Annotated in this window: 44 protein-coding genes and 4 pseudogenes (2 of these 48 cut by a window edge); 24 read left to right on the top strand and 24 right to left on the bottom strand. The window is 71.8% G+C overall.

Going from position 1 to position 56,697, the window contains the following annotated elements:
* The 4 genes and pseudogenes from AC6CKD_RS18730 to AC6CKD_RS18715 form a co-directional block, all read left to right on the top strand.
* Positions 1–248, top strand: partial view of a hypothetical protein gene (locus AC6CKD_RS18730; RefSeq protein WP_498328594.1) — the 3' portion only. Its footprint begins 175 nt before the window's first position; the window shows 248 of its 423 coding nt (coding positions 176–423); the start codon falls outside the window, past its left edge; it ends in the stop codon at positions 246–248.
* Positions 248–4,864 carry a putative T7SS-secreted protein gene (locus AC6CKD_RS18725; protein WP_498328593.1) on the top strand — a complete coding sequence of 1,539 codons (4,617 nt, stop codon included), beginning with the start codon at positions 248–250 and terminating at the stop codon, positions 4,862–4,864. Before AC6CKD_RS18730 ends, AC6CKD_RS18725 begins: the two co-directional genes overlap by 1 nt.
* 145 nt (positions 4,865–5,009) lie before the next feature.
* The gene (locus AC6CKD_RS18720) at positions 5,010–5,540 is read left to right on the top strand and encodes a hypothetical protein (protein ID WP_498328592.1); all 531 of its coding nucleotides are present in this window, start codon (positions 5,010–5,012) and stop codon (positions 5,538–5,540) included.
* Positions 5,541–5,787: 247 nt separating this feature from the next.
* Positions 5,788–6,914 (top strand): annotated as a pseudogene (locus tag AC6CKD_RS18715) (MFS transporter); the annotation flags it as partial.
* A 231-nt stretch (positions 6,915–7,145) separates the two neighbouring features.
* On the opposite strand, the pseudogene AC6CKD_RS18710 reads toward AC6CKD_RS18715, so the two are convergent.
* Positions 7,146–7,492: pseudogene (locus AC6CKD_RS18710) on the bottom strand (hypothetical protein); the annotation flags it as partial.
* Positions 7,493–7,905: 413 nt separating this feature from the next.
* Here AC6CKD_RS18710 and AC6CKD_RS18705 point away from each other — a divergent pair.
* Both AC6CKD_RS18705 and AC6CKD_RS18700 read left to right on the top strand, forming a co-directional pair.
* Positions 7,906–8,259 carry a PRC-barrel domain-containing protein gene (locus AC6CKD_RS18705; RefSeq protein ID WP_498328591.1) on the top strand — a complete coding sequence of 118 codons (354 nt, stop codon included), beginning with the start codon at positions 7,906–7,908 and terminating at the stop codon, positions 8,257–8,259.
* Positions 8,260–8,484: 225 nt separating this feature from the next.
* A complete protein-coding gene (locus tag AC6CKD_RS18700) occupies positions 8,485–8,892 on the top strand; it encodes a PPOX class F420-dependent oxidoreductase (protein WP_498328590.1) in 408 nt (135 codons plus the stop codon).
* Between the two features lie 200 nt (positions 8,893–9,092).
* On the opposite strand, the gene AC6CKD_RS18695 is transcribed toward AC6CKD_RS18700, so the two are convergent.
* Entirely contained in the window at positions 9,093–9,563 is a 471-nt protein-coding gene (locus tag AC6CKD_RS18695) for a Dps family protein (RefSeq protein WP_498328589.1), read from the bottom strand.
* A gap of 308 nt (positions 9,564–9,871) precedes the next feature.
* On the opposite strand from AC6CKD_RS18695, the pseudogene AC6CKD_RS18690 reads away from it, so the two are divergent.
* A pseudogene (locus tag AC6CKD_RS18690) lies at positions 9,872–10,193 on the top strand (transposase); the annotation flags it as partial.
* On the opposite strand, the gene AC6CKD_RS18685 reads toward AC6CKD_RS18690, so the two are convergent.
* Positions 10,177–11,289: an aromatic acid exporter family protein gene (locus AC6CKD_RS18685; protein ID WP_498328588.1), complete on the bottom strand. Its 1,113-nt coding sequence runs from the start codon at positions 11,287–11,289 to the stop codon at positions 10,177–10,179. The pseudogene AC6CKD_RS18690 and the gene AC6CKD_RS18685 overlap by 17 nt on opposite strands.
* A gap of 112 nt (positions 11,290–11,401) precedes the next feature.
* Positions 11,402–11,761, bottom strand: coding sequence for a DUF1622 domain-containing protein (locus tag AC6CKD_RS18680; protein ID WP_498328587.1), 360 nt, complete (start codon positions 11,759–11,761; stop codon positions 11,402–11,404).
* Between the two features lie 150 nt (positions 11,762–11,911).
* On the opposite strand from AC6CKD_RS18680, the gene AC6CKD_RS18675 reads away from it, so the two are divergent.
* Together AC6CKD_RS18675 and AC6CKD_RS18670 are read left to right on the top strand one after the other, a co-directional pair.
* Entirely contained in the window at positions 11,912–12,928 is a 1,017-nt protein-coding gene (locus AC6CKD_RS18675) for a magnesium and cobalt transport protein CorA (RefSeq protein WP_498328586.1), read from the top strand.
* 30 nt (positions 12,929–12,958) lie between these two features.
* Positions 12,959–13,273, top strand: coding sequence for a protein kinase domain-containing protein (locus AC6CKD_RS18670; protein ID WP_498328585.1), 315 nt, complete (start codon positions 12,959–12,961; stop codon positions 13,271–13,273).
* Between the two features lie 466 nt (positions 13,274–13,739).
* On the opposite strand, the pseudogene AC6CKD_RS18665 reads toward AC6CKD_RS18670, so the two are convergent.
* A pseudogene (locus AC6CKD_RS18665) lies at positions 13,740–14,484 on the bottom strand (alpha/beta hydrolase).
* Between the two features lie 663 nt (positions 14,485–15,147).
* On the opposite strand from AC6CKD_RS18665, the gene AC6CKD_RS18660 reads away from it, so the two are divergent.
* Entirely contained in the window at positions 15,148–17,220 is a 2,073-nt protein-coding gene (locus AC6CKD_RS18660; RefSeq protein WP_498328584.1) for a SpoIIE family protein phosphatase, read from the top strand.
* Between the two features lie 815 nt (positions 17,221–18,035).
* Here the strand turns inward: AC6CKD_RS18660 and exaC are convergent.
* The 4 genes from exaC to AC6CKD_RS18640 form a co-directional block, all read right to left on the bottom strand.
* Positions 18,036–19,559 carry an acetaldehyde dehydrogenase ExaC gene (gene exaC / locus AC6CKD_RS18655; protein WP_498328583.1) on the bottom strand — a complete coding sequence of 508 codons (1,524 nt, stop codon included), beginning with the start codon at positions 19,557–19,559 and terminating at the stop codon, positions 18,036–18,038.
* A 55-nt stretch (positions 19,560–19,614) separates the two neighbouring features.
* The gene (locus tag AC6CKD_RS18650; protein ID WP_498328582.1) at positions 19,615–21,030 is read right to left on the bottom strand and encodes a sigma-54-dependent transcriptional regulator family protein; all 1,416 of its coding nucleotides are present in this window, start codon (positions 21,028–21,030) and stop codon (positions 19,615–19,617) included.
* A 201-nt stretch (positions 21,031–21,231) separates the two neighbouring features.
* Entirely contained in the window at positions 21,232–22,422 is a 1,191-nt protein-coding gene (locus AC6CKD_RS18645; protein WP_498328581.1) for an amino acid aminotransferase, read from the bottom strand.
* A complete protein-coding gene (locus AC6CKD_RS18640) occupies positions 22,415–23,425 on the bottom strand; it encodes an EamA family transporter (protein ID WP_498328580.1) in 1,011 nt (336 codons plus the stop codon). The genes AC6CKD_RS18645 and AC6CKD_RS18640 overlap by 8 nt, the downstream gene beginning before the upstream one ends.
* Positions 23,426–23,648: 223 nt before the next feature.
* Between AC6CKD_RS18640 and AC6CKD_RS18635 the strand changes: the two genes are divergently transcribed.
* Positions 23,649–24,131: an Lrp/AsnC family transcriptional regulator gene (locus AC6CKD_RS18635; protein ID WP_498328579.1), complete on the top strand. Its 483-nt coding sequence runs from the start codon at positions 23,649–23,651 to the stop codon at positions 24,129–24,131.
* Between the two features lie 33 nt (positions 24,132–24,164).
* Here the strand turns inward: AC6CKD_RS18635 and AC6CKD_RS18630 are convergent, their stop codons facing one another.
* Together AC6CKD_RS18630 and AC6CKD_RS18625 are read right to left on the bottom strand one after the other, a co-directional pair.
* The gene (locus tag AC6CKD_RS18630; protein ID WP_498328578.1) at positions 24,165–25,499 is read right to left on the bottom strand and encodes an SWIM zinc finger family protein; all 1,335 of its coding nucleotides are present in this window, start codon (positions 25,497–25,499) and stop codon (positions 24,165–24,167) included.
* Between the two features lie 5 nt (positions 25,500–25,504).
* Positions 25,505–28,477: an SCO1167/SCO6262 family helicase gene (locus tag AC6CKD_RS18625; RefSeq protein ID WP_498328577.1), complete on the bottom strand. Its 2,973-nt coding sequence runs from the start codon at positions 28,475–28,477 to the stop codon at positions 25,505–25,507.
* 181 nt (positions 28,478–28,658) lie between these two features.
* Here AC6CKD_RS18625 and AC6CKD_RS18620 point away from each other — a divergent pair, with 181 nt between their 5' ends.
* Both AC6CKD_RS18620 and AC6CKD_RS18615 read left to right on the top strand, forming a co-directional pair.
* Positions 28,659–28,841: a tail-anchor membrane protein gene (locus AC6CKD_RS18620; protein WP_498328576.1), complete on the top strand. Its 183-nt coding sequence runs from the start codon at positions 28,659–28,661 to the stop codon at positions 28,839–28,841.
* 20 nt (positions 28,842–28,861) lie between these two features.
* The gene (locus tag AC6CKD_RS18615) at positions 28,862–29,416 is read left to right on the top strand and encodes an MOSC domain-containing protein (protein ID WP_498328575.1); all 555 of its coding nucleotides are present in this window, start codon (positions 28,862–28,864) and stop codon (positions 29,414–29,416) included.
* 94 nt (positions 29,417–29,510) lie between these two features.
* Here AC6CKD_RS18615 and AC6CKD_RS18610 read toward each other — a convergent pair whose 3' ends face one another.
* The 4 genes from AC6CKD_RS18610 to AC6CKD_RS18595 all read right to left on the bottom strand — a co-directional run bounded on the left by AC6CKD_RS18610 (position 29,511) and on the right by AC6CKD_RS18595 (position 32,616).
* Positions 29,511–29,897 (bottom strand): hypothetical protein, encoded by a 387-nt coding sequence (locus tag AC6CKD_RS18610; protein WP_498328574.1) that lies wholly within the window; start codon positions 29,895–29,897, stop codon positions 29,511–29,513.
* A gap of 135 nt (positions 29,898–30,032) precedes the next feature.
* Positions 30,033–30,503 carry an SAM-dependent methyltransferase gene (locus AC6CKD_RS18605; protein ID WP_498328573.1) on the bottom strand — a complete coding sequence of 157 codons (471 nt, stop codon included), beginning with the start codon at positions 30,501–30,503 and terminating at the stop codon, positions 30,033–30,035.
* 161 nt (positions 30,504–30,664) lie between these two features.
* Positions 30,665–31,453: a hypothetical protein gene (locus tag AC6CKD_RS18600; RefSeq protein ID WP_498328572.1), complete on the bottom strand. Its 789-nt coding sequence runs from the start codon at positions 31,451–31,453 to the stop codon at positions 30,665–30,667.
* A 455-nt stretch (positions 31,454–31,908) separates the two neighbouring features.
* The gene (locus AC6CKD_RS18595; RefSeq protein ID WP_498328571.1) at positions 31,909–32,616 is read right to left on the bottom strand and encodes a class I SAM-dependent methyltransferase; all 708 of its coding nucleotides are present in this window, start codon (positions 32,614–32,616) and stop codon (positions 31,909–31,911) included.
* Between the two features lie 167 nt (positions 32,617–32,783).
* Between AC6CKD_RS18595 and AC6CKD_RS18590 the strand changes: the two genes are divergently transcribed.
* The 5 genes from AC6CKD_RS18590 (at position 32,784) to AC6CKD_RS18570 (ending at position 37,843) form a co-directional block, all read left to right on the top strand.
* A complete protein-coding gene (locus AC6CKD_RS18590) occupies positions 32,784–33,581 on the top strand; it encodes an MHYT domain-containing protein (protein ID WP_498328570.1) in 798 nt (265 codons plus the stop codon).
* 104 nt (positions 33,582–33,685) lie between these two features.
* On the top strand, positions 33,686–36,367 hold the full coding sequence (locus AC6CKD_RS18585) for a sensor histidine kinase (RefSeq protein WP_498328569.1): 2,682 nt from the start codon (positions 33,686–33,688) through the stop codon (positions 36,365–36,367).
* The gene (locus AC6CKD_RS18580; RefSeq protein WP_243340590.1) at positions 36,367–36,810 is read left to right on the top strand and encodes a roadblock/LC7 domain-containing protein; all 444 of its coding nucleotides are present in this window, start codon (positions 36,367–36,369) and stop codon (positions 36,808–36,810) included. The genes AC6CKD_RS18585 and AC6CKD_RS18580 overlap by 1 nt, the downstream gene beginning before the upstream one ends.
* Before the next feature lie 11 nt (positions 36,811–36,821).
* The gene (locus AC6CKD_RS18575; protein WP_267757296.1) at positions 36,822–37,208 is read left to right on the top strand and encodes a DUF742 domain-containing protein; all 387 of its coding nucleotides are present in this window, start codon (positions 36,822–36,824) and stop codon (positions 37,206–37,208) included.
* On the top strand, positions 37,208–37,843 hold the full coding sequence (locus AC6CKD_RS18570) for a GTP-binding protein (RefSeq protein WP_498328568.1): 636 nt from the start codon (positions 37,208–37,210) through the stop codon (positions 37,841–37,843). The genes AC6CKD_RS18575 and AC6CKD_RS18570 overlap by 1 nt, the downstream gene beginning before the upstream one ends.
* Before the next feature lie 94 nt (positions 37,844–37,937).
* Here the strand turns inward: AC6CKD_RS18570 and AC6CKD_RS18565 are convergent, their stop codons facing one another.
* Positions 37,938–38,366, bottom strand: a complete 429-nt coding sequence (locus tag AC6CKD_RS18565; RefSeq protein WP_498328567.1) for a PPOX class F420-dependent oxidoreductase — start codon at positions 38,364–38,366, stop codon at positions 37,938–37,940.
* Positions 38,367–38,472: 106 nt separating this feature from the next.
* Between AC6CKD_RS18565 and AC6CKD_RS18560 the strand changes: the two genes are divergently transcribed.
* Together AC6CKD_RS18560 and AC6CKD_RS18555 are read left to right on the top strand one after the other, a co-directional pair.
* Positions 38,473–38,871: a roadblock/LC7 domain-containing protein gene (locus tag AC6CKD_RS18560; RefSeq protein ID WP_243340556.1), complete on the top strand. Its 399-nt coding sequence runs from the start codon at positions 38,473–38,475 to the stop codon at positions 38,869–38,871.
* Between the two features lie 117 nt (positions 38,872–38,988).
* Positions 38,989–39,954, top strand: coding sequence for a DUF6397 family protein (locus tag AC6CKD_RS18555; RefSeq protein ID WP_498328566.1), 966 nt, complete (start codon positions 38,989–38,991; stop codon positions 39,952–39,954).
* Here AC6CKD_RS18555 and AC6CKD_RS18550 read toward each other — a convergent pair.
* The 3 genes from AC6CKD_RS18550 to AC6CKD_RS18540 form a co-directional block, all read right to left on the bottom strand.
* Positions 39,918–40,319: a YchJ family protein gene (locus AC6CKD_RS18550; protein WP_498328565.1), complete on the bottom strand. Its 402-nt coding sequence runs from the start codon at positions 40,317–40,319 to the stop codon at positions 39,918–39,920. The two genes, AC6CKD_RS18555 and AC6CKD_RS18550, sit on opposite strands and share 37 nt — an antisense overlap.
* A 35-nt stretch (positions 40,320–40,354) precedes the next feature.
* Complete coding sequence (locus AC6CKD_RS18545; RefSeq protein ID WP_498328564.1) at positions 40,355–41,257, bottom strand: acyl-CoA thioesterase; 903 nt, start codon at positions 41,255–41,257, stop codon at positions 40,355–40,357.
* 106 nt (positions 41,258–41,363) lie between these two features.
* Complete coding sequence (locus tag AC6CKD_RS18540; RefSeq protein ID WP_498328563.1) at positions 41,364–43,886, bottom strand: DEAD/DEAH box helicase; 2,523 nt, start codon at positions 43,884–43,886, stop codon at positions 41,364–41,366.
* 145 nt (positions 43,887–44,031) lie between these two features.
* Between AC6CKD_RS18540 and AC6CKD_RS18535 the strand changes: the two genes are divergently transcribed.
* Both AC6CKD_RS18535 and AC6CKD_RS18530 read left to right on the top strand, forming a co-directional pair.
* Entirely contained in the window at positions 44,032–44,823 is a 792-nt protein-coding gene (locus AC6CKD_RS18535) for a metal-dependent hydrolase (RefSeq protein ID WP_498328562.1), read from the top strand.
* 88 nt (positions 44,824–44,911) lie between these two features.
* Positions 44,912–45,607: a hypothetical protein gene (locus AC6CKD_RS18530; protein ID WP_498328561.1), complete on the top strand. Its 696-nt coding sequence runs from the start codon at positions 44,912–44,914 to the stop codon at positions 45,605–45,607.
* A 31-nt stretch (positions 45,608–45,638) separates the two neighbouring features.
* On the opposite strand, the gene AC6CKD_RS18525 is transcribed toward AC6CKD_RS18530, so the two are convergent.
* The 4 genes from AC6CKD_RS18525 to AC6CKD_RS18510 all read right to left on the bottom strand — a co-directional run bounded on the left by AC6CKD_RS18525 (position 45,639) and on the right by AC6CKD_RS18510 (position 52,882).
* Positions 45,639–47,420: an ABC transporter ATP-binding protein gene (locus AC6CKD_RS18525; protein WP_498328560.1), complete on the bottom strand. Its 1,782-nt coding sequence runs from the start codon at positions 47,418–47,420 to the stop codon at positions 45,639–45,641.
* Positions 47,417–49,252: an ABC transporter transmembrane domain-containing protein gene (locus tag AC6CKD_RS18520; RefSeq protein WP_498328559.1), complete on the bottom strand. Its 1,836-nt coding sequence runs from the start codon at positions 49,250–49,252 to the stop codon at positions 47,417–47,419. Before AC6CKD_RS18520 ends, AC6CKD_RS18525 begins: the two co-directional genes overlap by 4 nt.
* Positions 49,253–49,387: 135 nt before the next feature.
* The gene (locus tag AC6CKD_RS18515) at positions 49,388–52,324 is read right to left on the bottom strand and encodes an FAD-binding and (Fe-S)-binding domain-containing protein (protein ID WP_498328558.1); all 2,937 of its coding nucleotides are present in this window, start codon (positions 52,322–52,324) and stop codon (positions 49,388–49,390) included.
* Positions 52,325–52,408: 84 nt separating this feature from the next.
* Positions 52,409–52,882 (bottom strand): MarR family winged helix-turn-helix transcriptional regulator, encoded by a 474-nt coding sequence (locus AC6CKD_RS18510; RefSeq protein ID WP_498328615.1) that lies wholly within the window; start codon positions 52,880–52,882, stop codon positions 52,409–52,411.
* A 140-nt stretch (positions 52,883–53,022) separates the two neighbouring features.
* Between AC6CKD_RS18510 and AC6CKD_RS18505 the strand changes: the two genes are divergently transcribed.
* Entirely contained in the window at positions 53,023–54,972 is a 1,950-nt protein-coding gene (locus tag AC6CKD_RS18505; RefSeq protein WP_498328557.1) for an ABC transporter ATP-binding protein, read from the top strand.
* Positions 54,973–55,035: 63 nt separating this feature from the next.
* Positions 55,036–55,875 (top strand): endolytic transglycosylase MltG, encoded by an 840-nt coding sequence (gene mltG / locus AC6CKD_RS18500; RefSeq protein ID WP_498328556.1) that lies wholly within the window; start codon positions 55,036–55,038, stop codon positions 55,873–55,875.
* Positions 55,876–55,927: 52 nt separating this feature from the next.
* Here mltG and AC6CKD_RS18495 read toward each other — a convergent pair whose 3' ends face one another.
* Positions 55,928–56,697, bottom strand: partial view of an NAD(P)-binding domain-containing protein gene (locus AC6CKD_RS18495; protein ID WP_498328555.1) — the 3' portion only. The gene runs 304 nt beyond the window's last position; the window shows 770 of its 1,074 coding nt (coding positions 305–1,074); the start codon falls outside the window, past its right edge; the stop codon is at positions 55,928–55,930.

Genomic DNA, 56,697 nt, shown 5'->3' with positions numbered 1-56,697 from the left:
GGGTCGTCGCGAACGCCGCCTACGGCAATCCGCACGCCAGTGAGGACGAGATCGAGAAGAAGCCGTGGGGGGAGATCTTCTCCGCGGACGTCTACAAGCCCGATTACAGCGCGGAGTCCTTCGAGAAGGGTGCCGAGGACGTGAAGAAGACGTGGTCGGACACGGGGGACACGGTCACCTCGACGGGCAGGATCGGTTCGCTGAAGGATCTGCTGGAGCAGGCGAGGCGTGACGGGGACGGTCACTGATGGGCTGGCGGGATTTCGTACCGGACGTCGTCGAGGACGGTGTCGAGAAGGGTGCGGAGAAGGTCGGTGACGCGGTCGAGTGGGCCGGCGACAAGACGGCAGACCTTGCGGAGGAGGTCGGCCTGGATGACGCCGGTGACTGGATCCGTGACAAGAGCCGTTCGGCCGCGAACCGGCTGGGCGCGGATGTCGCGGAGCTGGAGCTGGGGCAGACGGAGGATCCGGACAGGCTGGTCTACGGCAGTGTGTCGAAGATCCGCGCGCAGGTGTCCCATCTGAACGATTTCAAGGCGTCCTTCGACAAGGTCGGCAACGGGCTGAAGGGGATGGGGGAGCCGGACGGCCTGAAGGGCAAGACGGCGGAGGCCTTCCGGGAGTCGGTGGCGAAGGAGCCGCCGCGCTGGTTCAAGGCGGCCGAGGCGTTCGGGAAGGCCGCGGACGCGATGGGCCGGTTCGCGGAGACCGTGGAGTGGGCGCAGGGGCAGGCCAGGGAGGCGTTGGAGGAGTACAACCGGGCGAAGAAGGTCTCCACCGAGGCCCGCGGCGCGCACAACAAGCTGGTCGAGACGTACAACGACGCGTTGAAGGCGAAGCAGGATCCGCTGCCGCCCCGCCCCTCGGAGAACTTCACCGATCCGGGGACGGCGATCGCGACGGCCGCGCAGGACAAGCTGGATACGGCCCGCAAGCAGCGCAACGACGTGGCAGAGACGGTCCGTACGGCGGTGCGGGCGGCGCGGGACGCGGCTCCGCCGAAGCCTTCGTACGCGAAGCAGCTCGGCGACGGCATGGATTACATGGATCTAGCCAAGACGCACCTGGCGGGTGGTGTCATCAAGGGCACGGCGGGGATCGTGAACTTCGCGCGTGCGCTGAATCCGATGGATCCGTACAACCTGACGCACCCGGCCGAGTACGTGACGAACTTGAACTCGACGGCGGCGGGTCTGGTCACGATGGCCAACGACCCGCTCGGGGCGGGCAAGAAGATGCTCGACGAGTTCATGAAGGACCCCTCCGAAGGCATCGGCAAGCTGATCCCCGAACTCGTCGGCTCCAAGGGCCTGGGGTCATTGAAGAAGGTCGGCTCCGCAGCCTCGCACCTGGACGACATACCCAAGACCGGCCCCCGGGCCTCACTGAACAAGGACGGACCGGGAGCGCACTCCACCCCCGACCCACTCAAGACGAGCAAGGGTACGGACCCGATCGACCTCGCCACCGGCCGGATGTACCTCCCTCAGACGGACGTGGAGATACCCGGCGCGCTGCCCTTGGTCTTCACCCGCCGGGCGGATTCGGGTTACCGGGCCGGCCGTTGGTTCGGACCGTCCTGGGCCAGCACGATCGACCAGCGCCTTGAGATCGATGCCGAGGGAGTGGTGCTAGTGGCGGAGGACGGCCTCCTGCTGGCCTTCCCCCACCCCGCGCCCGGTGTCCCCGTCCGACCCGTATTCGGTGCTCGCATGCTCCTCGAGCGGGCCCCGGACGGCGACTACGTACTCACCGATCCGGACACGGGCCACGTCCGCCGGTTCACCGGCCCATCGGACAACACCGAAGCGGCAGTGGCCCCACTCGCGCAGCTGGAAGACCGCAACGGCAACCTCCTCGTCTTCGAGTACGACGAGGAGGGGACCCCGGCCGGCATATCCCACAGCGGGGGCCATCGACTGCACTTCGAGACGGCCCAGGGTCGCATCACCGCCCTCCATCTGGAAGGCGGTCCACGGATCCGCGCGTACGGCTACACGGACGGGAACCTCACCGAGGTCATCAATTCCTCCGGTCTGCCACTACGTTTCACCTACGACGCGTGCGACCGCGTCACTTCCTGGACCGACACGAACGACCGCCGCTACGACTACGCCTACGACGACCAAGACCGTTGCGTCGCCGAGGGAGGCGAGGGCGGGCACATGAGCCTGACCCTGACTTACGACACGGTCGACGCGCCGACGGGCCACCGCGTCACCACCGTCACCACCTCTCAGGGGCACACCCGCCGTTACGTGGTCGACGACAGGTCCCGGATCGTCGCCCGCAGCGACGAGCTGGGCGCGACCACGCGCCTGGTGTACGACCGGTTCGGTCAGCTACTGGAAGAGACCGGTCCGCTCGGCTTGGTCACTCGGCGGACCTACGACGAAGGGGGGAGGGTGCTGTCGGTCGTTCGTCCGGACGGCCGCGCCTGGAGGGCGGAGTACAACGGACTGGGACTGCCGGTGAAGGTGGTCAACCCTGACGGTACGACCATCCGTCAGACCTACGACGAGCGCGGCAACCGCACCTCGGTGACCGGTACTTCGGGAGCGACCACCCGGTTCATGTACGACAGCAGGGGACACCTCGCCTCGGTGGTCGACCCTCTCGGCCACACATCGCAGGTTCGTTTCGACGCGGCCGGTCGGGTCATGGCCACCGTCGAACCCCTCGGCGCGACGACATCGTACGAGCGGGACGCTTTCGGCCGTCCTACAGGGGTCACGGATCCACTGGGCCACACCACACGCTTCACGTGGAACGTGGAGGGGCAGATCCTGCTGCGGGTCAACCCCGACGGCACCTCGGAGTCCTGGACGTACGACGGCGAAGGCAACTGTCTGACCCACACGGATGCGGTGGGCGGGGTGACGGCCTACGAGTACGGCGACTTCGATCTCCTGGTGGCCCGTACCGGCCCGGAAGGAGCCCGCTACACCTTCGCCCACGACACCGAACTGCGCCTGACGGAGGTCACCAATCCGCAGGGTCTGTCGTGGACCTACAGCTATGACGCGGCGGGCCGTCTGATCGCGGAGAACGACTTCGACTCGCGACCGCTCGGCTATGCCTACGACGCGGGTGGCCGTCTGGCCTCCCGCACCGACGCGCTGGGCCAGACCGTCGCCTACCGGCGCAATGAACTGGGGCAGATCGTCCACAAGGACGCGGCCGGCCTGGTGACCACGTTCGAGTACGACGTCTCGGACCACCTGGTGTCCGCGGCGTCCCCGGACGCCACGGTCACCTGGCTGCGCGACCGGGCCGGACTCGTACGGTCCGAGACGGTCGACGGCCGCACGATGGATTTCGCCCATGACGCCCTGGGCCGCCGTACCCACCGTACGACGCCGACGGGGGCCCAGTCCCGGTGGACGTACGACGAGACGGGCCGGCGCTCGGCCCTCACCGTCTCGGGACGCACTCTGACCTTCGAGCGGGACGTCGTAGGTCGGGAAGTAGGGCGACACACGGAAGCATTGACCCTCTCGCACACCTACGACGAGGCGGGCCGCCTCACGGGCCAGCGTGTCGTGGGCCGCGAGGGCGCGACCCTGCGGCAACGCGACTACGGCTACCGTGCGGACGGCCACCTGTCCGGAACCTCGGATCCGCACCATGGCAGCCGGACCTTCACCCTCGACCCGGCCGGCCGGGTCGTGGGCGTCGAGGCGGCCGGCTGGACGGAGCGCTACGCCTACGACGAGGCCGGCAATCAGACCATGGCCTCCTGGCCCGAAGGGCACCCCGGTGCCGAATCCCTCGGTGAGCGCGCCTACACCGGAACGCGGGTGACCCGCGCGGGTGCGGTCCGCTACGAGTACGACGCGCTCGGCAGGGTCGTACTGCGCCAGAAGACCCGCCTCTCCAGGAAGCCGGACACCTGGCGCTACGAATGGGACACCGAGGACCGGCTGATCAAGGTCACCACGCCTGACGGGACACCCTGGCGTTACCGGTACGACGCGCTGAACCGCCGGACTGCCAAGGAGCGACTGGGGGCAGACGGGGAAACAGTCGTCGAGCGGGTCGACTTCGTCTGGGACGGGACCACGCTGTGCGAGCAGACCTCGCGTTCGGCCGGTTCGTCGAACCTGGTGACGATGACGTGGGACCACAACGGCTTGCGTCCCCTCACCCAGACGGAGCGCATTCTCCCGGCCGACGCGCCGCAGGAAGCGATAGACGAGCGCTTCTTCTCCATCGTCACGGACCTGGTGGGCACGCCCACGGAGCTCGTCGACGAATCAGGGACCCTGGCCTGGCAGAGCCGCAGCACCGTGTGGGGGTCGGTGGCGTGGCCGGTGGCGAGCACGGCTTACACGCCATTGCGATTCCCGGGCCAATACCACGACCCGGAGTCGGGTCTCCACTACAACGTCAACCGTCACTACGATCCCGAGACGGCCCGCTATGCGACCCCGGACCCCCTGGGGCTGAAGGCCGCGGCCAACCCCGTGGCCTACGTGGTGAACCCGTACCGGGAGCTCGACCCGCTCGGACTCTCCCCGTACAAGGTGCTGTATCACGGCACCCCGGACTGGAAGGGACCTGATTTCTCGCTCGATCCCGATGTCAACGTGAAGCGCCAGTACACGCCGGATGCCGGTGTCTATCTGACGGACGACTTCAATCGGGCGGCGACCCAGTACGCGGGTCCGGCTGGGACCGTCGTGCGCGTCCAGGTCCCGCCGGATTTCGCCGAATCCGTGTACAGGCTGCATTCGGGGCCGGCCGGCAATCTCCCCGAGTACTTCGTGAATACTCCGGAAGGAATCGAGCTGCTCAACAAGCATCTACAAGCCCTCCCGCAAGGGCAGGCGATCATGGAACACTTCAGCAACCGGTTCTAGGGCGACGAGGAAACGAACATGCACGCGAAGGGGATGAGCAGCGGTGGATGAGCGGCCCATGGCCTCGGAGACGTCTCTCGCGCGGGAGATCTTCGGGCCTCTCGGGGGGATCGTCGAATGTGGAGCGTCCCTCCGTGGGGAAACGGTGGCCGAGTTCGTCACGATCCGCCGCACCGAACTGGACCGGATCCTTGCCGCAGTGCGGGACATCGGCAGATTCCATCCGACGACGATGGACATCGTCGATCAGCTGGGATACCTGCGCGAGCATGACATTCCCGTCACGTCGTTGCTGTTGTGGTCCGGCTGCATCGAGGAGTTCTCGCCGGAACTCGGTGGAGCCGAGGCGGTGCGGCGCATGGCCCGGATGGGCGCAGACCTTCAGCTGACGCACCTGTTGCACGCTCTGGTGGGCACGGCCTCGTTCCGCGCGCCGCAGGGCGTGGAGGCCAATGCCTCGACCATCATCGAGGTGCTCGAAACCGCTGCCCTGCTGGGGTCACCCGCCCACGCGCGTACGGCGTGCGAGGTCTTCCTGATGTGGCGAGCGGCTTTCCTCCCCGGCGTTCTGATGCCCTCGTCCAATTCCCCGGAGGCCATCAAACGGAACTTCAGGAAGTACGCGCACACCCTGGAAGCGGCACTGGACACGTGCCCTTCAGGCAATCCGGGCTGAGAGGTCGTCTCGTTTGGGTCTCCAGGCAACATGGTAGGCGTCTGCGACTGTGGTGGCAGGCAGGGTCATATGCCGCGGTCCGGCCCGCTCCAGGCCTCTGGCCGCTCCAGCGGTCATCGGAAGTCGGCGCAGCTGTACCGGGCCGGGATAGAAGGCTGCGGTGTTGGGGCCGGCCATGTCTTCGCCGATGAGGTAGCGGTACAGCCATTCGGCGAAGCTCACGTCGTACCGTGCCCAACCGCTTTTCACCGACCTCTACGGGCGCAAGAAGCTGTTCCTGATCACCCTCGGCCTCACCGGTTTCGGCATCGGCGGCGAGTACGCGGCCATCAACTCGGCGATCGACGAACTGATCCCGAGCCGGTTCCGGGGCCGTGTCGACCTGATCATCAACGGCAGCTTCTGGATCGGCGCGGTGGCCGGCGCCCTCCTGTCGGTCGTCGCCCTGAACACGGACATCTTCCCGGAGTCGGTGGGCTGGCGGCTGACGTTCGCCCTGGGCGTCGTGCTCGGCCTGGTCATCCTGCTGGTGCGGCGCCACGTCCCCGAAAGCCCCCACTGGATGATGATCCACGGCAGGACCGAGGAGGCGGAAGCCCTGGTCGCGGACGTGGAGCGGCAGGTGGAGGCGGAGAAGGGGCACCGGCTGCCCGAGCCGGAGGAGTCCATCACCGTCACCCAGCGCCACAGCATCGGCTTCGGCGAGATCGCGAAGACGGTCTTCCGCTCCTACCCGCGCCGCGCCGTCCTCGGCCTCTCCCTCTTCGTCGGCCAGGCCTTCCTCTGCAACGCCACCACCTTCGGCTTCGGTTCCATCCTCGTCACCTTCTTCCACGTCTCCAGCGGAGTGACCGGCTACTACTTCGCCGTCATCGCCTTCCTGAACTTCCTCGGGCCGCTCCTGCTCGGGCGCCTCTTCGAGACGGTCGGCCGCCGCCCGATGATCGCGGGCACGTACATCCTCTCCGGCCTGCTGCTCTTCGCCACCGCATGGCTCTTCGCGCCGGCCGGCTCAGTGCGGTGACGATGACCGCCTGCTGGTGCGTCGTGCTCTTCTTCGCTTCCGCCGGGGGCAGTTCGGCCTACCTCACCGTCAGCGAGATCTTCCCGATGGAGACCCGCGCGATGGCGATCGCCTTCTTCTACGCCGTCGGCACCGCGGCGGGAGGCATCTCGGGCCCGCTGCTCTTCGCGAACCTGACCTCCAGCGGTGTGGTCTCCGACGCGGTGCTCGCCTTTTGTGTCGGCGCCGGGCTGATGGTCGCCGCCGGAGTGGTGGCCGTCTTCTACGCGGTTGCCGCCGAGGGCCGCTCCCTGGAGCAGATCGCCACCCCGATCTCGGCCCGCTCCGCCACCGCGACGCAGAACGGATGAGCGGGACAGGCGGGCGCCGGCAGGGAGGTCCGGACGGGACCGGCGGTCCCGACGGCTTTGGCGGTCCGAGCGGTCCGGCGGCACGGGCCCGGACACTGAGACCCGGAAGACCGTGCGGTCGGCCGGGCCATGTCAGCGATGACCGAGGGACGCCGTCGGGCCCCGCGGGGGCTGTTCACCCGTCTTCGGGGCGGGGCTTGTCGTCGGACGGGCGTCGGCGCACTCGCTGAACCGGTCGGCGCAGCGCAGCACCACCGCGCAGATTTTCAAGGTGTCCAGCCCGGTGCGCAGCACCCGCAGGAAGAGATGCCCCTCGCGCACGCGGGGATTGAAACGCAGGCTGTCCTCGGCCTGCCGCAGCGCGGCGTCGACCTTAGCGATGTCGTTGTCGAGGAGGCGCGCCTCGTGCAGCCGCGGGGCAGTCAGCGCCACCGGCGTGTTGCCGGCCCGATCCTCGCTGAGGCGCATCAGCAGGCCGCTCATGCGCTGGGCGAGTCGTTGACGGGATCGCTTGCCGGCTGGACCCATACGGGTGGCACCAACAGGACGTTGAACAGGAGTCCTTGCCGCTGTCCCACTGACCGTCGGCCGTATGAGGGTCCCGGCCGGGGCCCCTCAAGCGACCCGCCTGACCCGGCGGCCGCTAGCACGCAGGTGAGGGGCTAAGGCCGGGCCGCGAGCAGGGTGAGGCGGACGCCTTGCCGTCCTGGCCGCGATGGTCCTGGACATCCGCAACGCGGTGAAGGGCGTGTGTGAGGCAGGGGCCTCCTGACCGTCGAACGGGAATGCGTCAGTCTTGCCAGAGTTCTGAGACGGGGGAGATGGAGCAGTTCCGTCGATGTCTTGCTACCGCGCCCCGGCGGTAGGGCCGTCGTCGCGTTCGAGAGAGCGCGAGCGGCAGGCAGCGGAGTGGCTTTCTCTTGCTGGGGTTTTGCGTTCGATGAGATCCGGTCAGGTTGTCCGTAGTCATGGACAACCGAAAGGCGTCGCTGTGAGCGCGTTCGACATCTGGGGCTACCACCCCAACGCGGGATACCTGAAGGGCACCGACATCGTCGGCTACAAGGTGGAGGCCACCGACGGGAGCATCGGCAAGATCGATAAGCATTCCGAGGATGTCGGAGCCTCCTACCTGGTCGTGGACACGGGGGTGTGGATCTTCGGCAAGCATGTGCTGCTGCCGGCCGGGACCATCGAGCGCATCGACATGATCGGGGAGAAGGTCTACGTCAACCGGACGAAGGACCAGGTCAAGGACGCACCGGAGTACGACGAGGCCAAACAGGCCGGCGAGTCCGACTACCTGGAGCGGTTCGGCCGGTACTACGGCCAGTCCCACATGTAGGCGCTGGAGGTCACGCGGGCGGCCGGAAGGGCTCCCGCCCCGCGGGTCGGTGCCCTGAGACGACCACGAGGGGGTTTTCGCACCACCGGCGCCCGCTCCCGAGCACGGGAGCGGCCGGAACGTGGTGGGAGCCAGCAGAGATTCTGCGGGGCTGTCCGTTGCCGATCTCCACTGGCGGCAGTTGATCCCGGGGACAGCAGTCAGCCGAGGGAAGGAACCCGCTCCGTGTCCGCCGAACTCTCCGAGGACCTGAAGAAGCTCATCGACGACAGCCCGGTTTTTGCGACCGTTGCCACGATCCAGCCGGACGGCAGCCCGCAGCTGTCGATCACCTGGCTCACCCGGGACGGCGAGGACCTGTTGGTCTCCACGACCGTCGGCCGGCGCAAGGAGAAGAACCTGCGTGCCGATCCCCGGATCACCGTCATGATCAACCCGCACAACGCGCCCTACACCTATGCCGAGGTCCGCGGCACGGCCACGCTGACCACGGAGGGCGGGCAGGAACTGATCGATGAACTGTCGCGCAAGTACACGGGCAAGGACTACGCGGACTTCAACCCGGCGTCGAAGGACGACACCGACCGGGTCGTCGTCCGCGTTACCCCTCGCAAGGTCGTCGGCTCGATCTGACAAGGCCTTCGGCTTGTCAGGCGGCCGGTGACCAGCCACTTCTGGGGCGCCGGGGTGGTTCGGTTCACGTGAGTGCGGACACGGTGATCAGTGCGTCCGATCTGACTCCGACTCCCTTGCACCGCGTTCCGGCGTTCCGGGCCACTGGGACGCCGACGCTCCGGCTCCCTCCAGGGGGGAGCCGGAGCGCATCGGTCGGCTCAGGCGCTTTCGGCGGCGAACATCCAGTGGTGCTTCTCGAGCTCACCGGTCAGAGAGATCAGGATGTCCTGGGTGACCGGGTCGGGCTTGTCGGTGACTGCGATGCGCTCCCGCATCCGGGTGATCACCGTGCTGAGGGCGTCGACGAGCATGCGCACGGCGTCCACGTCCTTGACCCAGCCCTCCGGTACGTCGGTGATGGCTCTCGCCGAAGCCACAGTGGCGGCCCGGCCGTCCGGAGTGATTCCGAGGGCGGCGGCACGCTCGGCGACCACGTCGGAGTGGGTGCGGGCCGCGGTGACGACCTCGTCCAGCTGGAGGTGCACCGATCGGAAGCGGGGGCCGACCACGTTCCAGTGGACCTGCTTGGAGACGAGCGACAGGTCGACCAGGTCCACCAGGGCTCCCTGCAGCGCATCACCGACGATTTTGAGGTCGGCTTCCGGGAGGGCGTTCTTGACGACGGACACGGGGGTGTCTCCATTCTTCGGCGTAGATGGATTCGAACTCAGTACTGTCTACCCGGCGATATAGAGGCAAACCCTTCCATTAGTCCCCCTCGGGAGGGCCCTACGGCCGCTGGACAGGACGCTGCGGAGGTGATCCGATTGCTGATCGGCCGGCAGGTCGGGCGCTTCGCCGAGCATCGCGCAGGCCGTGGCCCGGTGGGAGGAGACCCGCGCCGGAGACGTGGTCCTCGTGAGGCGGAGGCCCGGGACCTGTTCGGCTCCTGCGTCTCGGCTGCGGACCTCGATGGCGATGGGTTCTCCGGTCTCGTGGCCGGCCGCGGATGCGGCCCGGCCACGTCATCGGCGACAAGGGCTACAGCTCGAAGGCGATCCGGACCTGGCTTCGACGCAGGGGGCATCGCCCACGCCATCCCGGAGCGGTCCGACCAGGTCCACAACCGGGCCCGGCGAGGCAACCGAGGCGGCCGCCCGCCGGCATTCGACCGCAGCGTCTACAAGCGCCGCAACGCCGTCGAACGGTGCTTCGACCGCTTGAAACAGTGGCGCGGTATCGCCACCAGGCGCCGCGTGCTTGGGGTCGTGCGAGAACGTTGTCCTTGGTACGGGTCTTCGGTCAGGGTTTCGGGGTGAGGGCTTTGTGGCCGGAGCGGAGTTCGGTCAGGAGGCGGGCGATGTCCGTGAGGAGGGTGCCCTGGAGGGTGTGTACGGCCGGCGTGGCTTCGGAGGCTGCTCGTTCCTGTTGTTCGACGCGGTTGAGTTCTGCCGTCGCGTCCTCGATCAGGCCGTCCAGGTGCCCGGTGTCGGTGAGGGAGGTCTGGCCGATCTCCTGCATCGCGGTGGCCGCCCTCCGCAGCAGCGAGCTGGAGGCGGTCCGGAAGGATGCGGGGAGGTTCTGGATCTCTCCGCTGTCCAGGGCGTAGTGGAGGGTGCGGGTCAGGGAGCGGAGGTGGTCCATGGTGCGTTCGGCGACGGTGGCGGCGCCACGGGCGCGGGGCAGGACCATATCGGCGCGGTCGGCGAGGTGGCGGGGGTGGAGGCGGGTGTTCTCGATCTCGGTGTCGATGGCGTGTTGGATGCGCTCGCATTCGGCGGCGAGTTTGCGCCAGTCACGGCGCCAGTGCCCGATGCGCTGGGTGTCGGGGTCGTTTCCTGTGAAGACCTCGGCCAGGCCTTCGAGGCGTCGGCTCATCGCGGTGTAGAGGTCGGCGACTGCTTGTTGCCGGTGGTGGACGTGGCGGGCGGGCGCGAGGACGAGGTGCGCGCTGAGGCCGCACAGCGCACCGACGGCTACCGAGGCGGCCAGGTAGCCGATGTAGTCGATGCGTCCGTGGCCGGAGGAGAACGCGAAGAAGCCGACGATGGCGACCTGGGTGCCCTGCTCACCGAACCGCTCGATCCTTCCCAGGCCGAGCGCGGCCAGGGTGAGGAGGCCGAAGGTCCACCCATGGATCCCCGCCACAGCGGCCAGGGAGCCTGCGAGTGCGGCCCCCACGGCCATCGCCGCCAGGTACTGGACGCAGTCGCGGACCGAGCGGTACACCGTGGCCTGCAGGGCGACCAGCGCGGTGAACGGTGCGAACGTGGACACGGTCGGCGGCAGCAGGTAGCGGGCGACCACCCACGCGGCCATCGCCGCGACCGCTGATTTGGCCCCCAGGATCAGATCGTCCCGCTCACTTCCAGGGCCTCGTGCCGCACGCCGCACAAAGTCGATCCGTCCAGTCACAGCCGCGCGCGCAAGTCCGCGAACATCGCCTCGCCTGAGCACAGTCGATCACCTCGCCAGCCCGTGTTCCCCACTGCCCGGCATCACACACCGGGGGCCCGGAGTCGGATGGTCAGGGGGCCGCAGCCTGCGGCACGGCCTCCTCCTGGTCCCGTTCGATCTCGGCACGTTCCTGTGCGATCTCCCGGGTGAGGAAGAAGTTCAGGACGGTGCGGATGGCCGCGATGGCCGCCAGCTGGCCGATCTCGGTGAAACCGGGGGCCACCGCCGTACGCAGGACATCGCCCGCCAGCTGGAACTCCAGCCCCAGGACGAGGAAACGTCCCAGACTGAGGCGGATCTTGTTGAACTCGCCGATAAGGGAACGCCGGCGCAGACCGGTCGTGGCGAACCGGGCGAAGGCCCACACCGTGCCGGCGAAGATGATCAGCGCGCCGGCAGCCTCGATGACGTGCACCAGCCACCCGATCATCCCCCGACGCCGGACTCGGACAGCAACTCCCCTACCGCGTTCATGGATCCGCTCTTACCCGCGTGCATGCTCCTACACGAGCCGTCGCCGGTGTCTCCCACCACACGACGGGCGCCAGAGGAAAGTCGGCCGCCGGTGCATGAGAGTGGGATGGCGAAGCATGCGGGGGAGATGGAATGCGTCATATACGACCAGGACTCGGGCCGCTCGGAGCATGTGGAGTGCGAGTTGCCCGAAGACGCCTGCCAGTCGGCCCTCAAGCGACTGCGGGACTTGGGTGACGGCGAGTTCGCCCGGGTCCGGCTGGCAGACCCCTCGGAAAGCGATCTGCTCCAGCTGGCCGAAGAGCTGGGCCTGCACCCGCTGGCCGTGGAGGACGCGCTGCATGGACGGCAGCGTCCGAAGCGCGAGCGGTTCGGCGACGTGCTGGCCGTAGCGTTGAAGACCCTCCGGTATGTGGAAGAGGGGACGGCGGTGGAGACCGGCGACATCATGATCTTCGTGGGATCGCGCAGCGTTGTCACCGTTCGCCACGGACCGATGGATCCCTCGACCGAGGCCGCCAGTCGGCTGGACGCCGATCCGGACATGCTGCGCCTCGGTCCCCGGGCCGTGGTGCACGCGGTGCTGGACGTCGCCGTCGACGCGTACAGCGACGCCGCCCGCAGAGTTCGCGCCACACTCAACCGGCTCGAGGACGAGGTGTTCTCGACTTCCCGCGTCGACCACACCGAGCGCATCTACTCCCTCAAGCGGGAGGTCCGCGAGTTCCGGGACGCGGTACAGCCCCTCGTCCCGGTGGTCCAGGGCCTCCTGAGCGGACCGGGCGAGGAGAGGCGCCAGCCGAAGACCATCCCGTACATCCGTGACGTTGCCGATCACCTGCACCGCACGGACATCGAGGTGCGGACCCTGGACGAACTCCTGGACTCGGTCCTCGGCGCGCAGCAGGCCCGCGTGGGCACCTGGCAGAACGACGACATGCGGCGCATCTCCGCGTGGGCGGCGATCTTCGCGATCCCCACGATGGTGGCCGGCGTCTACGGCATGAACTTCGAGCACATGCCCGAACTGGGCTGGACCTGCGGCTACCCCCTCGCCGTGGGCCTCATGGCGCTCGCGGCAGGCGCCCTCTACCGGGCCTTCTGCCGCAACGGCTGGCTGTAGGAGCCTGGTCGCTCCCGGCTTCAAGGTTCCATGGGATCCGGCGGGACGGCGGATGTCTTCCGCGGCACGGATCAAGTCCTGGGCCGTGAGGTGGCCGTCAAAGTGTTCCGCGTGGGCACGGACACGGTCACGGCCGACCGCTTCCATGACGAAGCACGTCTGCTCGCCCGCCTTTCCCACCGCGCCCTGGTCACCATCTACGCTGCCGGCCGCCACGGACAGGGCGCCTTCATGGTCACTGAGTTGATCCGTGGCGCCACCCTGCGCACCCGAGTGGACGCCGGCCCCCTCAGCACCGTCCAGGTCACACGGATCGGCGCCGACATCTCGTCAGCCCCGCACTGAACCCGCACGAATGCCCGGACCGACGCATGGACCAACCCCGGGTAGCGGGCGAACAGGATCGCGTAGAAGTAGACCGTCATCTCTGCGGCGAGTGGCTCGACCACCCGGACGGAGGCGCGTATGAGGGCTGTCTCGTGGGGCCACAGAGGCGCTTCGACGGCCTCCGGTTCCACGGTCCGTACGGCCGGAGCGGGTGCGGCCGGCTCCGGCAGGCGCCATTCCCGGTCCGGAGGCGTGAACGAACTGCCCGAGCGATTGATCCGGAATCTCAAAGGACCGGCGCTCCTCCGTCCATGGTCCGAAACGGATCGTGCGGTTCCGGACGCCGGATGCTACATGATCGTGTGGGTACTCAGAAGTAGCCGACGAGTATGGGTGGCATGTGCCCTTTGCGCGTACCTCGGGTTTCCGTTCAGCGGTGCTTCGTGACCTCCGGACGGACGCGTCGTGCCTTTGTCATCGCTGCTCAACGGAGGCGGGCCCCGAGTTCTTCGATCATTTCGGTGACTGCTTTCTCCGCGCCCTGGGAGAGGGCGAACATGTTGAGGAAGCCGTGGACCAGGCCGTCGTAGTTGCGGACGAAGACGTCGACCCCGGCCTCCTTCAGCACGCGGGCGTAGGCCAGGCCCTCGTCGCGGAGCGGGTCGTAGGCAGCGGTGGCGATGACGGCGGGGGCGAGGCCCCTGTGGCTCGCGGCGTGCAGAGGGGAGGCCCGGAAGTCGGTGGGCGACGGAGGCGTCGCCACCGAGGAGGATCTCCGTGAGGTCGCGGAGGTCTTGGAGCGTGAGCAGGTAACCTTCCCCGTTCTCCGTGTACGAGGGGTAGTCGCCCAGTGTGCGGTCCGTCGCGGGGTAGGCCAGGAGCTGGGCCGCGAGTGGCTCCCCGGCGTCGCGAAAGGCGAGGGCGACGGATGCGGCGAGGGCTGCCCCTGCGCTGTCGCCCGCGACGGCCAGACTGTCGCGTCGGCCGCCGTACTCGTCGATGTGACCGGCTGCCCACCGGGCCACGGCAAGACAATCACCGAACGCGGCCGGGAGCCTGTTCTCGGGAAGCCGCCGGTAGTGCACGGCGACCACGACGGCCCCGAGATCACGGCAGATTCGGCGGGCGACGTGATCGTGGGTATCGAGGTCTCCCACGATCCACCCGCCTCCGTGAAAGAAGACAATGGTCGCGGCAGGCTCCTTGCCGGCAGGCCGGTAGACCCGCATCGGAACAGGTCCGGCAGGCCCTGGGACCGTGCCGTCCACCACGGATCCGACGTCGATCGGCGTCCTTGGTGCCACCATCGCATTCGAGCTGCGTTCCGCTTCTCGGAGCTCCGCGGGATCAGCCGTGATGATGGGCCTCCTCGGGACCGCGGAGACCTGCTCGAGCAGCGCTGCGACGGATGGGTCCAGGGCCATGACGGAAAGCCTCCCGGAGTGACTGCGGCGGATGCATGCCTCGATCGACCGGAGTCGACGAGACGCCACGGCGATCTCGGCAAAGCGGAATGGGATCCATGTCGAGAAACGAAAGAACGCCGCCGTCAAGGAGTCACCTACCGGCCGGGCGGAGGGGGAGGCGCGCTCTGAGTACACGGGGCGCGGGCCAGGCAAGAACCGGAAGAGACGGCCTACGGCTGGAACCCTGCCACCGGAATGTCACGGCACGCGGGCCAGGGAAGTCCTGATCACCGGTGCCCGTGGAAGACGTGCTGCGTGCTCTGGAGCGTGTCTGCCCGAATGGCCCCAGGAGGCGGTGTCATGCCGACCGGGCAGACGATGGATCCGTAGGACCCGGTTCCCGGAGGGCCCGCCCGAGCGGCTCGGGGCCTGACGGCGACCGTGGACGCAGGGCAATTACGCTGCGGCGTGGGGTACAGGTGCCAGATGAATGAGCGCATCCCGGTTGACGAGCTGATCAGCGGCGCCGCGCAGGCTGCCGGCGGATGGTTGGGCGCGCTGCCGGTCGCGCTGGTGGCCACCAGCGCGACCGGCACGATCGTGCGCTGGAACCAGGTCGCGCAGGAATTGCTCGGCTATGCGCCGCCGCAGATGCTGGGGCGCAACATCGCAGACCTCCTCCATCCAGGATCCGATCGCAGTCTGGGCCGCTCTCTTTGGGAAGCCGCAGCCGCCGGGCGGGGCGTGATGGGCACGGTGACCGCCTGGCACCGCGACGGGCATCCACTGGAGCTGGAGATCTGGGCCTCTCCGGTGTCCGACCGCGGGCACGGCGTGGCCACGGTGCTGGTCTTCGCTGCCGATGCCCACGCGGCACGGCGCATCCGGGGGTCGTCGGCGGTATGGGAAGGCTTGTTCGCCCGCTCCCCGGTCGGCATCGCGATCCTCGACTCGCAGCTGCGGTTCCTGCAGGTCAACGCCGCGCTCGAAGCCATGAACGGGCTGCCGGAATCGGCACACGTGGGTCGTCGCCTGGCCGAGATCCTCCCGGAGGTGAATGCCCGCGAGATGGAGGACGCCATGCTGCAGGTGCTGGAGACCGGGCGGCCGGTCCTCGACCGTCGCCGTGTCGGACGGACGCCGGCGGAACCGGACCATGACCGTGTGTGGTCGTGTTCCTACGTCCGGGTGGAGGATCCCGCCGGCATGTCGATCGGAGTCATCGCCTCGCTCGTCGACATCACCGAGCAGCAGCGCGACCACGTCGAGGCCGAAGCCGCACGGCGCCGGCTCGCCATGCTCAGTGAGGCCAGCATCCGGGTCGGCTCCAGCCTCGACCTGGAGCGCACCGCGCAGGAACTCGCCGATCTCGCCGTGCCGCGCCTCGCCGATGTCGTTACCGTGGACGTCCTGGATGCGCTGGCGCGCGGCGACGAGCCCGGCACGGGGCTGACCGGCGGGGTCGCCCTGCGGCGCCTGGGCAAGGCCCCGCTGTCCGGATCCAAGGTGACCGATGTCCTCGCCCCCCTCGGCAGGACGCTCGTCTTCCCCGTCGCCGCTCCCTACACGCAGGCCCTCGCGGCCCGGCAGTCCTTCCTGACCGCCCGTCTCGACGAACAGGCCGTCGCCCCCGCCGCCCGGCACTCGGCCGAGCCCGCCCAACTGGTCGCGGTGGGTGTGCACTCACTGGTCATGGCACCCCTGGTTGCCCGGGAGACGGTGCTCGGCGTCGCCACTTTCTACCGCACCCGCCCGATAGGACCCTTCGGGTCCGAAGACGTCACCCTCGCCGGTGAACTCGCCGCCCGCGCCGCGCTCAGCATCGACAACGCCCGCCTCTACCACCGTGAGCACGACACTGCGGTCATCCTCCAGCGCAGCATGCTCCCCCAGCACATCACCCCGCCACCCGGCATCGCGGTCAGCCACCGCTACCTCCCCGCGAGCGACGTCAACGAGATCGGCGGTGACTGGTACGACGTCCTGGCTCTGGCCGGCGGGAAGGCCGCCCTGCTCATCGGCGACGTCATGGGGCACGGCATCGCCGCCGCCGCGGTCATGGGCCGACTGTCCGCCTCCGTGCGGGCCCTCGCACGGCTGGACCCTTCGCCCGTACGGCTGTTGCACCAGCTGGAAGCCGTCCTCGATGATCTGGCCGAGCCGATGCTGGCCACCTTCCTGTACGTCGTCTGCGACCCGGCCACCGGACACTGCACCATCACCAGGGCCGGACACCCGCCGCCCGCACTCGTGCTCCCCGACGGCACGGTCCGGCTCCTGGACACCCCGCCCGGTGTCCCCCTGGGGGTCGGGGGCATCGCCTTCACTCCCACCGAGATCAACGTGCCTCCCGGCAGCCTTCTCGTGCTCTACACCGACGGACTGATCGAAGCCCGGGGCCGTGACCTGGACGAGCGGCTCGCCGAGCTGACGCACCTGCTCGCGGATCCACAGCGGCAGCTGGACCACCTGTGCGACTCGCTGATCACCCACCTCGTTCCGGCGGCGGCCGATGACGACGTCGCACTCCTGGTCGCCCGCATCGGCGGGGTGCCGTGAGCAAACTGTGCTCACTCCCCCCGCCAGATGTTCTGGTACGCCTCTTGGTAGCCCCGCGGGTCCCAGGACGTGGCCCCGCCGCTGTTCTCGGCCGCCACCACATGGGCGGGGGCGACTCTAGCCGTGCTGGTCGAGGAGCATTGCCGGTCCATCCCTGTACGGTTTCGGCATGTCCCTGGAGACGTGCAGCCGACGCGCGCCGACGACGGCCTGGGGTCGAGAGCGTGGAGAGGCGGCAGGCCGATGTGAAGCCCGCCGGCGGTCCCGCTCCGTGCGTCCTGTCGTGCGATCGCCGGGAGCGGTGGCGTTGGGGATCTCGTTGCACTGGCCAGTGTTGTTGATCGAAGATACCGACTGCCCGGTGATCCGCTCTCGGTGCTTCGGCGGGACAGGCTCATCGCGGCGATGGTGATCGGGCTCGTCTACCGACCTTGGGGCGTGTTGTGGGAGGCGGCCGGCACTGTCGTTCCGGCCATTTCGGGTCCCGGTTGAACCGTGCCGCCGGCCAGCGGTGGCCGAGCGCGATCAGGCCGATGTGCGCCATGGCGCCGGGCGGAGCGAGTTCACGACGTACGAGGGACGGCGGACGCGGTCAGGGCCGCCTGCACGCTTACTACTCAGACCTGTGGAGCCGCGAATCCGATGGGTCTCCGCGCACAGAACGCCCGGAGGTGAGGACCGCCCCGACGACGCATGACAGGGCGGCGATCGGAGAGATCTGACTCAGGAGTTCCCCGGCTTCGATTGCTACCCCTAGAGTTGACAGTGGTGCCCGAAGGATGTGTTTGTGCAGGTCAGGCGCCGTTCTCGACTTCTTAGAAGAAGCCGAGCTTCTTGGGGGAGTAGCTGACCAGCAGGTTCTTGGTCTGCTGGTAGTGCTCCAGCATCATCTTGTGGGTCTCGCGGCCTATGCCCGACTGTTTGTAGCCGCCGAACGCGGCGTGTGCCGGGTAGGCGTGGTAGCAGTTCGTCCAGACCCGGCCCGCCTGGATCGCGCGGCCCGCGCGGTAGGCCGTGTTGATGTCGCGGGTCCAGACGCCGGCGCCCAGGCCGTACGCCGTGTCGTTCGCGATGCGCACGGCGTCGTCGAAGTCCTGGAACGAGGTCACCGACACCACCGGGCCGAAGATCTCCTCCTGGAAGATCCGCATGCGGTTGTCGCCCTCGAAGATGGTCGGCTGGACGTAGAAGCCACCCGCCAGTTCGCCGCCGTGCTCCACGCGCTGTCCGCCGGTCAGGATCTTCGCGCCCTCCTGCTGCCCGATCTCCACGTACGACAGCACCTTCTTCAGCTGCTCCGCCGAGGCCTGCGCGCCGATCATCGTGTCGGTGTCCAAAGGGTGCCCCGGCACGATCAGTTCGGTGCGGGCCACGGCCGCGTCGAGGAAGTCGCCGTAGCGGCCGCGCTCGATCAGGGCGCGGGAGGGGCTGGTGCACACCTCGCCCTGGTTGAGGGCGAACATCGTGAACCCCTCGAGGGCCTTGTCCCGCAGGTCGTCGTCGGCGGTCCAGATGTCGTCGAAGAAGAGGTTGGGGCTCTTGCCGCCCAACTCCAGTGTGACCGGCTTGAGGTGCTCCGCCGCGTACTGCATGATCAGCCGTCCGGTGGAGGTCTCCCCGGTGAAGGCCACCTTCGCCACGCGCGGGCTGGACGCGAGCGGCTTGCCCGCCTCCTCGCCGAAGCCGTTGACGATGTTCACCACGCCCGGCGGCAGCAGGTCGCCGATCAGGCTCATCAGGTAGTGCACCGACACCGGGGTCTGCTCGGCCGGTTTCAGCACCACGGTGTTGCCCGCTGCCAGGGCCGGCGCCAGCTTCCACACGGCCATCAGGATGGGGAAGTTCCACGGGATGATCTGGGCGACCACGCCCAGCGGCTCGTGGAAGTGATAGGCCACCGTGTCCTCGTCGATCTGGCTGAGGGCCCCCTCCTGGGCGCGCAGCGCGCCCGCGAAGTAGCGGAACTGGTCGACGGCGAGCGGCATGTCGGCGGCCAGGGTCTCGCGGATGGGCTTGCCGTTCTCCCAGGTCTCCGCGACCGCGAGCGCCTCCAGGTTCTGCTCCATCCGGTCCGCGACGCGCAGCAGAATGGTGGCCCGCTCGGTGACCGAGGTGCGACCCCACGCGGGAGCGGCGGCGTGGGCCGCGTCGAGTGCGCGCTCGATGTCCTCGGCCGTGCCGCGCGCGACCTCGGTGAACGTCTCGCCGGTCACGGGGGAGGGGTTGGCGAAGTACCGGCCGAGGGCGGGTTCGACGTACTCGCCGCCTATGAAGTGGCCGTAGCGGGACGCGTAGGACATGAGCGCGCCTTCGGTGCCGGGCGCAGCGTAACGGGCCATGGGTGGTCCTCCCTTGCCGGGCGCCGGCCGCCGTCGGCCGGTGCTCGCCGCGAGGCTAGGGGCGCGCAGGTTGCCGGTACGTTGCACGGCCGCGCGGTGAACGGGGGACGGGTGGCGGGGTGGGGGCCGCGCTGCCGTTGCTGACCGCGGTGCCGGTGTCGATGCCGGGCCTTTGCGCTGCGCTGCGCGCGCCCCCGGCGCCCGGCAAGTCCACCGGCGGCAGCCCGAGTTCCGCGTCGATGGCCCGTACGCGGGCCAGCGCGGCCGTCCGGCCGGCAGCCGGGAGCACGGCTGCCAGGGCCCGCCAGACCGCGGCGTCCTCCGCGCCCCACGGGCTGCACACCCAGTCGGTCAGCAGCCCCGGGTCGGCCCGCGCGATCACCGCGGCCCGCGCCTGCTCCTCGATGCGCCGGCGGAGCCGGACGATGCCGGGCGCCGTGGACGCGGGCAGCAGCGGGCCCGGGTAGCGGGCCAGGGCCGCCGAGACGGCGCCGGAGGCCAGATGCCGGGTGACGGCGGTGAAGTCGGCCTCCAGCGGCGCGGCCGCGCGGTAGGGGCGGGAGAGCGGGGCCCGGGGTCCCAGCAGGCCGCGCAGCCGTGACATCTCGGCGCGCAGGGTCACCGGTGACACCGACTCGTCCTCGTACAGGGCGATCGCCAGTTCCTCTCCCGACAGCCCCTCCGGGTGGTGCGCGAGCAGCGCCATGATCTCGCTGTGCCGCCGCCCGAGCCGGACCTCGCGGTCACCGCCGGTCAGCAACGCCTCGTCGCGGCCGAGCGCGGTGAGGCAGTCCCCTGATGCCCGGGGCGCCGGATCCAGCAGCGCGAGCCGGGCCTCCGCCGCGCACGCCACCGCCCGCACGAAGGCGAGGGAGTGCGGATGGGCCAGCCAGTCGCCCCCGGTGACGTCGACGGCGCCGAGCAGCCTTCCGGTGCGCGGATCGCGGACCGGAGCCGCCGCGCAGGTCCACGGGTGCACCCGGCGGCTGAAGTGCTCGGCGCCGAAGACCTGGACCGGCTCACCGACCGCCACCGCCGTGCCGGGGGCGTTGGTGCCCATCGCCGTCTCCGCCCAGCGGGCGCCCGGCACGAAGCCGAGGCCCTCGGCGCGCCGCATCGTGGCGGGTTCGCCCTCCACCCAGAGCAGGCTGCCCCGGGCGTCGCACACCGCCAGCAGATGGGCCCCGTCCGAGGCGAAGGCGCCCACGAGGTCCCGGAACAGCGGGAGCACCCGGGCCAGCGGGTGCTGCTCCCGGTACGACCGCAGTTCCGCCCCGGCCAGCTCCACCCGGGGCGCGCACTCCGGGCTGACCCGGGCCCGGGCGCAGCGGCGCCAGGACCTCGCGATGACCGCCCGCACCGGGGCCTCGACCCGCCCGTCCTGGGTGAACGCGGCGTGGGCCCGGCGCAGTTCCCGCGTCCGCTCGGCGGGGTCGGCCCCGCCCGGCAGGGCCACCGAAGGATCGTCCATGTCGCCCTCTCGCGGTGCTGGGTACCCCGAGCGCCCCATCGTCGTACCGGCCCGCCGCCCCGACAAGCGGTACGTCGGCCAGTGCGTCGGCATGCGCCTGCCGAAACCCGCCCTCGCCGAACCCGCCCTCGCCGAAACCCGCCCTGGCCGAACCGCCCTCGCCGGACCCCACCCCCCCCGCCCCAGCCGAGACAGGCGGGCTCAGTGGTCCATGACCGCCGCGACGCCCCGCGCGAGGCAGGGGATGCGGTGCTCCGGGATGCCCGCGATGTTGACGCGCCCCGAGGACGTGCCGTAGATCGCGTACTCCGTGCGCAGCCGCAGCATCTGCTGTCCGGTCAGGGTCAGCATCGAGAACATCCCCTTCTGCCGGGCGAGGGTCCGTGCCTCGCCGGGCCGGCCGAGCGCGCTCAGACCGGCGGCCAGCACGGCCCGGTTGGTGGTGATGCGGCCGCGCATCAGGTCCAGTTCCGCGCGCCAGGCGGCCCGTAGGCCGTCGTCCTCCAGGATCGCCGTGACGACGGCGGCGCCGTGCTCCGGAGGCATCGAGTACTGGGTCCGGGCGGCGTTCTGCAGGGCCGTCTCGGCGTGCCGCGCGGCCGTGGCCGAGGCGCCGAGGACGATGGCGCCGCCGACGCGGTCGCTGTAGAGGCCGAAGTTCTTCGAGCAGCTGACCGCGATCAGCATCTCCGGCACGCGCGAGGCCAGCATCCGGGTCGCCACCAGATCGGCCTCGAGACCGTCGCCGAGCCCGTGGTATGCGAGGTCGACGAAGGGGATCCAGCCGCCGCTGACGGCCGACTCGGCGAGTGCTTCCCAGTCGTCCAGCAGCGGGTCCACCCCGGTCGGGTTGTGGCAGCAGCCCTGGAGCAGGACCACGTCGTCGCGCCCGGCGCCGGCCAGCTCCCGCAGGACGCCCTCCGTGTCGAAGCCGCCCTCGGCATCGCGCCAGCCGTAGCCGCGCACCTTCAGCCCGGCGGCCTCCAGGATGGGCCGGTGGTTGACGTACGCCGGTTCGCTGATCCACACGGTGGCGCCGGGGCGGGTACGGCAGATCAGGTCGGCCAGCAGCCGCAGGGCCCCGGAGCCCGCGACGGTCTGGACGGCGGCGGCCCGTTCGGCCGGGCCGCCCCGGTCGGTGCCGAGCACCATGGCGAGCAGGGCCCGGTTGAAGGCGGTGTTGCCGGAGAGGCCCCGGTACTCCTTGGACGCGGAGCGCTCGGCGAGGCGGATCTCGGCTTCGCGCACGGCGGCCATGACGGGGGTGCGCCCGGTCTCGTCGCGGTAGACGCCGAGGACCAGGTTGAGCCGTTCGGGCCGCTCGTCGGCGCCGAACTCGTCGGTCAGTACCCACAGCGGGTCGGCGGGCGGCGGCGGAAGGAGCTCAAGCATCTGCGGGAACCTCGGGTCGGGGCTGGGGCTGCGGTTGCGGCTGGGTGTCGGGCTGTACCTGGAGCCGGGGACGGCGGTTGGCGAGGACGACGCCGGCGGTGATGAGCGGGACGCCGACCAGGACGGCGGCGGTCGGTGACTCGCCCAGCACCGGGACCGCGAGCAGGACGACGGCGACCGGGCTGAGGCTTCCGACGACCGAGCTGCGCTCGGCGCCCAGCCTGCGGATGGCGAAGGCGTACAGCAGGCCGGCGCAGAGCCCGACCCCGAGCCCCTGCACGACGAGGAACAGTGCGATGTCGGCTCCGGCGGCGTGCGCGAGGCCCGTGGGGAGCACCCCGGTCAGGACGAGGAGTCCGATGACGGCGAACGAGGGCAGGCAGAGCAGGCCGATCGAGCCGACGGGATCGAGGTCGACCTCCTTCAGCCCCACCGTGTACAGCGCCCACAGGCCGCTGGCCACCAGGAGCGTGCCCGCGCCCTCCAGAACGTCCGCGTCCACCGGGACCACGTAGCGCCAGACGAGGGCGGCGACGCCGACCGCGATCAGCGCGAGCCCGGCCGCCTGGGTGCCGCGGGGAGCGCGGTGCCCGCGGCCGACCATGAGCGCCGAGACGAACAGCGGGACCATGCCGGGCACGATCGAACCGACGAAGGCCGCGGAGGTCAGGGCCCCGCCGTGCATCGCCGCCAGGAAGAACGGCACCCCCGCCCCGCAGACGATCTTGGCGGCGGCGCCCGGCCGCACCGCCGCGATGCGGCGCCGACGCCGCCACAAGGCGGGTGCCAGCACCACGAGCGGGACGCCGAAGCGCAGCAGGGCGGCGTCGGCCGGCAGCAGGGACGAGGCGCTGAGCGCGCGGGCGCTGAGCGCGAACGCGGCCCAGATCGCCACGGTCACCAGCAGTGCCGCCATGCCCACGCTCTGCGGGGAGAACCGGTGCGCGAGCGTTCGGCCGGGGGCCCGGGGAGGGGCCGCGGCCGGGGTGTCGATGGCGACCAAGGAGTGTGCTCCAGCTCTGGGCCCGGGTGGGGACGGCCCGTACGGGGGTGCGTACGGGAAGCCCCCACGCGAAGTGCGTACGGGAGGTACGCATGGGTAGCGCGTACGGCAAGCGCGTACGGGATTCCGTACACCCGCAACGCTAGGGCCTCGGGCAGGGCAGTCGATTGCCAGTTCTGTCTCCCGGACGTACGTTTGGGGCAGAATCTGCCAAGGAGCGGCCGTGGACGCAGTGGATCTGCAGATCATCCGGGAATTGCAGGCCGACGGGCGGCTGTCCAACCAGGATCTCGCCGACCGCGTCCGGCTGTCCCCCTCGCCCTGTCTGCGGCGGGTCCGGCGGCTGGAGGAGGCCGGCCTGATCCGCGGCTACACGGCCGTGGTCGACCAGGTCGCCTTCGGACTGCCGATCACCGTCTTCGTACGGATACGCCTGGAACGCCACACGGCGCCGGCGGTACGCGTCTTCGAGGAGCACGTCGCACTCATCGAGCACATCCAGGACTGCTACCTGATGGCGGGCAGCAGCGACTACCTGCTCCGGGTCGTCATCGAGGACCTGGAGGCCTACGAGTCCCTGGTGCGCGACCGCATCCACGCCATCCCGGGCATCGCCTCGATCGAGTCGAGCTTCGCCTACGGCAGCGTCAAGCAGTCCCGGACGTACCCCCGCCCCACCCCGGGCACCTCAGCACGCCGCCTCTGACGCCGGGCCCGCCCCGCGCCTCCTGCGGCATCCTCAGTCCTCCGGGTCCAGTGCGGCCAGCGCCGCCGCCGGGTCCGTGGACGGGGGGCCCGCCGGAAGCCAGTGGTCCGCCGCGCGGCGGTACGGCCACCAGCGGCCCTCGCGGCCCAGGCGGAGCTGGCGGTCGCCGGCCGGTTCCGTCCAGCGGGCGCGGATCCGGCGCAGCACCGGGGCCGGGGCATCGGTGTCGGTGTCGGCGTCCGCCCCGTCGGGCCAGGCCGACGCCAGCGCGGCCCGGGCCCGGGCGAGCGACGCCCGGTCCGGGGTCCAGTCCTCCTCCAGTACCGCGACGGCCCGTGCCCCGCCGAAGCCCCAGGCGAGTACGGCCCGGTCCATGGCGGCCCGGTCCCTGTCGGAAGCCGCCGACAGGCGGGAGCGGACCCGAAGGTCGTGGGCCTCCGCCGTGAGCCGTACGGCGTCCTGCGCCATGGTGGGCTCGGACTGCGGGGCGCGCTCCGCATGGGCCGGAGCGAGCGCTTCCGCCAGCAGCCGGTACGCCTGCGCGGCAGCCGCCTGCGCCAGGAACTCCACCCCGTCCACGTCAAGGCCCGGCGGCTCCGCCCCCGCCTCCGTGTCCAGCGTCGGAGGCTGGCCCGGCGCGTCCGGCAGCCGCGCGGGCGGGGGCAGGGGCGGCAGGGCGGCAGCCGCCGCGTACACCTCGGACGCGGGGACCCCGAGACCGGCCCCGCCACCGCCCCCGCCCCCGCCACCGCCACCGGCGTCGGCCTGGGCGGAGGTTTCCAGAGCCTCCGCTTCCGCCGTGCTGCGCTCCTCCAACTCGGCCAGCAGACCGGACTCGGCGCGCCCGCGCAGCAGCAACAGCACGAAGGGGTCCTGGTCCAGCAGCCGTGCCAACTGGTAGCAGAGGGCCGCCGTGTGCGGGCAGTGGTCCCACTCCCCGCAGTCGCAGCGCGGGTCGAGGTCCCCGATTCCGGGCAGCAGCTCCACCCCGGCCGCCGCCGCGTCCTCCGCGAGCTCCGGCGGCACCTCCCGGTCGAGCAGCGCCGCGATGTGGCCCGACTCGGCGGCCGCCAGCCCGAGCAGTCGGTCCCATTCCGCTGCCGTGAACTCCTGCACCAGCACGTCGGTCCGGTGCGCCGTACCGTCCGGGTCACGCACCACGGCCGTCAGCCCGCCCGGCCGCACGGACACGGCCCCGACCGCGCCCGAACGCGCGTACCGCCGGCCCTGCTTGACCTGCACGCCGTCGAGCGCGCTGTCCTCCAGGGCGCGCAGCCAGGCACGGCCCCACCAGGTGGCGGCGAAGCCGCGGACGGGGGCGGGCGGGAGCGGCGGGAAGGTCTTCTCGTACGGGTCCTGCGCGTTCATCCGTGTCACTCCCCGGAGGCGGTCGGGCGGAGCGCGACGAGTTCGGCCAGCTCCGCGTCGCTCAGTTCGGTCAGTGCGGCCTCGCCGCCGGCGAGCACGGCGTCGGCCAAGGCCCGTTTGCGTGCGAGGAGTTCGGCGATGCGGTCCTCGACGGTGCCTTCGGCGATGATGCGGTGGACCTGGACGGGCTGGGTCTGGCCGATGCGGTAGGCGCGGTCGGTGGCCTGTTCCTCGACGGCCGGGTTCCACCACCGGTCGTAGTGGATGACGTGGCCGGCCCGGGTGAGGTTGAGGCCGGTGCCCGCCGCTTTGAGGGAGAGCAGGAACACCGGGACCTCGCCCGCCTGGAAGCGGTCCACGAGCTCCTCGCGACGCGGAACGGGCGTGCCCCCGTGCAGCAGTTGGGACGCGATGCCGCGCGCGGTCAGATGTCGTTCGATGATCCGGGCCATCGCCACGTACTGCGTGAAGACCAGCACCGAACCGCCCTCGGCGAGGATCGTGTCGAGCAGCTCGTCGAGGAGCTCCAGCTTGCCGGAGGCCGCCCCGACGGCTTCCGGCGAGCCGTGCTGCTCCTTCGTGTACTGGGCGGGGTGGTTGCAGATCTGCTTGAGCGAGGTCAGCAGTTTGACGACGAGCCCGCGGCGCTCCATCCCGTCCGCCCCGGCGATCGCCGCAAGCGTCTCGCGCACGACCGCCTCGTACAGCCCGGCCTGTTCGCGGGTCAGGGACACGGCGTGGTCGGTCTCGGTCTTGGGCGGCAGTTCGGGCGCGATGCCGGGGTCGGACTTCTTGCGGCGGAGCAGGAACGGCCGGACGAGCGCCCCCAGTCGGGCCGCCGCCCGCGGGTCGCGGCCGCTTTCGACCGGCTCGGCGTAGCGCGTGCGGAAGGTGCCGAGGCGGCCGAGGAGGCCGGGGGTGGTCCAGTCGAGGACGGCCCACAGCTCGGACAGGTTGTTCTCCACCGGGGTGCCGGTGAGGGCCACCCGGGCGGCCGAGGGGATGGTGCGCAGGGCCTTGGCCGTCGAGGAACGAGGGTTCTTGACGTGCTGGGCCTCGTCCGCGACGACCATGCCCCAGCGCACGGCGGCGAGTCGGGGCGCGTCCCGGCGCATGGTGCCGTAGGTGGTGAGGACGAATCCCCCGGCGGGACGGTCGGTCAGTCCTTCGAGGTCGCGGCCCGAACCGTGGAAGCGGCGCACCGGTGTACCGGGGGCGAACTTCTCGATCTCCCGCTGCCAGTTGCCCAGCAGCGAGGCCGGGCAGACCACCAGCGTCGGGCCCTCGTGTCCGTGCTCCTGGCGGTGCAGGTGGAGCGCGATCAGCGTGACGGTCTTGCCCAGGCCCATGTCGTCGGCGAGGCAGGCGCCGAAACCGAGCCCGGTCAGGCGGGCGAGCCAGCGCAAACCGCGGAGCTGGTAGTCGCGCAGGGTGGCGCGGAGGGCGGCAGGGGCCTGTACGTCGGCCGGCGCGGGGGCGTGCTCCGGGGCGGCGGCGCGCTCCGGGACGCCGTGCCCGGGAGCCGCGGGCTCCGCGTCGGCGCGTTCGGGGTCGGCGGTGAGGAGCGTGCGGAGCCGTTCGAGCGGACCGGTGGCCTCTACGTCGTACCGCGTGCCGTCCAGCTCCGCCGAGCCGGTCAGTACGGCGCCCAGCGCTTCGGCGGCCGTCACCTCGCGGTCCTGGCGGGCGAGGGCCCGCGCCCGGCGGGCCTCGGACGGATCGATCAGGACCCACTGGTCGCGCAGCCGGACCAGGGGCCGCTTCGCCTCGGCGAGCCGGTCCAGCTCGTCGGCGGTCAGATCGCCCTGGCCGCCCAGGGCGTAGCGCCAGCCGACGGGGTGTGCGGCGGTGGCGGAGAGCGGGCCCGGCAGGTCGGAGCCGGCGGCGGCCCGGCCCACGACGGCCCGGGCGGTGAGCGTACGGGCGAGCCCGCGCGGCCAGTGCACCTGCACCCCGTCGGCCGCCAGATCGCCGGCGGCCTGCCCGAGCAGCTCCGCGACCTCCTCGTCGGCGAGTTCCACCGCGTCGGGGACGGCGGCGCCGAGCAGCGGCGCGAGCGGCGGCCACAGACGGGCGGCACGGCGCAGGGCGCGCAGTGCGTCCAGGCGGGCACGGGGCGGGAAGGCGGCCGCGGCGGGCCCGGAGCCGGCCCAGACGTCGGCTGCGTCCGCGACGACGGTGGCGTCGGCAAGGCCGTGCAGCTGCAGGACGGCGCGGAAGGCGGCGGGTTCGGCGTCCGGGTCCACCTCGATGCGGAGCGAGATGCGCACCCCGGCGTCGTGCCCGGCCGCGACCTCCGCGGCCCAGTCGCGCAGCTCGGGGTGGAGCCGGGGCGGGCGGGCGGCGTAGGCGGAGCCGCCGGCCGCGGCGGGCGCGGCGGGGGAGCGGGGCAGGGTGTCGGCGACGGCGTCGAGGAAGGCGCGCAGCAGCGGCTCCGGGGCGGGCAGCCGCGGCGGCCCGGCGAGGTCGCGGTCCGCGCCGGTGCCGGTGCCTGTGCCTGTGTAGGGGCTGGTGTCGTTGACGGTGGCGGCGCCGAGGCCGATCGGTACGCAGTGCGCGTCGGGCGGCATGGCCGCCGCCAGCTCCCGGACCTCCGCCAGGTCGGCGGTGTCCAGCGGCCCGAGCCGCCAGGCGTCGTAACCGGCGGGGCTCAGCCCGGGCAGCAACAGCCCGCGCGCGGCGAAGCGCAGGGCCAGCAGGGCGGCGGCGCCCCAGAAGGGCGCGGCTCCGGCCGAGGCGGCGGCCCGGACCCGGGTGAGCAGCGGCAGGGCTTCGGCGAGGGGCAGGACGAGGGCCGTCACCGTGGTGCGCCGCAGGTCGGGCGTGACGATGGTGAGCTGCTCGGCGGTGCCCTGCCCGTCGAGGTGGAGGCCCCCGGCGGAATCCGCCCGCCAGAAGGCCATCCGGCCGCCGCGGGCCGGTTCGGCGGGGAGGAAGACGGCGGAGCAGGGGATGAGGCCGGAGATCGTCGGGAGCACGCATTCCTCAAACTTGACTACCGGATACAGAGTGGCCGAGAGTAACCCACCCGCGGTGGCCGCGGCCCGCGGCGACACCGTGACCCGGGTCACGTCCTCGCCCGATCGCGCGAGCGGGAACGCGGGGACGGGAGCGCGCGTTGTGTGGGGTAGTGGCCGACGGAGAAAGAGGGTGCCGCAGATGTCCACGAGCGGAAAGATCGCGGTTGCCGGTGTGCTGGCAGCCATCGTGCTGTTCTGGGCGGTCGGGTTCTGGGCCGGACTGCTGGTCCTGATCGGCGTCCCGGTGGCCGCCTACCTGCTGTTGGACTCCTCCCAGCGTCGTAGGCTGCGGGGTGTTTCCAGGAAGCGGATCGGCCGCTGACGGCGGCAGGGGGGTCAACCATGAGTACGGCGAGCACGGCGCAGGTCGCGGCGGTCAGCAGTAACGGGGTCTACTCGTTCACCAAGCCCACGCGCGAGAGCATCACGCTCCTCGAAGGGCTCGGGGTCGAGGGAGACGTCCACGCGGGGGTCACGGTCAAGCACCGTTCCCGCGTGGCCCAGGACCCCACGCAGCCGAACCTCCGGCAGGTGCACTTGATCCACCGGGAGCTCTTCGAAGAGGTGGCCGAGGCGGGCCACCAGGTCGAGCCGGGCCAGCTCGGGGAGAACGTCACCACCGAAGGAATCGACCTGCTCGCCCTGCCGGTCGGCACCTTGCTGCGCCTCGGTGCGGACGCGGTGGTCGAGGTGACCGGGCTGCGCAATCCGTGCCTGCAGATCGATGGCTTCCAGCACGGGCTGCTCAAGCAGGTGGTGAGCCGGGACGACGGGGGCAACGTGCTCCGCAAGGCCGGAATCATGGGCGTGGTCCACCGGGGCGGCACCATCCACCCCGGTGACACCATCGAGGTCACTCTCCCCCCGACCCCGCACATCCCCCTCGACCGGGTCTGACCAGCCGAGCGCACGGCTCGGCCGAGCCGAGGCCCTGCCTTCTAGGCCGATCCGAGGCCCGACCCGGTCAGCCGGCAGCCCAAGCCCGACCCTCTCAGCCGATCCACGCTCGAAGACGCTCGCTGAGCACCACGTCATGGGGCAGTCGCCGCAGCTCGTGGGCAGGCACGTCCACCCCGTGTTGCCCGAGGACGCCGGCCAGGTAGGCCCAGTGTCCGGCTGCCATCTGCTCCTGCGTCCTGCCGTCGAAGGGCTCGTCCGGCCCGACCACCGTCCGGGCCGTCTCCTCGACCTCCTCGGCGGAGGTCAGCGCCGGGATGCCCGCCGGACCCGAGGTGCTCCAGCCGCGATCGTCGAGCAGCACCGCACGTCGGCCGTCCGCGAGTTCGGCCTCGAGCCGCGCCGACACCGACAGCTGCCGAGCGGTCGTAGCGCCGACGTGCAGATCGGTGTAAGTGACCAAACGGGTCACCACGGTCATGCCGCACTCCTCTCGGCTCGCCCAACGCCCGGCCCGGTTCCATGAGGTTCCCGTGACGGCCTGACGCGGGCGCTCACGGAATCCCGGAGCCTACACTCGGCGCCCGGCCCCCAACCCGCTCCCACCCCGCGCGACTCAGTAGTAGTCGCGCATCAGCTCCGTCGCCCACTCCGGCTGGCGGTGCTCACCGCGCGGGCCGAACTCCGTCATGTACGGCTTGAGGTCGAGCACCGGGGTGCCCGCGACCGCGTCCAGACCCTCCACGTGCAACTCGGGGCCGTCCGCCGCCAGTACGTCCACCTTCAGGACGCGGCAGCGCGAAAGGCCAAGCCGGTTGGGCCGGTTCTTTCCGCGCTGGGCGAAGATGCCGACGAGCGGCCAGTCCGGATTGCCCCGGGGATGCCGCGCGCCCGTCTCGATCTTGTCCTCCGGCACCCGGTCGAAGTGGAAGACCACCTCGACGTGCGAGAAGTCCTCCAGCCCGTACAGGGCTTGCGGACCGAACCATTCGGGGTCCAGGCGGATCACCGCCGTCTCCCGCCCCCAGTCGTCGTCGACGACCTCCGAGCGGCCACCCACCACCACGCCCACCGGGACCAGTTCCACCGGATCCGTCAGCGCATCCTCCCCCTCACGACCGGCCCGAACGCCGCATCGCGCACATCCTGCACACCTCGCGCGGGCGTCACCCGACGCACGCGCCCACCGCACTGCGCCGCACCGCACTACGCCGCACCGCACCGCACTGCGCCGCACCCCAGCCCCGTTCAGACCGGCCGTACGGCGACCCGGTCCAGCGCCGCGAGCAGCTCCGACAGCTCCGGAACCTCCCCGTGCGCCTCCTGCGGTACGGACAGCACCTCGCTCGGCTCCTCGTCCAGCAGAACGAACGCGGCCCCGCCGGTGCGGGCCACCAGGGACCATCCCGGCCCGTCGACGCGCAGCGTCCGCGCCTCGTCGCCCGCGAAGGACGACCGCACCCTGCCGGGCGGCGGCGGGGTCTGCGTGTACCCCAGCGCTTCCTCCAGCGCCCGCGTCAGCCCCGGGTGGGCGGCGGCCGCGGCCCCGCCGTCCGTGGCCACGCGCTCGCCCCAGTCGGCCCACTCCCGGGCGATCTGGTCGGCGCCCATCCGCCGTTGCGCCGGACCCCAGGCCTCGGCCGACGGCGGGGCCAGCGGCACCCGCCCCGTGCCGTCCGCGCCCTGCTCGGGATCGTGCGGATCGGGGATCCCGGCCGTGGCCACCGCGAGCGCCAGCGGCCAGCCCGCCAGCGAGACCACGATGAACCGTTCGTCGGGGGACAGGTCGTACTCCATCCCGCAGTCCCACGACGCGATGGCCATGGCCACGAGCGAGACGTCGTCGACCACCACCGTCCAGCGCGCGCCCTCCTCGTCCTGTCCCAGCACCAGTCCGTACCCGGCGGCCGCCGGCGGCACGCCCAGCAGCGAGCAGGCCTCGGGGTAGTCGTCACCCAGGATGCTCGGGAACTGCGCGGGGGTCAGCAGCACGGCGGTCAGCACGTACAGCGAACCGCCGTCCTCCTCTTCGGACACGTGGCCTCCCGGTCGTTCTCTCGTCGGCGCACCCTAACCAGCGAGTAACCACCGCGTCGAGAGCTGGCGGGAGCCGATTTCCAAGCCCGCCACCTGCACGGAGGATCGGCCGCCCGCCACGGAAACCGGCTCGCCTGCCCCGGCGGCGTGCCCAGGGGAGCGCGGTACGCGCCGGCGCGCGGACGCAAACGGGCGTACGGGTCTTCGCGACGGCGGTCGAGCGGTCGCGCGCATCGACCCGGAGCGACCACTCGCCCCATGAACGCCAACGAGCCGTGCCCTGACCGTCCTCCGCTGCCAGACCGCTGACCGACCGCTGACCGCCGCGGGCCGACCGCGGGCCGGCCCGCACCGGCGCGGGTGCGGCCCGCGGGTCACTCCGCGGACATCCGGATCGCCTCCGCGGGGCGCCGCCAAGTGGGCGACGTAGGGCGCCCCTTGGCCGAGGCCGTTGGTCAGGCGGTACGGACCGCCAGTGCCAGGAAACGGGAGTCCTCGTCGGCGTACGACGTCAGCCTCCAGCCCGAACCGGCCAGCAGCGGGCCGAGGTTGTGCTCGGCCCGCATGTCGTCCGCGGTCAGCTCGCGGCCGTGGCGGGCCGCGAGGGCCGCCCTGCCGATCGGGTGGAACAGCGCGAGCCGGCCCCCCGGCCGGACCACCCGGGCGAGCTCGCGCAAGTTGGCCCCGGGGTCGGGCAGATGGGCGATGAGGCCGGCGGCGAACACCGCGTCCAGCGCGCCGTCGCGCAGCGGCAGCCGGGCCACGTCCGCCAGCAGCAGGGCGCCCTCCGCGTCGCGGCCGGCCTCGCGCGCGGCGGCCAGCATCTGCGGGGTGACGTCGGCGCCGAGCACCGTGCCCGACGGGCCGACGGCCGCGCGGAGCGCGGTCAGGGCCCGCCCGGTGCCGCAGCCCGCGTCGAGCACCCGGTCCCCGGGACGCAGCCCGAACTCGCCCACGGCGGTCGCGAAGGCCGGCCCGTCCCCGGGGAACTTGAGGTCCCAGCCGGCCGCGCGTGCCCCGAAGAACTCCTGGACGTGGCCGCGGTCCCGGGTCTGGTCCCGGGGTCGGTCCCGAGCGGAGTCCCGAGCCGGGTCCTGCGGCCGGTGCGGAGCCGGGTCCTGCGACCGGTCCCGGGTGTGGTCCTGTGTGCGGTCTTCGCTCATGTGCCCATGATCCCCCACCGGGGCTCCGGCACATGCCTGCGGAACGTGTGCAAGGTGGTACGTGGCGTGATCGAAGACGAACGTATCTCTGTCATATTCCAGCAGTTCCAGTGGCTTTCGAAATGCTGCCCGTGTTCGCTCCCTCACCCGGACTAGCTTCCGTGGCCATGGGACACCTGGACCACGCCGCCTACGGCTGGCTTACCCCCGCACTGTCATACGTGATGGCTTCGATCGGCGCCGCCCTAGGCCTGCGCTGCACCGTTCGCGCGCTCGCCGCGACCACCCGAGCCTCCCGACGCAACTGGCTCCTCACGGCGGCCTCGGCGATCGGCACCGGGATCTGGACGATGCACTTCGTCGCCATGCTCGGCTTCCACGTCACCGGGACCGAGATCCGCTACAACGTGCCGCTGACCATCCTCAGCCTCCTCGTCGCGATGGTCGTCGTCGGCGCCGGAGTCTTCGCCGTCGGCTACGGAAAGGACCGCGGCCGGGCCCTCGTCCTCGGCGGCCTCACCACCGGCCTCGGCGTCGCCAGCATGCACTACCTCGGCATGGCGGCCCTGCGCCTGCACGGCTCGGTCTCCTACGAGCCGCTCACGGTCGGGCTTTCCGTCGCCATCGCGGTCGTCGCGGCCACGGCGGCCCTATGGGCTGCCCTCAACATCAAGTCCCCGGTGGCCGTCGCCGTCGCCTCGCTCGTCATGGGCGGCGCCGTCAGCAGCATGCACTACACCGGCATGCTCGCGGTCGCCGTCCAGGTCACCCCCTCGGACGCGGCCCTGCCCGGAGCCACCGCCATGCAGTTCATCTTCCCGCTCGCCGTCGGCCTCGGCTCCTACCTCTTCATCACCTCCGCGTTCGTCGCCCTCTCACCGACCGCCGACGAGCGGGAGGCCTCAGCGATGGCCTCCGCCGACCTGCGCCTGGGAGATCGGGGCGCCCCCGCACCTGCGGGCTGAGGCGGCGCGGTCGTCCCGGCCGTCGCCGCCGTCGCCCCCACGCCACCCCCGCCACCGCCCCCGCGACCGTCACGTACGTACGCACCGCCCGGAACGAGGAGCCCATGCGCAGACCCCGCAGAACACCGGAAGCAGCGGCGTCGCGGCCGCCCGCGCCCGCGCCGGCGGGCGGCCGCGGCAAGGGGCCGGGCCGCCGGGCACACGCCGGACCGCCCGCCGAGGAGCCGGCGGAGCACGAGGCCTCCGGCCCGCTCGCGGCGATACCCGGCGCGGCCGGGGGCGGTGGCCGCGGCCCGCGACTGCGGCTGCGCCCCGCCACTGTCCGAGCGAAGATCGTCTCGCTGCTGATGGTGCCGGTGGTCTCCCTGCTCGCCCTCTGGGCCTTCGCGACCGTCGACGCGGCCCAGGACGTCGCCCGCCTCAGCCGCGCCCAGCGCGTCGACCGGGAACTGCGGGCACCGGTAGAAACCGCCGTCACCGCGCTGCAGGCCGAACGGCGCACGGCCGTACGGCTGCTGGCCGACCCCACCGGCGGCCAGGCGGCCGCCGCCCAGGCCCCCGGCCAGTCCGCCGCCCTGGACGAACAGGCACGCCGCACCGACGGGGCCGTACGGGCCCTGCGGCTCGGCGACCGCAACACCGTGGCCGACTCCGGCGACTACCGCATCGACATCGTCATCCGGCTGCGCGCCTTCATCGCCGCCGCCGAGGGCCTGGGCCCGGCGCGCGAGGACGTCGCCGAGCACCGGGCGACCCCGGAAGCGGCGTACGAGGCCTACACCCGGGTGATCGACGCGGCGCTGGAGGTGGGCGGCGCCCTCTCCGGAGGAGGCCCGGGCGCCGAACTGGGCGTCGACGCCCGGGTCCTGCTGGAGTTCGCACGGGCCGGGGAGCAGCTTTCGCGGGAGGACGCCCTGCTGACGGCGCCCGTGCCGCGCACCGCCGAAACGCTTCGCCGGCTGACCGGCGCGGTCGAGACCCGACGGGCCCTGACCGCCTCCGCCGCCCGGGACCTGCCGGCCGCCCAGCAGGACGCGTGGCAGTCCGTGGCCAAGAGCGCCGCCTACGCCGATCTCACCGGAGCCGAGGACCGGGCGCTGGCCGCTGCGGCCGGTGCCGGTGCCGGTGCTGCGGCCGCCGGCCCGCCCTCCGGCTGGGAGGCGGCGTACACCTCCGTCGCCGGCTCGATGCGGGAGATCGCGGACGCCGCCCACGCGGCATCCGCGGACCGCTCGGACCCGTTCGGCGCGGGCGCGCTGAGTCCCGCCGGAGCCGCCGTCGTCCTGGGCCTGGCCGCGGTGGCCGCCTCACTCGTCATCTCGGTCCGGATCGGCCGGGCCCTCGTCGTCGAGCTGGTCTCGCTGCGCAACACCGCGCTGGAGATCGCGCACCGCAAACTCCCGCAGGCCATGGACCGGTTGCGGGCCGGACAGGACATCGACGTGTCCGCCGAAACCCCGCGGGGACCGGCCGCCGACGACGAGATCGCCCAGGTCGGCGAGGCCCTGGCCACGGTCCACCGGGCCGCGCTCAGCGCCGCCGTCGAACGCGCCGAACTGGCCAGCGGCGTCAGCGGGGTCTTCGTCAACCTCGCCCGGCGCAGCCAGGTCCTCGTGCACAAGCAGCTCACCCTGCTCGACTCCATGGAGCGGCGCGCCGACGACCCGAACGAGCTCGGCGACCTCTTCCGCCTCGACCACCTCACCACCCGGATGCGGCGGCACGCGGAAAGTCTGATCATCCTGTCGGGCGCCGCCCCCGGGCGCGCCTGGCGGATGCCGATCCCGCTGACGAACGTCGTACGGGCCGCGGTCTCCGAGATCGAGGACTACCCGCGCGTCGAGGTCCGCCAGCTCGCCGAGGCCGCGGTCGTCGGCGGAGCCGTCGCCGACCTCACCCACCTGCTCGCCGAACTCATCGAGAACGCCACCCAGTTCTCCCCGCCCCACACCAAGGTCCGGGTCAGCGGAGAGCCCGTCGGCGCCGGCTACGTCCTGGAGGTCGAGGACCGGGGGCTCGGCATGGGCCGGGAGTCCCTCCAGGAGGCCAACCGGCGCATCGAGCAGTCCGAGGCGCTCGACCTCTTCGACAGCGACCGGCTAGGGCTCTTCGTGGTCAGCCGGCTCTCGGCCCGCCACGGTGTGAAGGTGCACCTGCGCATGTCACCGTACGGCGGCACCACCGCGGTGGTGCTGCTCCCGAACTCCCTGCTCCAGGGCGCCCTCACGGCCGCCGCCCCGCAGCCCGAGGAGGCGAGCCCCGCGGCTCCGGCGCCGGAGCCGGTCCCCGAACCGGTCAGGGAGCGGTTCAGGGAGTCGTCCCAGGCCATCAGCGTCGTACGGGACGACGTGCGCGGGGTCCCGGTCCCGGACCGGAGCCCCGTACGGGAGGAGCCCCGTCCGTCCCCGGTGGCCCCGCTGCGGCCGCGCGGCTCCGCGGGCGCGGTTCCCCGTACGCCCGCCCCGGCGGTCGCGGCGGCTCCGGCGGCCCCCTCGGGCCCGGCCGCCTCGGTCACCGAACTGCCGCGCCGGGTCCGGCAGGCGAGCCTCGTCCCGCAGCTGCGCGAGGCCCCCACCCCCAAGCCCCCGGCCGGTGTCCGGGGGGCGGACGAACCGCGCGGCCGCAGCCCCGAGCAGGCGCGCGAGCGGATGGCGGCGTACCGGGCGGGCTGGGTGCGGGGCACGCAGGCGGCCGGCGGAGCCGGCGCGGACGGTCCGGGCAGTGCGGGTGGCACAGGTGGCGGCACAGGCAGTACTGGCGAAGGCGAAGGCGAAGGAGCACGATGATGATCGAACATCAGAGGATCGACCTCGACGGCGTCCGCAGGTCGGGCGAACTCGACTGGCTCCTGGACGACCTCGTGGTCCGGGTGCGAGAGGTCCGGCACGCCGTGGTCCTGTCCAACGACGGCCTGGCGGTGGGTGCTTCCAGCGCGCTCAGCCGGGAGGACGCCGAGCACCTGGCGGCCGTGGCGTCCGGGTTCCACAGCCTGGCCAAGGGCGCGGGCCGGCACTTCCACGCCGGGGGCGTGCGCCAGACGATGGTGGAGATGGACGAGGGGTTCCTCTTCGTGGCGGCCGCGGGAGACGGATCCTGCCTGGCCGTGCTCAGCGGGGCAGGAGCCGACATGGGGCTGATCGCCTACGAGATGGCCCGGCTGGTCAAGCGGGTCGGCGAACACCTGTACACCCCGGCGCGGTTCGCGGCGCGGCCGCCGGCCGCCGGTTGAGGGCGGCGGCCTTGAGCACGAACGGGCGGTGGTACGACGCCGACGCGGGCCCGCTCGTCCGTCCGTACGCCATGACCGGCGGGCGCACGAAGCCGGGTCCCCACGGGGTCCGCTTCGACCTGATCGCGCTGGTCGTCGTGGACCCGGCGGGAACGGACGAGGCGGCCGAGTCCCTGCTGGGCCCGGAGCACCGGGCGCTGCTCGGCCTGTGCCGGGACGAGACCCAGTCGGTGGCGGAGCTCGCGGCGGACGCGGACCTGCCCGTGGGCGTGGTGCGCGTGCTGCTCGGGGACCTGCTGGAGGCCGGGCACGTCAAGGTCAGCCGGCCGGTGCCGCCCGCACAGTTGCCGGACGAGCGGATTCTGCGTGAAGTCATCGAGGGATTGCGAGCGCTGTGATGGGACTGCACCACAACGGGTCGGCGCCGGCCGCCGACGGCGAGGAACTGGCCGCGCTCGCGCTGAAGATACTCGTGGCGGGCGGCTTCGGCGTCGGGAAGACGACCCTGGTCGGCGCGGTCAGCGAGATCCGGCCGCTGCGTACGGAGGAAATGCTCAGCGAGGCCGGGGAACTGGTCGACGACACGGGCGGGGTCGACCAGAAGACGACGACCACCGTGGCCATGGACTTCGGGCGGATCACGATCAGGTCGGGGCTGTCGCTGTACCTGTTCGGGACCCCGGGGCAGGACCGGTTCTGGTTCCTGTGGGACGAGCTGTCGCAGGGGGCGCTGGGCGCGGTGGTCCTCGCCGACACGCGGCGGCTGGAGGACTGCTTCCCGGCGGTCGACTACTTCGAACACCGCAAGATCCCGTTCGTCGTGGCCGTCAACTGCTTCGCGAACGCGCGGCGGTACGCCTCGAACGAGGTCGCGCGGGCGCTGGACCTCGATCAGGGGACGCCGGTGGTGCTGTGCGACGCACGGGACAAGGACTCCGGGAAGGAAGTGCTGATCCGGCTGGTGGAGTACGCGGGACGGGTGCACACGGCGCGGCTGCTGGAATCGGTGGAACCGCGGGCCGATTCGGTGTGAACCGGCCCGCGGCGAAGGGGTGGCGGGCTCGGGCGGTACGGGCTCGGCGCTGCGGGCTCTGGCGGTACGGGTCCGGACGGTACGGGCGACGCCGTCAGTCGGCCACGCCGGCGGCTGAGATCACCTTGTCGATGGACACGCGCACGAGCAGCTCGCCCGGTACGGCGTTGCGGCGGCCGAAGGCCTCGCCGTTCTCGGCTCCCATGTAGCGGGTGCCGATCCTGGTCGCCCAGGGGAGCATCGCGTCCAGGTCCTCGCTGATCTCCGCCCGGCCCTGGAGGATCACGTAGGAGAAGGGTGGCCGGTCGTCGTCCACGCAAAGGGCGACGCGGCCGTCGCGGGCCAGATTGCGTCCCTTGACGGTGTCCTTCCCGGTGTTGAACACGAAGGAGTCTCCGTCGAGAACGAACCAGATGGGAGCGATGTGCGGGCTTCCGTCCTCACGGACGGTGGACAGTTTCCCGGTGCGGGTGGCGCGGGAGACGAACTCCCGCCATTCCTCTTGAGTCATCTTCTTCACCATGGGCCCATCCTCCTTGCCGGAAAGCCGCTGGTGGGGAAGGCTGGCGGCACGACTACACGGGGTGGGGCGCGGCCGGTCGGACCGCGCCGACGGGGAGGGACTGTAGATGGCGCTGGACAAGCAGCTGGACTGGCTGCTGGACGACTTGACGCGGCGCGTACAGCAGGTGCGGCACGCGGTGGTGCTCTCCAACGACGGCCTGGTGACGGGCGCGAGCGCGGGACTGGCACGGGAGGACGCGGAGCACCTGGCGGCCGTCGCGGCGGGGCTGCAGAGCCTGGCGAAGGGCTCGGGGCGGCACTTCAGGGCGGGTGAGGTCCGTCAGACGATGGTCGAGTACGACGACGGAGTCCTCTTCGTCATGGCGGCGGGTGCGGGCAGCTGCCTGTGCGTGCTGAGTGCCTCCGAGGCCGACATCGGGCACGTGGCGTACGAGATGACGCTGCTGGTCAACCGGGTGGGGGAACACCTGGGTGTCGCGGAGCGGCGGATCACCGGCGGCTGAGGCCGGCGGGCGGGCGGCGCGTTCCGCCCTCTCGGAGTTGTCCACAGGCCCTGCGGGGCGTCGTTGCTCTGAGTTACGTTCTTCACACACAGTAATCACTCTGGTGGGGAGAGCACGATGACGCAGACGGTTCAGGCGCCGCACGTGACGGACATGACGCACATGAGGCACATGGCGCGGGCGACGTCGACGGTGCGGATGGCGCCGATGACGCGGACGGCCAAGGTGGAGTCCGCAGGGTCCGTGGAGTCCGTGGAGTCCGTGGAGTCCGTGGAGTCCGTGGAGTCCGCGCCGGCGGGGTGCGGCGAGGCCGCCGGGTTGATGGGCGGCGGTCGGGCCGCCGGGGAACTGGAACTGAGCCGTGGTGAGTTCGCCCGCGCCGTCCAGCTGGGCATCGTACGGGCCGGGCCCCGAGGCGCCGCCGGGGCCGCACGGTACACCCGGACCGAAGTCGACCGGCTCCGGTCGGCCGAGGGGTTCCCGGACGCGCTGCGCGAGCGTGTGCGGACGGTCGCGGGAGCGGAGGCCGGGGCCGCCGTCCTGGGGGTCGGCCCGAGCAGGTTCACCCGGCTCGCACGCTGCGGACACCTCGCTCCGGTGGGATACCGGATCAACCGCTACCGGTTGGTGGTGTGGCTCTACCTGACCGCGGAGCTACGGGACTTCGCGGCACGCGAGCCGGGGATGCTGCGCGGGAGCGCGCCGCCGGGCGACCGGGAGCTGATGGCGGCCAGGGTGGACATGCGCCCCCGGACGTGGCGCGAGCGGCACGTCGGGCTGCTGCTGAGACGGACCGCCGACCCCTGGGAACGGGCTGCCGTACTGGCCTCCGTGCTCCCCGAAGACGACCTGCGCGCGACCGTGCCCGACGCGGCGGAGCGCATCCTGCTGGGGGCACTCGCCCCGCCCCCGCCCTACGGGCACCCGCAGGTTCCGGCGGCCGCCGAGGTGGCGGCCCGGCTGCTCCGGGCCGGGCCACCGGACGAGATCGGCCGGTACCGCACCAGCCTCGACTTCGCCCTGACCGGAGCCAGAGGGCAGAGGGGTCAGTCGAAGTCGACGGGGGAGAGGGGGCCGACGTAGACCCAGGCCCCGTTCTCCCGGGCGAAGGAACTGTGCTCGTGCAGGGAGCCGGTGTGCCGGCCCTCGCGGTAGTGCGCCCGGAACTCCACCGAGCCCTCCGTCTCGAACATCCCGCCGCGCTCGGTGGCCAGGATCTCCAGGCGTTCCCAGCGCTGCCCGGGATCCAGGTCGAGCACGCCCGGCCGGGTCGACGGGTGCCAGGAGCGCAGGAGATAGGCGGTGTCGCGGACGGCGAAGGCGCTGAAGCGGGAACGCATCAGCAGCTCGGCGGTGGGCGCCTGCCGCTCCCCGGAGTGGAAGCGGCCGCAGCACTCCGGGTAGGTGGCGGGCAGCCCGCAGGGGCAGGGCAGGGCCGGGGTGGGCATGGGAAATCGCTCGGTTCTTTCGAGGACGGGAGGGACTACTGGGGCGACACGGCGGGCTTGGAGGCCTTCGCGCCGTAGGGGCGGAAGAGCCCCTCCTGGACCACGGACACGAGCAGCCTGCCGTCGAGGTCGTAGATGCGGCCGCGGGCGAGGCCCCGGCCGCCGTGCGCGATGGGCGACTCCTGGTCGTACAGGAACCACTCGTCCGCCCGGAACGGGCGGTGGAACCACATGGCGTGGTCGAGGGAGGCCATGTCGAAACCGCGCATGCCCCACAGGGGTTCCACGGGGATGCGCACGGCGTCGAGGAGGGTCATGTCACTGGCGTAGGTGAGGGCGCAGGTGTGCACGAGCGGGTCGTCGCCCAGCGGGCCGACGGCGCGCATCCACACCGCGCTGCGCGGATCGGCGTCCTTGAGCTCCTCGGGGGACCAGCGGAGCCGGTCCACGTAGCGGATGTCGAAGGGCTGGCGGCGGGCCATCCGCTCCAGCGCCTCCGGCAGCGTGCCCAGGTGCTCGCGGATTTCGTCCACGACCTTCGGGAGCGTGTCCGGGTGCGGGAAGTCGAGGCGGGGAGGGAGCTGGTGCTCGATGCTGCCCTCCTCCGGGTGATGGAAGGAGGCGGTCAGATTGAAGATGGTCTTGCCCTGCTGGACCGCGGTGACCCGGCGGGTGGTGAAGGAGCGCCCGTCGCGCACCCGCTCCACCTGGTACACGATCGGTACTCCGGGGATGCCGGGGCGCAGGAAGTACGAGTGGAGGGAGTGGACCGGCCGGTCGCCCTCCGTGGTGCGGCCGGCGGCCACCAGTGCCTGGCCGGCGACCTGGCCGCCGAAGACGCGCTGGAGGGACTCCTGGGGGCTGGCGCCCCGGAAGATGTTGACCTCGATCTGCTCCAGGTCGAGCAGATCGACCAGCCTCTCGGCGGGGTTCGTCATCAGAGGATCTCCACTGTCGGGCCCGGCGGCCGTGGCGGCGCCGGTCGGTTGCGGGTCGGGGGTCGGTGGGCGGTCGGGTGCCCGTCCGGGCGGAGCCGGGGGACGGTCAGAGCTGGCCGAGTTCGCCGACCGAGGTGACGCGCAGGACGGCCCGGCCCTCCTCGTCGGAGGCGGCGAGGTCCACCTCGGCGCTGATGCCCCAGCCATGGTCGCCGTTCGGGTCGGCGAAGGTCTGGCGGACGCGCCACAGGCCGTGCGCCGGATCCTCCTCGATCTGGAGCAGCTTGGGGCCGCGCGCGTCGGGGCCCGTGCCCAGGTCGTCGTACTCGTCCCAGTAGCCGTCCATGGCCTCGCCCCAGGCGTCGGCGTCCCAGCCGGAGTCGCCGTCCAGCTCGCCCAGCACGTTGACGTGGTCCAGGGCTGCCAGCTCCACCCGGCGGAACATGGCGTTGCGGACCAGGACGCGGAAGGCGCGGGAGTTCGCGGTGACCGGCTTGACCTGGTCGGCCTTCTCCTGGGCCTGCTCCGCCGTCTCCACCTCCGGGTTCGCCAGCTGCTCCCACTCGTCGAGCAGGCTGGAGTCGACCTGGCGGACCAGCTCGCCGAGCCACTCGATCAGGTCCTGGAGGTCCTCGGACTTGAGGTCGTCGGGGATGGTGTGGTCCAGCGCCTTGAAGGCGCTCGCCAGGTAGCGCAGCACGATGCCCTCGGTGCGCGCCAGTTCGTAGTACGAGGTGAACTCGGTGAAGGTCATCGCGCGTTCGTACATGTCGCGGATGATCGACTTCGGGGAGACCGGGTGGTCGCGGACCCACGGGTGGCTCTTGCTGTACACGTCGTAGGCGTGCAGGAGCAGTTCTTCGAGCGGCTTGGGATAGGTGATCTCCTGGAGCCGCTCCATCCGCTCCTCGTACTCGACCCCGTCGGCCTTCATCGCGCCCACGGCCGTGCCGCGTTCCTTGTTCTGCTGGGCGGCGAGGATCTGGCGCGGGTCGTCCAGCGTGGACTCCACCACCGAGACCATGTCCAGCGCGTAGGAAGGGGACTCCGGGTCCAGCAGGTCGAACGAGGCCAGCGCGAAGGTGGACAGCGGCTGGTTCAGCGCGAAGTCCTGCTGGAGGTCGACGGTCAGCCGGATCGTGCGGCCCTCGGCGTCCGGGGTGTCGAGCTTCTCGACGACACCGCCGTCCAGCAGGGAGCGGTAGATGGCGATGGCCCGCCGGATGTGGCGCAGTTGGGCCTTGCGCGGCTCGTGATTGTCCTCGAGCAGGTGGCGCATCGCCTTGAAGGCGTCGCCGGGCCGGGCGATGACCGACAGGAGCATGATGTTGGTGACCTTGAAGCGCGAGGTCAGCGCCTCCGGGTCGGCGGCGATGAGCTTCTCGAAGGTGAGGTCGGACCAGGCCACGAAGCCCTCGGGGGCCTTCTTGCGGACCACCTTGCGGCGCTTCTTCGGGTCGTCGCCCGCCTTCGCCAGGGCCTTCTCGTTCTCGATGACGTGCTCGGGCGCCTGGGCCACCACATAGCCGGCGGTGTCGAAGCCGGCCCGGCCGGCGCGGCCGGCGATCTGGTGGAACTCACGGGCGCGCAGCGTGCGGACCCGGGTCCCGTCGTACTTGGTCAGCGCGGTGAACAGCACGGTGCGGATCGGGACGTTGACGCCGACGCCGAGGGTGTCGGTTCCGCAGATGACCTTCAGCAGACCGGCCTGGGCGAGCTTCTCCACCAGGCGGCGGTACTTGGGCAGCATGCCCGCGTGGTGCACGCCGATGCCGTGGCGGACGTACCGGGAGAGGTTCTGGCCGAACTTGGTGGTGAAGCGGAAGTTGCCGATCAGCTCGGCGATCTTGTCCTTCTCCTCGCGGGTGCACATGTTGATGCTCATCAGCGACTGCGCCCGCTCGACCGCCTGGGCCTGCGTGAAGTGCACGATGTAGACCGGCGCCTGCCGGGTCTCCAGGAGCTCGGTGATGGTGTCGGTGATCGGCGTCGTGACGTACTCGTAGGACAGCGGGACGGGCCGGGTCACGGAGCGGACCACCGAGGTGGGCCGGCCGGTGCGCCGCGTCAGGTCCTCCTCGAACCGCTTCATGTCGCCGAGCGTCGCGGACATCAGCACGAACTGCGCCTGCGGCAGCTCCAGGATCGGGATCTGCCAGGCCCAGCCGCGGTCCGGCTCCGCGTAGAAGTGGAACTCGTCCATCACGACCTGGCCGATGTCGGCGTACTTGCCGTCGCGCAGGGCGATCGAGGCCAGCACCTCGGCGGTGCAGCAGATCACCGGCGCGTCCGAGTTCACCGAGGCGTCGCCGGTCAGCATGCCGACGTTCTCGGTGCCGAAGAGCTTGCACAGGTCGAAGAACTTCTCCGAGACCAGCGCCTTGATCGGCGCGGTGTAGAAGGTGACCTTGTCCTGGGCCAGGGCCGTGAAGTGCGCACCCGCGGCCACCAGGCTCTTGCCGGAGCCGGTCGGGGTGGACAGGATCACGTTCGCGCCCGAGACGACCTCGATCAGCGCTTCTTCCTGAGCCGGGTACAGGGTGATGCCCTGCTCCTCGGCCCACGAGGAGAAAGCCTCGAAGAGGGCGTCGGGGTCGGCGTTCGGCGGGAGCTGATCGATGAGGGTCACACCCCCCATCTTGCCTGGCTTCCCCCCGGATCAGGGAACCGGCGGACAGAAGGAAGATCATCGGCGGTACGCTGTGCCGTCGATGCGGCCCGAACGACACCGTCAACAGGGCCCGACCAGCACACCACCGGGGCGGGAAACGACCATGATGGGTCCGGCGCACTCACTGTCCGGGGCAGCGGCCTGGCTGGGGGTGGGTGCCGCGGCAGCCGCCGCCGGACACCCGATGCCCTGGCCCGTCCTCGTCATCGGCGCGCTCATCTGCGCCGGAGCCGCCCTGGCCCCCGACCTGGACCACAAGTCGGCGACGATCTCCCGCGCCTTCGGCCCGCTCTCCCGAGGCCTGTGCGAGGTGGTCGACAAGATCTCCTACGGGGTCTACAAGGCCACCAGGGCCCCGCGCGACGCCCGCCGCACCGGAGGCCACCGCACCCTGACCCACACCTGGGTGTGGGCCGTCCTGATCGGCGCCGGCTCCTCCGCGATCGCCGTCACCGCGGACCGCTGGGGGGTGCTCGCCCTCCTCTTCATCCACCTGGTCCTCGCCGTCGAAGGCCTGCTGTGGAAGGCCGCCCGGATGTCCAGCGACATCCTGGTCTGGCTGCTCGGCGCGACCAGCGCCTGGATACTGGCCGGCGTGCTCGACCAGCCCGGCAACGGCTCCGGCTGGCTCTTCTCCGCCCCCGGCCAGGAATACCTGTGGCTCGGCCTGCCGATCGTCCTCGGCGCCCTGGTCCACGACATCGGCGACGCCCTGACCGTCTCGGGCTGCCCGATCCTGTGGCCGCTGCCCATCGCGGGCAAGCGCTGGTACCCGATCGGCCCGCCGAAGTTGATGCGCTTCCGTGCCGGCAGCTGGGTGGAGCTCAAGGTCCTCATGCCCGTGTTCATGCTCCTCGGCGGAGTCGGCGGAGCCTCCGCCCTCGGTTTCATCTGACCGCCTGACCGCCTGACCGCCTGACCGCCTGACCGCCCGACCCGGTCGTCCGTCCGGCGGCCCGTGGCCGGCGACGTAGCCTGGCCAAATGCCCGATGACATCCTCGCCCGGTGGCCGCTCGCGTCCCCCGCCGAGGCGGACTGGCTCGCGGAGCTCACCCAGGACGACGGACTCACCGGCTACGAGGCCCCCGGCCGCCCCGACGCGGCCTGGGTGCTCGGTGGCATGTACGAGCGCGGAATGAACGCCGGGGACTCGGTCAATCACAGCCAGGGCCGGGTCGAGCACCCCGGGCCGGGCTGGGAGCGGCTGCGCTGGGCGGACCTGGCCGTCCGCCTCGGAGATCCGGTCGTGCCGCAGGGGACGTACCCCTGCTGTCACTGCTTCCCCTCCGCGAAAGAGGCGGGCATCGGGCCCGGTTCCGTGGAGTGGCCCGCAGAGGGCAGTCTCGACAGACCCACGTGGGACCTGTTGATCCGGGTCCTCACTGCCTACAGCCCCCGGGGAGCGGACACCCCCTGCACGGCGTACTACAGCCCCATGGCCGCGTGGGACTTCGAGCGGAAGAACGTCCGTTCCGGGAGGCTGGGCGACGCGCAGGCCCTCTTCGACCACCCGGACATTATGTACACCCCCTCCAACCTATGGCCCCAGGACCGCTCCTGGGTCCTGTTCACCGATTACGACCTGTGGGCCACCAAGGTCTCCGGACCCGAGCGCCTGGTCGAGGCACTGCTGCGCGACTCCGAGATCGAGGCCGTTCGCCTGCCCTGGACCACGTAGAGAAGGCCCAGGGCAGGCGCGGCAGTGCGGATCAGCCGTGCCAAGAGCGCCACAGGGCCGCGTACGCGCCGTCCGCCTCGACCAGGGCGTCGTGCGAGCCCAGCTCGGTGATGCGGCCGGCCTCGACCACCGCGATCACGTCCGCGTCGTGCGCGGTGTGCAGCCGGTGCGCGATCGCGATCACCGTGCGGCCGTCCAGCACCCGGGCCAGCGAGCGCTCCAAGTGCCGGGCCGCGCGCGGGTCCAGCAGCGAGGTGGCCTCGTCCAAGACCAGCGTGTGCGGATCGGCCAGGACCAGCCGGGCCAGCGCGATCTGCTGCGCCTGCGCCGGGGTCAGCGCCGCGGATCCCGAGCCGACCTCGGTGTCCAGGCCGGCGTCCAGCGCCCGGGCCCAGTCCTGCGCGTCGACGGCGTCGAGCGCCGCCCACAGCTCGGCGTCACCGGCCTCCGTACGCGCCAGGCGCAGGTTGTCCCGCAGGGAACCCACGAACACGTGGTGCTCCTGGTTGACCAGGGCCACGTGCTCGCGCACCCGCTCCGCCGGCATCTGCGACAGCCGTGCACCGCCGAGGGTGATCTCACCGGTCCGCGGCGCGTAGATGCCCGCCAGGAGCCGGCCCAGCGTGGACTTGCCCGCGCCCGAGGGCCCGACCAGGGCCATCCGGGTGCCCGGCGGCACCGACATCGACACCTGGTGCAGGACGTCGACGCCCTCGCGGTACCCGAAGTGCACCTGGTCCGCCCGGACGTCCCTGCCGTCCGGGGAGACGCCCGCGTCGCCCGCGTCCGGCTCGATCTCCCGCACGCCCACCAGCCGGCCCAGCGAGACCTGCGCGATCTGCAGTTCGTCGTACCAGCGCAGGATCAGGCCGATCGGGTCGACCATCATCTGGGCGAGCAGGGCGCCCGTGGTGAGCTGCCCCACCGACATCCAGCCCTGGATCACGCAGTATCCGCCGATCATCAGCACCGAGCCGAGGATCGTCACGTAGGTGACGTTGACGACCGGGAAGAGGACCGTCCGCAGGAACAGCGTGTAGCGCTCCCACGCCGTCCACTCCTTGATCCGCCGCTCCGACAGCTCGATCCGGCGTCCGCCGAGGCGGTGCGCCTCGATGGTGCGGCCCGCGTCCACCGTCTCGGTGAGCACGGCGGCGACCGCCGCGTACCCGGCGGCCTCCGAACGGTAGGCCCGGGGCGCCCGCTTGAAGTACCAGCGGCAGCCGATCACCAGCACCGGCAGCGCCACCAGCGCGGCCAGCGCCAGCGGCGGCGCGGTCACGGCGAGCGCACCGTAGAGGAGCCCCGCCCACACCACGCCGATGGCCAGCTGCGGGACGGCCTCGCGCATCGCGTTGGCCAGCCGGTCGATGTCCGTGGTGATCCGGGACAGCAGGTCACCGGTACCCGCGCGCTCCAGCACGCCCGGCGGGAGGCCCACCGACCGCACGAGGAAGTCCTCGCGCAGATCGGCCAGCATCTCCTCGCCGAGCATCGCCCCGCGCAGCCGGACCAGCCGCACGAACACGGTCTGGACACCGAGCGCCAGGGCGAACAGCAGGCCGACTTGCCCCAGATGCAGTTCGCGGGCCCCTTGCGAGAGCCGGTCCACGACCTGGCCCAGCAGGTACGGGCCGACCATGGAGGCGATCACCGCGACGGTGTTGACCCCCACCAGCACCAGGAAGGCCCGCCGGTGACGGCGGAACAGGCCGCGCACGTAGCCCCGTACCGTCGCGGAGCTGCCCACGGGCAGGGTCGCGGCCGTTTCCGGGGCGGCCGGATCGTATTGCGGCGGCGCCACGCCGATCATGCGGATTCCTCGATTTCGGTCAGTACGGATTCCAGCCGCGGGAGCTGCTGTTCTTCCTCGGTCTCGCGGGTGACGACCGCCCGGTAGCGCGGGTCGCCGTGCAGCAGCTCGCGGTGCGTGCCGCTCGCCGCCGCCGTGCCCTCGTGGATCAGGACGACCCGGTCGGCGCGGTCCAGCAGCAGCGGCGAGGAAGCCAGTACCACCGTCGTGCGTCCGGTGCGCAGGGCCGAGATCCCCTCCGCGATCCGGGCCTCGGTGTGCGAGTCGACCGCCGAGGTCGGCTCGTCCAGCACGAGTACCTCGGGATCGGTCAGCAGGGACCGGGCCAGCGCCAGCCGCTGTCGCTGCCCGCCGGACAGCGAGCGCCCGCGCTCGGTGATCCGGGCGTCCATCGGGTCGCTCACCCCCTCCGGCGCGGACTGCAGCAGGGCGTCCAGCACGTCCGCGCACTGGGCCGCCGCGAGCGCCGCCGGCGCTTCGACCGTCCCGGACGCCGGTACGTCGAACAGTGCGCGCAGCGTCCCGGACAGCAGGACCGGATCCTTGTCCTGTACGAGGACCAGCGTGCGCGCGGTGTCCAGCGCGAGCTCGTCCAGCGCGACCCCGCCCAGCAGGACGGAGGGCCCGGCCGCGGCGTCCATCGGGTGCCCGCCCAGGCGCTCCGCGAGCCGGCCCGCCAGGTCCGGGTCCCCGCACACCACGGCGGTGAACCGGCCCGCCGGGACGAGCAGACCGGTCTCCGGGTCGTACAGGTCGCCGCCGGGGGCAGGGGTCCGCGCGGCCTCGGCGGCGACCACCGGCTCCGCACCGGCCTCCGCGGCCTCCGCCTCCGTGTCGGTCCGGGTCAGTGACAGCACCCGGGCGGCCCGCTTGGCCGACGGGCGCGAGAAGGAGTACGCCATCGCGATCTCCTCGAAGTGCCGCAGCGGGTAGAGCATGGTCGCCACCGCGCTGAAGGCGGCGACGAGTTCACCGACGTCCAGCCGGCCCTCCAGCACGAGCGCGGCGCCGTACCAGACCACCGTGATCAGCAGCGCGCCCGGCAGCAGCACCTGGATCGCGGAGATCAGCGCCCACATCCGGGCACTGTGCACGGCCGCTTCGCGGACCTCCTGCGAGGCCTCGCGGTAGCGGCTCAGGAACAGTTCCTCGCCGCCGATGCCGCGCAGGACGCGCAGCCCCGCCACGGTGTCCGAGGCCAGTTCGGTGGCCCTGCCCGCCTTCTCCCGCTGGACGTCGGCGCGTTGGGTGGCGCGCGGCAGCAGCGGCAGGACGGCCAGGGCGAGCACCGGCATGCCGAGGGCCACGACGACGCCGATCGTGGGCGCGTAGAACAGCAGGACGACACAGCCGATGACCAGGGTCACGGCGGCGGCAAGGAAGCGGGAGACCGCCTCGACGAACCAGCCGATCTTCTCCACGTCGCCCGTGGAGACGGCCACCACCTCGCCCGCCGCGACCCGCCGGGTCAGGGCGGAGCCCAGTTCGGCTGTCTTGCGGGCCAGCAACTGCTGGACCCGCGCGGCGGCGGTGATCCAGTTGGTGACGGCCGTGCGGTGCAGCATCGCGTCGCCGAGCGAGATCGCGACGCCGAGCAGCGCGATCAGGCCGCCGACCCACAGCAGCCGGGCGCCGTCGCCGTCCACGACCGCGTCGATGCCCAGGCCCACGGTGTACGGCAGCCCCGCGATGCCGCCGAAGTGGAGCAGCCCCCAGCACAGGCTCTTGGCCTGTCCGCCGAGTTGGCCCCGACCCAGCCACCAGAGGAACCGGGGGCCGGAGCGAGCATCGGGTACCCCTGGGTCCGGATACGGAAGATCGCTGATCTGCATGACGCCCCATGACTGGTCGAGTGTTCCAAACCGTGCAAGGTTCGCGTTCGGGACCGGTCCGGGGCAATCGATTTTCCGTTGGCCAAAGCTCTGCGCGGGCAGGCTTGTGGCCCGAGTGGCCGGCGGGGCGCCGCCTCAGGGCCGGGTGGCGCGCTCCAGTTCCAGCAGCGCGGAGTAGTAGCTGCGGCCCGTGGCCCGGTCCATGCCCACCTCGCACATCCGGTTCGCCGACAGGTGCGCGTCGAACTCCCGGGCCGTCACCTCGGCGGCCTCGCGCGCCGTCGCCGACTCCGTCAGCTCCGGGTGCAGCATGCCGCGGTCGCCCGCGAAGGCGCAGCACCCCGCGTCGTACGGCACCACCACCTCGTCGGCGCAGGCCTCGGCCACCGCCCGCAACTGTGCCTCGTCGTCCAGGTGCCTCATCGAACAGGTGGGGTGGAGCACCGCCGAGCCCACCGTGCGCCGGACCTCCAGGTGCGGCAGCAGCTCCTCGGCGGCCCAGACGACGGAATCGACGATCCGCAGCTCGGCGTGGAGCGCCCGGTTGTCGTCCGTCAGGTACGGGACCACCTCGTGCGCGATGCCCAGGGTGCAGGAGGAGGCGTCGACCACGAGCGGCAGCCGCCCGCCGGCGGTCCAGCCCCAGGCGGCCTCCACGATCCGGTTGGCCATCACGCGGTTGCCGGCGTCGTACCCCTTGGAGTGCCAGATCGTCGCGCAGCAGGTGCCCCTGACGTCCCCGGGGATCCAGACCGGCTTCCCGGCCCGCTCCGACACCGCCACCACGGCTTCCGGAAGGGAGGGGCCGGACCGGCCGTCGGGACCGCCGAAGATCCGGTTGACGCAGGCCGGGTAGTACACCGCGGCGGCGCCCCCGCGCCGGGTGGCAGGGAGCGTGCGGGCCGCGGCGCCGGGGACCTGCGGCAGCCACTCCGGAACCAGGTCGGGCCGTACGGCCTTGCGCGCGGCGCCCGTCACGGCCTGCAGGATCCGGTCCCCGACGACATCGGTGATCTTGTCGGCGGCGGCCACGGCCAGCCGAGCGGCCACCTCGACGGCGCCGAACCGCAGGGCTGCGAGCTCGGCCGCGCGCTCCTCGCGCGGGCTGTGCCGGCGGTGGCGGAAGTCCTTCATCAGGGCGCCGGTGTCGATGCCGACGGGGCAGGCGAGCTTGCAGGTGGAGTCGCCGGCGCAGGTGTCCACGGCGTCGTACCCGTACGCGTCGAGCAGGCCGTCGAGCACGGGGGAGCCGGGCTGCTGGCGCATCATCTCCCGGCGCAGCACGATCCGCTGGCGCGGGGTGGTCGTCAGGTCCTCGCTGGGGCAGGTCGGTTCGCAGAACCCGCACTCGATGCAGGGGTCGGCGACGGCCTCCACCTGCGGGATCGTCTTGAGGCCGCGCAGGTGCGCCTTCGGGTCGCGGTCCAGGAGGATCCGCGGGGCGAGCACCAGGTCGGGGTCGACGACCCGCTTGGTGCGCCACATCATCTCGGTGGCCCGGGGTCCCCACTCCAGTTCGAGGAAGGGGGCCATGTTGCGGCCGGTGGAGTGCTCGGCCTTCAGGGAGCCGTCGAAGCGCTCGACGGTGAGCCGGCAGAAGGCCTCCATGAAGGCGGCGTACCGCTCCACGTCAGCGGGCCGGGCGGCGTCGAAGGCGAGCAGGAAGTGCAGGTTGCCGTGGGCGGCGTGGCCGGCGACGGCGGCGTCGAAGCCGTGCTCCGCCTGGAGTTCGAGGAGGGCCTCGCAGGCCTCGGCCAGCCGGGACGGGGGGACCGCGAAGTCCTCGGTGATCAGGGTGGTGCCGGAGGCGCGGGCGCCGCCGACGGCGGTGACGAACGCCTTGCGGGCCTTCCAGTAGCCCGAGATGGTCTTGGCGTCGCGGGTGAAGGCGTTGGTCACCGAGGCCACCGGGGTCACCAGGTCCAGCCCGGCCAGCACTTCGGCGGCGCGCCGCTCGTACTCCGTGCGGCCGGCCTCGTCGGGGGCCCGGAACTCCACCAGCAGCGCGGTGGTGTCCTTGGGCAGCCCGGCCCAGTCGGCGGGGACGCCCGCGACGCTCACCGAGGCGCGCAGCGTGTTGCCGTCCATCAGCTCGACGGCCAGCGCCCCCACCTCGTTGAAGAGCGGTACGGCAGCGGCAGCGGCGGGCAGCGAGGGGAAGAAGAGCAGGGCGCTGGTGAGCTCGCGGTCCAGCGGCAGGGTGTCGAAGACGACCTCGGCGATGAAGCCGAGGGTGCCCTCGGAGCCGACCATCAGCCCGCGCAGGATCTCCACCGGGGTGGAGCCGTCGAGGTAGGCGTCGAGGCGGTAGCCGGTGGTGTTCTTGATCTCGTACTTGGCCCGGATGCGGGCGACGAGTTCGGGATCGGCCTCGATCTCCTTCTTGATCTCCATCAGGCCGTGGCACAGGCCCGGCTCGGCCCGCTCCAGCTCCTCGTCGGCGAGCGGGTCGGCGGTGTCCACGACGGTGCCGCTCGGCAGGACGAAGGTGAGGGAGGACAGGGTGCGGTACGAGTTCCTGGTGGTGCCCGCCGTCATGCCGGAGGCGTTGTTGGCGACGACTCCGCCGAGGGTGCAGGCGATGGCGCTGGCCGGGTCCGGGCCGAGGACGCGGCCGTGGCGGGCGAGCGCGGCGTTGGCGCGCACGACGGTGGTGCCGGGCTGGATCCGGGCCCGCAGTCCCTCCTCCAGCACCTCGACCCCGGCCCAGTGGCGGCGGACGTCGACGAGGATGTCCTCGCCCTGGGCCTGGCCGTTGAGCGAGGTCCCGGCGGCCCGGAAGACGACCTCGCGATGCTTGCCGTGGGCGTAGGACAGGACGGCGGAGACGTCGTCGATGTCCTCGGCGACCACGACGACCTGCGGAAGGAACCGGTACGGGGAGGCGTCGGAGGCGTAGCGGACCAGGTCGGAGACGCCGGAGAGCACCTTGTCGGCGCCCAGCAGCTCGCACAGCTCGCTCCGCAGCGGCTCGGGGGTGCCCGTGGACCTGCGGTCGCGCACCCGGTCGGGGGCGGGGCCGCTGATGGTGCGCGGGCGCAGGGCCCCCGGCTTCGGTTCCAGCAGTGGCATCTGCAGCCCCTCAACTCGCGCCGTGTCGGTCGTTCTCACTCGTTCGGCGCAGCCCCGGCCCGGTCCCGGCCGGACCGTCGCCCGTCAGCAGCCGTGCTCCGCCGGAGCGTCCGCCAGAGCGTTCAGCAGACCGCCGAGCACCTCGCGCTGGTCGGCGGTCAATGGAGCCAGGATCTCCTCTGCGGCGCCGGTTCGCGCGTTGCGCAGGCGGCGCAGCGTGGCGCGGCCGGTTTCGGTGAGCTCGATCCTTATGACGCGGCGGTTCGCCGGGTCGGGCACGCGGCGGACGCAGTCGGCGCTCTCCAGACCGTCGACCAGCGTGGTCACGGCGCGGGGCACCACCTCCAGGCGGGCGGCGAGGTCCGCCATCCGGGGCGGCCGGGCCGCGGAGAGGTGGGCGACGGTGCGCAGCAGCCGGGACTGGGCCGGGGTGATGCCGAGCGGCTCCAGATGGCGCTTCTGGATGCGGTGGAGCCGCCGGGTCAGGCGGAGGAGCTGCTCGGCGAGAACGCCGCCGGTGGTGTCGGCGCCGTCGTGGTGCTCGGCCTGCCCGGCCATCTCGGCACTGTCGGTCTCGGAAGCGGTGCTCATGCTGCGGTCCTCATAATGGGAACGATATCAGGACCACATTCATTGTGAGCATAGGTAACAATGAGCTATGCTCATTCGAGTCTCGTCACCTGTCATGAAGGAGGCCCATGCGCCCCAAAGAACCCGAGTGGGAACCCTCGAAAGAATCGCTGGACCCCAGCCGCCCCGCTCCGGACGAGCGGCCGCGCGAGCTGCGCCGCATCGTCGGCCTCTTCCGGCCCTACCGGGGCCGCCTCGCTGTGGTCGGCGTCCTCGTAGCCGCCTCCTCGCTGGTCGGAGTCGCCACCCCCTTCCTGCTGAAGGAGGTCCTCGACGTCGCGATCCCGCAGGGCCGTACAGGGCTGCTCAGCCTGCTCGCCCTCGGCATGATCGCGACCGCGGTCGTCACCAGCATCTTCGGCGTGCTCCAGACCCTGATATCCACCACCGTCGGCCAGCGCGTCATGCACGATCTGCGCACCGCCGTCTACGCACAGCTCCAGCGGATGCCGCTGGCCTTCTTCACGCGTACGCGGACCGGCGAGGTGCAGTCCCGCATAGCCAATGACATCGGCGGCATGCAGGCCACGGTCACCTCCACGGCGACCTCCCTCGTCTCGAACGCGACGGCCGTCATCGCCTCCGTGGTCGCCATGCTCGCGCTCGACTGGCGGCTCACGCTCGTCTCGCTCGCCCTGCTGCCCGTCTTCGTGTGGATCAGCCGCCGTGTCGGCGGCGAGCGCAAGAAGATCACCGCGCAGCGCCAGAAGCAGATGGCCGCGATGGCCGCGACGGTCACCGAGTCCCTGTCGGTCAGCGGCATCCTGCTCGGCCGCACGATGGGCCGCGCCGATTCGCTCACCACCTCCTTCGCCGAGGAGTCCGAGAAGCTCGTCGACCTCGAAGTGCGCTCCAGCATGGCCGGGCGCTGGCGGATGTCCACCATCGGCATCGTCATGGCCGCCATGCCCGCGCTCATCTACTGGGCGGCCGGCGTGGCCCTGCAGACCGGAGCCCCCTCGCTCTCGGTCGGCACCCTCGTCGCCTTCGTCACGCTCCAGCAGGGCCTGTTCCGGCCCGCCGTGAGCCTGCTGTCGACCGGCGTCCAGATCCAGACCTCCCTGGCGCTCTTCGCCCGCATCTTCGAGTACCTCGACCTGCCGGTGGACATCACCGAGCGCGAGGACCCCGTCCGCCTCGACCGCGCCAAGGGCGAGGTCCGCCTGGAGGACGTTCACTTCGCCTACGACGCGAAGAGCGGCCCCACCCTGACGGGCATCGACATCACGGTCCCGGCGGGCGGTTCCCTCGCGGTGGTCGGCCCGACGGGATCCGGCAAGAGCACGCTGAGCTACCTCGTGCCCCGGCTGTACGACGTCACCGGGGGCAGGGTCGCCCTCGACGGCGTGGACGTGCGCGACCTCGACTTCGACTCCCTGGCCCGCTCCATCGGCGTGGTCTCCCAGGAGACCTACCTCTTCCACGCCTCCGTCGCCGACAACCTGCGCTTCGCCAAGCCGGACGCCACCGACGAGGAGATAGCGGAGGCGGCCCGCGCGGCCCAGATCCACGATCACATCGAGTCCCTCCCCGACGGGTACGACACCCTGGTCGGCGAGCGCGGCTACCGGTTCTCCGGCGGAGAGAAGCAGCGCCTGGCCATCGCGCGCACCATCCTGCGCGACCCGCCGGTGCTCATCCTCGACGAGGCCACCAGCGCGCTGGACACCCGCACCGAGCACGCCGTGCAGCGGGCCATCGACAACCTCTCCCAGGGCCGCACCACCATCACCATCGCCCACCGCCTTTCCACCGTCCGCGACGCCGACCAGATCGTGGTGCTCGACGGAGGCCGGATCGCGGAGCGCGGCACCCACGAGGAACTGCTGAGGGCCGACGGCCGGTACGCCGCCCTGGTCCGGCGCGACCGTGAGAGCGCCCTCAAGCCGGAGACTCCGGCGTCCGGGGGGCTGTCCGGGGCGCTCGGTTCCGAGATGCGCACGGCGGATCTGCTCAAGCCCGGGACGTTCAAGCCGGACACCCTGCGCGGTAGCGAGCCGACCCCGGTGAATGTGTGATCGTATGACCGGCACACGGGTTGGATGTCGGGAATCCGGCGGTTCGCGGGTTAGCGTGCCCGCATGCGTCATGAGAACCGGCCGCCGTCACCGCGCCGTTCCCGGCTCACCCGCCGGGGCAGGTTGGCGCTCTTCCTCGGAACCGTCCTGGGACTCGGGGCAGCCCTCCTCATCCCCCTGATTCACGGCGAGGAACCGCCGGAGAAGCCGCGCCAGTTGCTGATCCCCGAGGGCTGGCGGGCCCCGCAGGTCTACGCCGCCATCGACCGCGAACTGAAGCTCCCGCCCGGCTCGGCCAAGGCCGCGGCCACCACGGCCGCCCTGCCCCTGCCCGCCGAGGCGAAGGGCAATCCGGAGGGGTACCTCTTCCCGGCCACCTATCCGGTGACCTCGAAGTCCACCCCGGCCTCCCTCCTCACGTACATGGTGGAGACGGCCAACAAGAGCCTCGCCACCAAGGCCGTAGCGGACGGCGGCAAGGCCCACGGGATGACCCCGTACCAGACGGCCACCCTCGCGAGCATCATCGAGGCGGAGGCCGAGACCCGCGCGGACATGGGCAAGGTCGCCCGGGTGGTGCACAACCGGCTGGCGAGATCGATGCCGCTCCAGATGGACTCCACCATCAACTACGCGCTGAACCGCTCCACGGTGGACACCAAGCTGAGCGAGACGAAGATCGACAGCCCCTTCAACACGTACGAGCGCCAGGGCCTGCCGCCCACCCCGATCGACAGCCCCGGCCTTCAGGCCATGGCGGCCGCGGTGGCCCCCACGCCCGGAAACTGGCTCTTCTTCGTCACCGTGAAGCAGGGGGACACCCGCTTCTCGGCGACGTACGAGGAACACAAGCGGCACGTGGCCGAGTTCAACCGGATCCGAGCGGCCTCGCGCGCGACCTGAAGCGCTCCGCCCCAACCCACTCCGCTTGAAACACGCTGCGAGCGGCCGCGGCTCAAGGGATGCCGGCCCGGGAGCGGGTGAGCAGGCGGTGGATCTCGCGGACCGCGGCGCCACCGGCACGGTTGGCTCCGATGGTGGACGCGGACGGACCATAGCCGACCAAGTGGATCCGCTCGTCGCGGACCGCGCGGGTGCCGTCGAGGCGGATGCCGCCGCCCGGCTCGCGCAGACGCAGCGGAGCCAGGTGGTCGATGGCGGGACGGAAACCGGTGGCCCACAGGATCACGTCCGCTTCCACCCTGCTGCCGTCCGGCCAGGCGGCCCCGCTCCTCGTGAGGTGGTCGAACATCGGCCGCCGGTCCAGGACGCCCGACTCCAGCCCGCCCCGGACCGCCTCGTTCAGCGGCAGCCCGGTGACGCTGACCACGCTCCGGGGCGGCAGTCCCTGCCGCACCCTTTCCTCCACCAGGGCCACCGCGGCGCGGCCCTGCGCCTCGCCGAAGCTCCCGTCGCGGAACACCGGGGGCCGACGGGTGACCCACGTGGTCTCCGCTGCCACCTCTGCGATCTCCAGCAGGTGCTGCACCGCCGAGGTGCCGCCGCCCACCACGACGACCCGGGCTCCGGCGAAGTCGGCCGGCCCCGGGTAGTTCGCCGTGTGCAGCTGGCGGCCCCGGAAGAGTTCCTGCCCCGGGTAGCGCGGCCAGAACGGCCGGTCCCAGGTCCCGGTTGCGTTGATCAGTGCCCGCGCCGACCAGGTGCCGGACCGGGATTCCACCAGCAGCCGGCCGTCCGGGCCGTCGCGTACGGCGCTGACGTCCA

The organism is Streptomyces sp. GQ60 (assembly GCF_059758875.1).
The sequence above is the reverse complement of the archived record's forward strand: the minus strand, read 5'-3'. Positions and strand labels throughout refer to the sequence as shown.

What these genes read in the sequence shown, in the direction of transcription:
- AC6CKD_RS18725 (WP_498328593.1), top strand. Translation starts at nt 248, where the DNA reads ATGGGCTGGCGGGATTTCGTACCGGACGTCGTCGAGGACGGTGTCGAG.
- AC6CKD_RS18680 (WP_498328587.1), bottom strand. Translation starts at nt 11,761, where the DNA reads ATGATCGGGTGGCTGGTGCACGTCATCGAGGCTGCCGGCGCGCTGATC.
- AC6CKD_RS18675 (WP_498328586.1), top strand. Translation starts at nt 11,912, where the DNA reads ATGGCGAAGCATGCGGGGGAGATGGAATGCGTCATATACGACCAGGAC.
- AC6CKD_RS18670 (WP_498328585.1), top strand. Translation starts at nt 12,959, where the DNA reads ATGGGATCCGGCGGGACGGCGGATGTCTTCCGCGGCACGGATCAAGTC.
- AC6CKD_RS18660 (WP_498328584.1), top strand. Translation starts at nt 15,148, where the DNA reads ATGAATGAGCGCATCCCGGTTGACGAGCTGATCAGCGGCGCCGCGCAG.
- exaC (WP_498328583.1), bottom strand. Translation starts at nt 19,559, where the DNA reads ATGGCCCGTTACGCTGCGCCCGGCACCGAAGGCGCGCTCATGTCCTAC.
- AC6CKD_RS18650 (WP_498328582.1), bottom strand. Translation starts at nt 21,030, where the DNA reads ATGGACGATCCTTCGGTGGCCCTGCCGGGCGGGGCCGACCCCGCCGAG.
- AC6CKD_RS18645 (WP_498328581.1), bottom strand. Translation starts at nt 22,422, where the DNA reads ATGCTTGAGCTCCTTCCGCCGCCGCCCGCCGACCCGCTGTGGGTACTG.
- AC6CKD_RS18630 (WP_498328578.1), bottom strand. Translation starts at nt 25,499, where the DNA reads ATGAACGCGCAGGACCCGTACGAGAAGACCTTCCCGCCGCTCCCGCCC.
- AC6CKD_RS18620 (WP_498328576.1), top strand. Translation starts at nt 28,659, where the DNA reads ATGTCCACGAGCGGAAAGATCGCGGTTGCCGGTGTGCTGGCAGCCATC.
- AC6CKD_RS18615 (WP_498328575.1), top strand. Translation starts at nt 28,862, where the DNA reads ATGAGTACGGCGAGCACGGCGCAGGTCGCGGCGGTCAGCAGTAACGGG.
- AC6CKD_RS18610 (WP_498328574.1), bottom strand. Translation starts at nt 29,897, where the DNA reads ATGACCGTGGTGACCCGTTTGGTCACTTACACCGATCTGCACGTCGGC.
- AC6CKD_RS18595 (WP_498328571.1), bottom strand. Translation starts at nt 32,616, where the DNA reads ATGAGCGAAGACCGCACACAGGACCACACCCGGGACCGGTCGCAGGAC.
- AC6CKD_RS18590 (WP_498328570.1), top strand. Translation starts at nt 32,784, where the DNA reads ATGGGACACCTGGACCACGCCGCCTACGGCTGGCTTACCCCCGCACTG.
- AC6CKD_RS18585 (WP_498328569.1), top strand. Translation starts at nt 33,686, where the DNA reads ATGCGCAGACCCCGCAGAACACCGGAAGCAGCGGCGTCGCGGCCGCCC.
- AC6CKD_RS18580 (WP_243340590.1), top strand. Translation starts at nt 36,367, where the DNA reads ATGATCGAACATCAGAGGATCGACCTCGACGGCGTCCGCAGGTCGGGC.
- AC6CKD_RS18570 (WP_498328568.1), top strand. Translation starts at nt 37,208, where the DNA reads ATGGGACTGCACCACAACGGGTCGGCGCCGGCCGCCGACGGCGAGGAA.
- AC6CKD_RS18565 (WP_498328567.1), bottom strand. Translation starts at nt 38,366, where the DNA reads ATGGTGAAGAAGATGACTCAAGAGGAATGGCGGGAGTTCGTCTCCCGC.
- AC6CKD_RS18560 (WP_243340556.1), top strand. Translation starts at nt 38,473, where the DNA reads ATGGCGCTGGACAAGCAGCTGGACTGGCTGCTGGACGACTTGACGCGG.
- AC6CKD_RS18555 (WP_498328566.1), top strand. Translation starts at nt 38,989, where the DNA reads ATGACGCAGACGGTTCAGGCGCCGCACGTGACGGACATGACGCACATG.
- AC6CKD_RS18550 (WP_498328565.1), bottom strand. Translation starts at nt 40,319, where the DNA reads ATGCCCACCCCGGCCCTGCCCTGCCCCTGCGGGCTGCCCGCCACCTAC.
- AC6CKD_RS18545 (WP_498328564.1), bottom strand. Translation starts at nt 41,257, where the DNA reads ATGACGAACCCCGCCGAGAGGCTGGTCGATCTGCTCGACCTGGAGCAG.
- AC6CKD_RS18535 (WP_498328562.1), top strand. Translation starts at nt 44,032, where the DNA reads ATGATGGGTCCGGCGCACTCACTGTCCGGGGCAGCGGCCTGGCTGGGG.
- AC6CKD_RS18530 (WP_498328561.1), top strand. Translation starts at nt 44,912, where the DNA reads ATGCCCGATGACATCCTCGCCCGGTGGCCGCTCGCGTCCCCCGCCGAG.
- AC6CKD_RS18525 (WP_498328560.1), bottom strand. Translation starts at nt 47,420, where the DNA reads ATGATCGGCGTGGCGCCGCCGCAATACGATCCGGCCGCCCCGGAAACG.
- AC6CKD_RS18520 (WP_498328559.1), bottom strand. Translation starts at nt 49,252, where the DNA reads ATGCAGATCAGCGATCTTCCGTATCCGGACCCAGGGGTACCCGATGCT.
- AC6CKD_RS18515 (WP_498328558.1), bottom strand. Translation starts at nt 52,324, where the DNA reads ATGCCACTGCTGGAACCGAAGCCGGGGGCCCTGCGCCCGCGCACCATC.
- AC6CKD_RS18510 (WP_498328615.1), bottom strand. Translation starts at nt 52,882, where the DNA reads ATGGCCGGGCAGGCCGAGCACCACGACGGCGCCGACACCACCGGCGGC.
- AC6CKD_RS18505 (WP_498328557.1), top strand. Translation starts at nt 53,023, where the DNA reads ATGCGCCCCAAAGAACCCGAGTGGGAACCCTCGAAAGAATCGCTGGAC.
- mltG (WP_498328556.1), top strand. Translation starts at nt 55,036, where the DNA reads ATGCGTCATGAGAACCGGCCGCCGTCACCGCGCCGTTCCCGGCTCACC.